The organism is Mycobacterium sp. P2_H7 (assembly GCF_056403275.1).
On the sequence record NZ_JBFUFU010000015.1, the window covers coordinates 1 to 56,232 of the forward strand.

At 67.8% G+C, this 56,232-nt stretch carries 54 protein-coding genes, 1 tRNA gene, 1 rRNA gene and 1 pseudogene; 30 read left to right on the forward strand and 27 right to left on the reverse strand.

Annotation, left to right across the window (positions count from 1 at the left end; translation table 11 throughout):
• Positions 1 to 33 precede the first annotated feature (33 nt).
• Positions 34 to 146 (forward strand): 5S ribosomal RNA (gene rrf / locus AC1DY7_RS22385).
• Positions 147 to 227: 81 nt separating this feature from the next.
• On the opposite strand, the gene AC1DY7_RS22390 is transcribed toward rrf, so the two are convergent.
• Positions 228 to 722: a methylated-DNA--[protein]-cysteine S-methyltransferase gene (locus AC1DY7_RS22390; RefSeq protein WP_477495924.1), complete on the reverse strand. Its 495-nt coding sequence runs from the start codon at positions 720 to 722 to the stop codon at positions 228 to 230.
• Complete coding sequence (locus tag AC1DY7_RS22395; protein WP_477495925.1) at positions 722 to 2,230, reverse strand: AlkA N-terminal domain-containing protein; 1,509 nt, start codon at positions 2,228 to 2,230, stop codon at positions 722 to 724. Before AC1DY7_RS22395 ends, AC1DY7_RS22390 begins: the two co-directional genes overlap by 1 nt.
• Positions 2,231 to 2,507: 277 nt before the next feature.
• On the opposite strand from AC1DY7_RS22395, the gene AC1DY7_RS22400 reads away from it, so the two are divergent.
• Both AC1DY7_RS22400 and glsA read left to right on the forward strand, forming a co-directional pair.
• A complete protein-coding gene (locus AC1DY7_RS22400; RefSeq protein WP_477495926.1) occupies positions 2,508 to 4,349 on the forward strand; it encodes a DUF1214 domain-containing protein in 1,842 nt (613 codons plus the stop codon).
• Positions 4,350 to 4,360: 11 nt separating this feature from the next.
• Positions 4,361 to 5,641: a glutaminase A gene (gene glsA, locus AC1DY7_RS22405; RefSeq protein ID WP_477495927.1), complete on the forward strand. Its 1,281-nt coding sequence runs from the start codon at positions 4,361 to 4,363 to the stop codon at positions 5,639 to 5,641.
• A gap of 5 nt (positions 5,642 to 5,646) precedes the next feature.
• Here the strand turns inward: glsA and AC1DY7_RS22410 are convergent, their stop codons facing one another.
• The gene (locus AC1DY7_RS22410; RefSeq protein WP_477495928.1) at positions 5,647 to 7,251 is read right to left on the reverse strand and encodes an adenylate/guanylate cyclase domain-containing protein; all 1,605 of its coding nucleotides are present in this window, start codon (positions 7,249 to 7,251) and stop codon (positions 5,647 to 5,649) included.
• A 47-nt stretch (positions 7,252 to 7,298) separates the two neighbouring features.
• Between AC1DY7_RS22410 and nucS the strand changes: the two genes are divergently transcribed.
• Together nucS and AC1DY7_RS22420 are read left to right on the forward strand one after the other, a co-directional pair.
• Entirely contained in the window at positions 7,299 to 7,973 is a 675-nt protein-coding gene (gene nucS, locus AC1DY7_RS22415; protein WP_477495929.1) for an endonuclease NucS, read from the forward strand.
• A gap of 32 nt (positions 7,974 to 8,005) precedes the next feature.
• The gene (locus tag AC1DY7_RS22420) at positions 8,006 to 8,257 is read left to right on the forward strand and encodes a hypothetical protein (RefSeq protein ID WP_477496087.1); all 252 of its coding nucleotides are present in this window, start codon (positions 8,006 to 8,008) and stop codon (positions 8,255 to 8,257) included.
• On the opposite strand, the gene mce is transcribed toward AC1DY7_RS22420, so the two are convergent.
• The gene (mce, locus tag AC1DY7_RS22425; RefSeq protein WP_477495930.1) at positions 8,254 to 8,727 is read right to left on the reverse strand and encodes a methylmalonyl-CoA epimerase; all 474 of its coding nucleotides are present in this window, start codon (positions 8,725 to 8,727) and stop codon (positions 8,254 to 8,256) included. The genes AC1DY7_RS22420 and mce overlap by 4 nt on opposite strands.
• An 83-nt stretch (positions 8,728 to 8,810) precedes the next feature.
• Here mce and AC1DY7_RS22430 point away from each other — a divergent pair, with 83 nt between their 5' ends.
• From AC1DY7_RS22430 to AC1DY7_RS22440, 3 genes are read left to right on the forward strand one after another with little or no spacing between them, the layout of a single operon-like run.
• Complete coding sequence (locus AC1DY7_RS22430) at positions 8,811 to 9,992, forward strand: acetyl-CoA C-acetyltransferase (protein ID WP_477496088.1); 1,182 nt, start codon at positions 8,811 to 8,813, stop codon at positions 9,990 to 9,992.
• Positions 9,993 to 10,044: 52 nt separating this feature from the next.
• Positions 10,045 to 10,410, forward strand: coding sequence for a DUF3817 domain-containing protein (locus AC1DY7_RS22435; RefSeq protein ID WP_477495931.1), 366 nt, complete (start codon positions 10,045 to 10,047; stop codon positions 10,408 to 10,410).
• 13 nt (positions 10,411 to 10,423) lie between these two features.
• A complete protein-coding gene (locus AC1DY7_RS22440; RefSeq protein WP_477495932.1) occupies positions 10,424 to 11,308 on the forward strand; it encodes a co-chaperone YbbN in 885 nt (294 codons plus the stop codon).
• A gap of 15 nt (positions 11,309 to 11,323) precedes the next feature.
• Here AC1DY7_RS22440 and glgB read toward each other — a convergent pair whose 3' ends face one another.
• Positions 11,324 to 13,519 carry a 1,4-alpha-glucan branching protein GlgB gene (glgB, locus tag AC1DY7_RS22445; protein WP_477495933.1) on the reverse strand — a complete coding sequence of 732 codons (2,196 nt, stop codon included), beginning with the start codon at positions 13,517 to 13,519 and terminating at the stop codon, positions 11,324 to 11,326.
• Positions 13,520 to 13,523: 4 nt separating this feature from the next.
• Complete coding sequence (locus AC1DY7_RS22450; RefSeq protein ID WP_477495934.1) at positions 13,524 to 15,593, reverse strand: alpha-1,4-glucan--maltose-1-phosphate maltosyltransferase; 2,070 nt, start codon at positions 15,591 to 15,593, stop codon at positions 13,524 to 13,526.
• A 229-nt stretch (positions 15,594 to 15,822) separates the two neighbouring features.
• On the opposite strand from AC1DY7_RS22450, the gene glgP reads away from it, so the two are divergent.
• The 3 genes from glgP to AC1DY7_RS22465 are packed head-to-tail and all read left to right on the forward strand — an operon-like array spanning position 15,823 to position 20,083.
• Positions 15,823 to 18,423, forward strand: coding sequence for an alpha-glucan family phosphorylase (gene glgP / locus AC1DY7_RS22455; RefSeq protein ID WP_477495935.1), 2,601 nt, complete (start codon positions 15,823 to 15,825; stop codon positions 18,421 to 18,423).
• Complete coding sequence (locus AC1DY7_RS22460) at positions 18,420 to 19,283, forward strand: virginiamycin B lyase family protein (protein ID WP_477495936.1); 864 nt, start codon at positions 18,420 to 18,422, stop codon at positions 19,281 to 19,283. Before glgP ends, AC1DY7_RS22460 begins: the two co-directional genes overlap by 4 nt.
• A 56-nt stretch (positions 19,284 to 19,339) precedes the next feature.
• Complete coding sequence (locus AC1DY7_RS22465) at positions 19,340 to 20,083, forward strand: MspA family porin (RefSeq protein WP_477495937.1); 744 nt, start codon at positions 19,340 to 19,342, stop codon at positions 20,081 to 20,083.
• 4 nt (positions 20,084 to 20,087) lie between these two features.
• Here AC1DY7_RS22465 and AC1DY7_RS22470 read toward each other — a convergent pair whose 3' ends face one another.
• The 3 genes from AC1DY7_RS22470 to AC1DY7_RS22480 are packed head-to-tail and all read right to left on the reverse strand — an operon-like array spanning position 20,088 to position 24,863.
• Positions 20,088 to 21,524: a neutral zinc metallopeptidase gene (locus tag AC1DY7_RS22470; protein ID WP_477495938.1), complete on the reverse strand. Its 1,437-nt coding sequence runs from the start codon at positions 21,522 to 21,524 to the stop codon at positions 20,088 to 20,090.
• A gap of 43 nt (positions 21,525 to 21,567) precedes the next feature.
• Positions 21,568 to 23,544 carry an ATP-dependent DNA helicase gene (locus AC1DY7_RS22475; RefSeq protein WP_477495939.1) on the reverse strand — a complete coding sequence of 659 codons (1,977 nt, stop codon included), beginning with the start codon at positions 23,542 to 23,544 and terminating at the stop codon, positions 21,568 to 21,570.
• Positions 23,541 to 24,863, reverse strand: a complete 1,323-nt coding sequence (locus AC1DY7_RS22480; RefSeq protein WP_477495940.1) for a nicotinate phosphoribosyltransferase — start codon at positions 24,861 to 24,863, stop codon at positions 23,541 to 23,543. The genes AC1DY7_RS22475 and AC1DY7_RS22480 overlap by 4 nt, the downstream gene beginning before the upstream one ends.
• Before the next feature lie 66 nt (positions 24,864 to 24,929).
• Here AC1DY7_RS22480 and clpS point away from each other — a divergent pair, with 66 nt between their 5' ends.
• From clpS to AC1DY7_RS22535, 11 genes are all read left to right on the forward strand, one after another.
• Positions 24,930 to 25,244: an ATP-dependent Clp protease adapter ClpS gene (clpS, locus tag AC1DY7_RS22485; protein WP_477495941.1), complete on the forward strand. Its 315-nt coding sequence runs from the start codon at positions 24,930 to 24,932 to the stop codon at positions 25,242 to 25,244.
• A 3-nt stretch (positions 25,245 to 25,247) separates the two neighbouring features.
• The gene (aosR, locus tag AC1DY7_RS22490) at positions 25,248 to 25,826 is read left to right on the forward strand and encodes an oxidative stress transcriptional regulator AosR (RefSeq protein WP_477495942.1); all 579 of its coding nucleotides are present in this window, start codon (positions 25,248 to 25,250) and stop codon (positions 25,824 to 25,826) included.
• 3 nt (positions 25,827 to 25,829) lie between these two features.
• A complete protein-coding gene (locus tag AC1DY7_RS22495; RefSeq protein ID WP_477495943.1) occupies positions 25,830 to 26,906 on the forward strand; it encodes a P1 family peptidase in 1,077 nt (358 codons plus the stop codon).
• A gap of 1 nt (position 26,907) precedes the next feature.
• Positions 26,908 to 27,324 (forward strand): M67 family metallopeptidase, encoded by a 417-nt coding sequence (locus tag AC1DY7_RS22500; RefSeq protein WP_477495944.1) that lies wholly within the window; start codon positions 26,908 to 26,910, stop codon positions 27,322 to 27,324.
• Positions 27,325 to 27,334: 10 nt separating this feature from the next.
• On the forward strand, positions 27,335 to 27,607 hold the full coding sequence (locus AC1DY7_RS22505) for a MoaD/ThiS family protein (RefSeq protein ID WP_477495945.1): 273 nt from the start codon (positions 27,335 to 27,337) through the stop codon (positions 27,605 to 27,607).
• A gap of 9 nt (positions 27,608 to 27,616) precedes the next feature.
• Complete coding sequence (locus AC1DY7_RS22510) at positions 27,617 to 28,588, forward strand: cysteine synthase (RefSeq protein WP_477495946.1); 972 nt, start codon at positions 27,617 to 27,619, stop codon at positions 28,586 to 28,588.
• Entirely contained in the window at positions 28,548 to 29,261 is a 714-nt protein-coding gene (locus tag AC1DY7_RS22515; RefSeq protein WP_477495947.1) for a rhomboid family intramembrane serine protease, read from the forward strand. Before AC1DY7_RS22510 ends, AC1DY7_RS22515 begins: the two co-directional genes overlap by 41 nt.
• 125 nt (positions 29,262 to 29,386) lie before the next feature.
• Positions 29,387 to 30,154, forward strand: coding sequence for a cyclic nucleotide-degrading phosphodiesterase (locus AC1DY7_RS22520; RefSeq protein WP_477495948.1), 768 nt, complete (start codon positions 29,387 to 29,389; stop codon positions 30,152 to 30,154).
• A 23-nt stretch (positions 30,155 to 30,177) separates the two neighbouring features.
• Positions 30,178 to 30,960 (forward strand): ribonuclease PH, encoded by a 783-nt coding sequence (rph, locus tag AC1DY7_RS22525; protein ID WP_477495949.1) that lies wholly within the window; start codon positions 30,178 to 30,180, stop codon positions 30,958 to 30,960.
• Positions 30,957 to 31,565, forward strand: a complete 609-nt coding sequence (rdgB, locus tag AC1DY7_RS22530; protein ID WP_477496089.1) for an RdgB/HAM1 family non-canonical purine NTP pyrophosphatase — start codon at positions 30,957 to 30,959, stop codon at positions 31,563 to 31,565. Before rph ends, rdgB begins: the two co-directional genes overlap by 4 nt.
• A gap of 57 nt (positions 31,566 to 31,622) precedes the next feature.
• The gene (locus AC1DY7_RS22535; RefSeq protein ID WP_477495950.1) at positions 31,623 to 33,074 is read left to right on the forward strand and encodes an MFS transporter; all 1,452 of its coding nucleotides are present in this window, start codon (positions 31,623 to 31,625) and stop codon (positions 33,072 to 33,074) included.
• Here AC1DY7_RS22535 and AC1DY7_RS22540 read toward each other — a convergent pair.
• Genes AC1DY7_RS22540 through AC1DY7_RS22550 form a run of 3 tightly spaced genes read right to left on the reverse strand, consistent with a single transcriptional unit; the run spans position 33,022 to position 34,472 of the window.
• Positions 33,022 to 33,366, reverse strand: coding sequence for a DUF3817 domain-containing protein (locus AC1DY7_RS22540; RefSeq protein WP_477495951.1), 345 nt, complete (start codon positions 33,364 to 33,366; stop codon positions 33,022 to 33,024). The genes AC1DY7_RS22535 and AC1DY7_RS22540 overlap by 53 nt on opposite strands.
• On the reverse strand, positions 33,363 to 33,722 hold the full coding sequence (locus AC1DY7_RS22545; protein WP_477495952.1) for a hypothetical protein: 360 nt from the start codon (positions 33,720 to 33,722) through the stop codon (positions 33,363 to 33,365). The genes AC1DY7_RS22540 and AC1DY7_RS22545 overlap by 4 nt, the downstream gene beginning before the upstream one ends.
• A gap of 24 nt (positions 33,723 to 33,746) precedes the next feature.
• Positions 33,747 to 34,472: a hypothetical protein gene (locus AC1DY7_RS22550; RefSeq protein ID WP_477495953.1), complete on the reverse strand. Its 726-nt coding sequence runs from the start codon at positions 34,470 to 34,472 to the stop codon at positions 33,747 to 33,749.
• 87 nt (positions 34,473 to 34,559) lie between these two features.
• Here AC1DY7_RS22550 and AC1DY7_RS22555 point away from each other — a divergent pair.
• Positions 34,560 to 34,641, forward strand: a tRNA-Leu gene (locus tag AC1DY7_RS22555).
• A 71-nt stretch (positions 34,642 to 34,712) separates the two neighbouring features.
• On the forward strand, positions 34,713 to 35,927 hold the full coding sequence (locus AC1DY7_RS22560; RefSeq protein WP_477495954.1) for a sensor histidine kinase: 1,215 nt from the start codon (positions 34,713 to 34,715) through the stop codon (positions 35,925 to 35,927).
• A gap of 1 nt (position 35,928) precedes the next feature.
• On the opposite strand, the gene AC1DY7_RS22565 is transcribed toward AC1DY7_RS22560, so the two are convergent.
• Positions 35,929 to 37,479, reverse strand: coding sequence for a hypothetical protein (locus AC1DY7_RS22565; RefSeq protein ID WP_477495955.1), 1,551 nt, complete (start codon positions 37,477 to 37,479; stop codon positions 35,929 to 35,931).
• Positions 37,480 to 37,548: 69 nt separating this feature from the next.
• Here AC1DY7_RS22565 and AC1DY7_RS22570 point away from each other — a divergent pair, with 69 nt between their 5' ends.
• Entirely contained in the window at positions 37,549 to 38,808 is a 1,260-nt protein-coding gene (locus tag AC1DY7_RS22570) for an ammonium transporter (protein WP_477495956.1), read from the forward strand.
• Here AC1DY7_RS22570 and AC1DY7_RS22575 read toward each other — a convergent pair whose 3' ends face one another.
• The 5 genes from AC1DY7_RS22575 to AC1DY7_RS22595 are packed head-to-tail and all read right to left on the reverse strand — an operon-like array spanning position 38,809 to position 43,340.
• Entirely contained in the window at positions 38,809 to 39,336 is a 528-nt protein-coding gene (locus AC1DY7_RS22575; protein ID WP_477495957.1) for a DUF4333 domain-containing protein, read from the reverse strand.
• Between the two features lie 6 nt (positions 39,337 to 39,342).
• Positions 39,343 to 40,746 (reverse strand): serine/threonine-protein kinase, encoded by a 1,404-nt coding sequence (locus AC1DY7_RS22580; protein WP_477495958.1) that lies wholly within the window; start codon positions 40,744 to 40,746, stop codon positions 39,343 to 39,345.
• On the reverse strand, positions 40,746 to 42,176 hold the full coding sequence (locus AC1DY7_RS22585; RefSeq protein WP_477495959.1) for a neutral zinc metallopeptidase: 1,431 nt from the start codon (positions 42,174 to 42,176) through the stop codon (positions 40,746 to 40,748). Before AC1DY7_RS22585 ends, AC1DY7_RS22580 begins: the two co-directional genes overlap by 1 nt.
• Before the next feature lie 3 nt (positions 42,177 to 42,179).
• Positions 42,180 to 42,938 carry an Rv3717 family N-acetylmuramoyl-L-alanine amidase gene (locus AC1DY7_RS22590; RefSeq protein WP_477495960.1) on the reverse strand — a complete coding sequence of 253 codons (759 nt, stop codon included), beginning with the start codon at positions 42,936 to 42,938 and terminating at the stop codon, positions 42,180 to 42,182.
• Positions 42,939 to 42,971: 33 nt separating this feature from the next.
• A complete protein-coding gene (locus AC1DY7_RS22595) occupies positions 42,972 to 43,340 on the reverse strand; it encodes a heme-binding protein (RefSeq protein WP_477495961.1) in 369 nt (122 codons plus the stop codon).
• A gap of 182 nt (positions 43,341 to 43,522) precedes the next feature.
• On the opposite strand from AC1DY7_RS22595, the pseudogene AC1DY7_RS22600 reads away from it, so the two are divergent.
• Positions 43,523 to 44,340: pseudogene (locus AC1DY7_RS22600) on the forward strand (SAM-dependent methyltransferase).
• Between the two features lie 3 nt (positions 44,341 to 44,343).
• Here AC1DY7_RS22600 and AC1DY7_RS22605 read toward each other — a convergent pair.
• The 5 genes from AC1DY7_RS22605 to AC1DY7_RS22625 all read right to left on the reverse strand — a co-directional run bounded on the left by AC1DY7_RS22605 (position 44,344) and on the right by AC1DY7_RS22625 (position 49,176).
• Entirely contained in the window at positions 44,344 to 44,871 is a 528-nt protein-coding gene (locus AC1DY7_RS22605) for an anti-apoptotic protein (protein WP_477495962.1), read from the reverse strand.
• Between the two features lie 75 nt (positions 44,872 to 44,946).
• Entirely contained in the window at positions 44,947 to 45,981 is a 1,035-nt protein-coding gene (locus AC1DY7_RS22610; RefSeq protein WP_477495963.1) for an acyl-CoA dehydrogenase family protein, read from the reverse strand.
• A complete protein-coding gene (locus tag AC1DY7_RS22615; protein WP_477495964.1) occupies positions 45,981 to 47,144 on the reverse strand; it encodes an acyl-CoA dehydrogenase family protein in 1,164 nt (387 codons plus the stop codon). The genes AC1DY7_RS22610 and AC1DY7_RS22615 overlap by 1 nt, the downstream gene beginning before the upstream one ends.
• Positions 47,141 to 48,037: an acyl-CoA dehydrogenase family protein gene (locus AC1DY7_RS22620; RefSeq protein ID WP_477495965.1), complete on the reverse strand. Its 897-nt coding sequence runs from the start codon at positions 48,035 to 48,037 to the stop codon at positions 47,141 to 47,143. The genes AC1DY7_RS22615 and AC1DY7_RS22620 overlap by 4 nt, the downstream gene beginning before the upstream one ends.
• Positions 48,034 to 49,176 carry an acyl-CoA dehydrogenase family protein gene (locus AC1DY7_RS22625; protein WP_477495966.1) on the reverse strand — a complete coding sequence of 381 codons (1,143 nt, stop codon included), beginning with the start codon at positions 49,174 to 49,176 and terminating at the stop codon, positions 48,034 to 48,036. The genes AC1DY7_RS22620 and AC1DY7_RS22625 overlap by 4 nt, the downstream gene beginning before the upstream one ends.
• 48 nt (positions 49,177 to 49,224) lie before the next feature.
• On the opposite strand from AC1DY7_RS22625, the gene AC1DY7_RS22630 reads away from it, so the two are divergent.
• Positions 49,225 to 49,992, forward strand: coding sequence for a FadR/GntR family transcriptional regulator (locus tag AC1DY7_RS22630; RefSeq protein WP_477495967.1), 768 nt, complete (start codon positions 49,225 to 49,227; stop codon positions 49,990 to 49,992).
• 15 nt (positions 49,993 to 50,007) lie between these two features.
• Positions 50,008 to 50,733, forward strand: coding sequence for an SDR family NAD(P)-dependent oxidoreductase (locus tag AC1DY7_RS22635; RefSeq protein ID WP_477495968.1), 726 nt, complete (start codon positions 50,008 to 50,010; stop codon positions 50,731 to 50,733).
• Here the strand turns inward: AC1DY7_RS22635 and AC1DY7_RS22640 are convergent.
• The gene (locus AC1DY7_RS22640; RefSeq protein ID WP_477495969.1) at positions 50,724 to 51,302 is read right to left on the reverse strand and encodes a TetR/AcrR family transcriptional regulator; all 579 of its coding nucleotides are present in this window, start codon (positions 51,300 to 51,302) and stop codon (positions 50,724 to 50,726) included. The two genes, AC1DY7_RS22635 and AC1DY7_RS22640, sit on opposite strands and share 10 nt — an antisense overlap.
• A gap of 231 nt (positions 51,303 to 51,533) precedes the next feature.
• Between AC1DY7_RS22640 and AC1DY7_RS22645 the strand changes: the two genes are divergently transcribed.
• On the forward strand, positions 51,534 to 51,818 hold the full coding sequence (locus AC1DY7_RS22645; protein ID WP_477495970.1) for a hypothetical protein: 285 nt from the start codon (positions 51,534 to 51,536) through the stop codon (positions 51,816 to 51,818).
• Between the two features lie 241 nt (positions 51,819 to 52,059).
• Here AC1DY7_RS22645 and AC1DY7_RS22650 read toward each other — a convergent pair whose 3' ends face one another.
• Together AC1DY7_RS22650 and AC1DY7_RS22655 are read right to left on the reverse strand one after the other, a co-directional pair.
• Positions 52,060 to 52,743: a maleylpyruvate isomerase family mycothiol-dependent enzyme gene (locus AC1DY7_RS22650; protein ID WP_477495971.1), complete on the reverse strand. Its 684-nt coding sequence runs from the start codon at positions 52,741 to 52,743 to the stop codon at positions 52,060 to 52,062.
• Entirely contained in the window at positions 52,736 to 54,097 is a 1,362-nt protein-coding gene (locus AC1DY7_RS22655; RefSeq protein WP_477495972.1) for an NAD(P)/FAD-dependent oxidoreductase, read from the reverse strand. The genes AC1DY7_RS22650 and AC1DY7_RS22655 overlap by 8 nt, the downstream gene beginning before the upstream one ends.
• Positions 54,098 to 54,259: 162 nt before the next feature.
• On the opposite strand from AC1DY7_RS22655, the gene AC1DY7_RS22660 reads away from it, so the two are divergent.
• Positions 54,260 to 54,874 carry a maleylpyruvate isomerase family mycothiol-dependent enzyme gene (locus AC1DY7_RS22660; protein ID WP_477495973.1) on the forward strand — a complete coding sequence of 205 codons (615 nt, stop codon included), beginning with the start codon at positions 54,260 to 54,262 and terminating at the stop codon, positions 54,872 to 54,874.
• Here the strand turns inward: AC1DY7_RS22660 and AC1DY7_RS22665 are convergent.
• Entirely contained in the window at positions 54,864 to 55,652 is a 789-nt protein-coding gene (locus tag AC1DY7_RS22665; protein WP_477495974.1) for a hypothetical protein, read from the reverse strand. The genes AC1DY7_RS22660 and AC1DY7_RS22665 overlap by 11 nt on opposite strands.
• Between the last annotated feature and the right edge of the window lie 580 nt (positions 55,653 to 56,232).

Sequence of the window (56,232 nt, forward strand, 5' to 3'; positions counted from 1 at the left end):
ACCAGGGGGCACTCAGAAAAGAGTGAATAAAGTTACGGCGGCCATAGCGGCAGGGAAACGCCCGGACCCATCCCGAACCCGGAAGCTAAGCCTACCAGCGCCGATGATACTACCCTTTCGGGTGGAAAAGTAGGACACCGCCGAACACAATTTAAGTCCCCGGCCCTCCAATTTCGATTGGAGGGCCGGGGCATTTTGTGTTTCAGGTCGAATTCGCCGCGGCCATTTCAGAACAGCGCCGGCGAATTACGGCTCATCTCCATTTCCAGGAGAGCTTTCTTTTTATCCAATCCGCCGCCATAACCAGTGAGGCTGCCATTGGCGCCGATCACCCGATGGCAGGGCACGATGATGCCTATCGGATTGTGACCATTCGCCAATCCGACGGCGCGGTAAGCGGTCGGTGACCCTATTTGTTCGGCGATCTCCCCGTAGGTCCTCGTCTCGCCGTACGGAATGGTGAGCAGCGCCTGCCACACTTTGCGCTGGAAAGGTGTACCGAGCAATTCCAGGTCGAGGTCGAAGTCGGTACGCGAACCGTCGAAATACGCCCGCAATTGTTCCACCACATCGGGAAAGGCGTCGTCGTCGGGCTGCCACTGATCGCGGTTGGGTTCATAGGTCTGATCCACCATCCGCAGATGCATCAGCTGTCCGTCGATACCGGCCAACGTGAGCAGCCCGACCGGGCTGTCGATGGCGCGGAAATTCATCACCGACATCATTTCTCCTGTTCTACTGGCGGCGTTCCCTTGGGCGGCCAGTCGTTGACGGCATGGTCCAATGCGGTCCACAAGTGCTGGGTGGCATAGGCGCGCCACGGCCGCCAGGCCACGCTGTGTGCGGTGAGTGCAGCCGTGCCGGTGGGAAGCCCGAGAGATCCGGCCGCCGCTTGGACACCAAGGTCGGTCACCGGGAAGGCGTCCGGATCCCCGAGACCGCGCATTGCGATCACTTCCGCTGTCCACGGCCCGATCCCCGGCAACGCGAGAAGCTGCGCCCTGGCCCGGTTCCAGTCCACGCCCGTATCCAACTCGACCTCGCCGGCAGCCAGCGCCGCGACCAGGGCGATGACGGTGCGGCGCCGTGACCCGGGCATCTTGAGCTGATCCGGGTCCATCGCAGCCAGCTGCTCGACCGTCGGAAAGGTATGTGTGAGGCCGCCATCCGCATCGGCGATCGGTGTCCCGTACCGCCCGGCGAGCCGGCCGGCATGTGTGCGTGCGGCCTTGATGGACACCTGCTGGCCCAGCACCACTCGGATGGCGAGCTCGTCCTCGTCGACCGTGCGCGGGATGCGCTGCCCAGGTGCCTTGGCCACCAGCGGTGCCAGTTGGGCGTCGGCGCTCAGTGCCTCGACCACGGCAGTCGGGTCGGCATCGAGGTCGAGTAGCCGTCGACAGCGGGCGATGGCCGCGGACAGGTCCCGGAAGTCGTCGACCACCAGCCGGCATCGCACGTGATCGGGTTGCGGGGTCAGGCTCACCACTGCGGACCCGAACGCCAGGCGCAAGGTTCGCCGGTAGGCGCCGTCGCGCACCTCCTCGACGCCGGGGACAGCGCTGGCCGCCAGATGCCCGAACAAGCCCTCGAAGGCGAACGGGGTCCGGACGGGTAGCCGAAGGGTCAAGACGTCGGCACCGGCATGGTCGTCGCGGCCATACCGGGTCCTGGCTCGTCGGCGCAGTTCGGTGGGGGTGAGGGCGCAGACCTCGCGCACCGTGTCGTTGAACTGCCGGATACTCGCGAATCCGGCCGCGAAGGCGACGTCGCCGAACGGCAGATCGGTGGTCTCGATCAGAATTCGGGCCGTCTGGGTGCGCTGCGCCCGCGCCAGGGCCAGTGGATTGGCGCCCACCTCGGCTTGGAGGAGGCGCTCCAACTGCCGGGTGGTGTAGCCGAGGTGCGCCGCGAGTCCGGTGACGCCCGACCGGTCGACGGTACCGTCGGCGATCAGGCGCATCGCGCGGGCGACCACATCGCCGCGGACATTCCACTCCGGGGACCCCGGTGACGCATCGGGCCTGCAGCGCTTGCACGCTCGGAAACCCATGCGCTGGGCGGCCGCCGCCGTCGGATGGAACACCACGTTGCGGGCCAGCGGCGGACGTACGGGGCAGCTGGGGCGGCAATAGATTCCGGTGGTGAGCACGGCGGTGACGAACCACCCGTCGAACCGGGCGTCCTTGGACTGGACGGCCCGGTAGCAGCGGTCGAAATCGTCGTGCATGCAATCAGCTTTACACGCACCCACCGACAGCACTGGCGGAAAACCGACATCGAAGTGGTGCGGCGCCGCGGACGGTGCCGGCACTTTCGTGCACCGTGACGCGGGAGGGATGATGTCACCGCTGCGGCGAGAAACGTGCTGATAGAGGCTCTCGCCTCGCGCCGCCCTCGGGATCGGGCGGGTTCGGAATTCGGTCAATTGCACGCACCCGTGCACACATCGGTGGTATCGGTTGAACGTCCGTCAACAAGAGTTGCGATCACAGAAGAGGTGCAGCTTGTCCGGCAGCACAGCATTCATCGGCCGCATCGGCGGGCTGGCCGTGGCACTGGGAATCGGTGCCGCGATCGCCAACAGCCCGGGCATCGCTACCGCCGAGACCACCTCGGATTCGGCTCCGTCCGCCTCCGCGGATTCCGCGGACACCCCGAAAGCCGACGCCGCAGATGCGGCGCCCGCCGCCCATAATTCCCGCACCGCACGACGCCCGGTCGTGAAGACTCAGCGCGCGGAGGCCCGTCTGACCGAGAAGACCGAGAAGACCGAGAAGAAGGCGCGGGCGACCTCGGATCACCCCCGCGTCCCCAAGGACAATCCGGCCGCCGTGGCGCTGGCCGGCGTCGCGCGCCGCGAAGTGGGCCACGACAACGACGCCTCGTCGAACGTGCGCACTGCCACCGCGGCGAGCGGCGCCACGGCCAAGGTGCCGTCCACCACCGCCGAACCGGCTGTGACGACCAATCCGCTGGGCACCGCCAACCAGCTTGCGGCCGAGAAGGTGGCCAAGCGCACCGTCGATTCCCTTCCGGTCAAGCTGGTGAAACTTGTTCTTCGCGCGGGCTTCTTGTCCGCGGCCAAGCAACAGTTCGACCGGGTCGACGGTCCGGATCAGGAGAACCTCGACCGCCTCGACGCGGCGGTCGACGCGTATGCGCTGGCATCGGCATTCCAGCAGCAGTTGCTCAATTCGGCCAAGCCGACCGTCGTCATGCAGGTCGCCCCGCCGCACACCTGGTACGGACAGGACACCGGGGCGTCGCGGATCCTCTACGACAACCCGGACACCATCTACCGCTTCATGGGCGTCAACGGCGCCTCGAAGTACGTCATCACCGGCCGGTTCTCTGATCCCGACAAGGTGCCGGCCGACACCACCTTCAGCGTCCTGACCGGGCTGACCGGGGACACCACCTCGGTGCTCACCAAGGACAAACTGAAATTCAACGCGGACGGCAGCTTCACCATCACTGCGGACTCCACGCCGGCCGGCGGGCGCGACAACCATCTGCAGCTGCCGCCCGAAGCCACCCTCATCGCGACCCGGAACACGTTGTCGGACTGGGGAACCGAGGTTCCGATGAGCTTGGAGATCAAGCGCGTCGGTGGCCCGCCGAACAGCCTCTTCAGCCAGCTCGGCGGGTTCGCCATCCCGGGGATCGGGCCCACCGTGGTGCGCAATCCCTTGCTGACCAAGCTCGTCTCGCTGGTCCCGCCCCTACCCTTCGTGCCGCCGGTGGTGCGCGGCACGGTGACGGCGGTGATCATGGCGCTGGGCATCCAGCGCGAAGCCAAGTACATGGCCGTGGCCACCACCGATCCGACCACGGGTCAGCGCCAGGAACCGAACGTCTTCCGCAACCCCACCCGCAACGCGGAGTTCCTTGCCACCCAACTGCAGAGTGCCGGCTACTTCCAGCTCGACGACGACCAGGCACTCGTGTTGACCATCAACCCGGACGGCGCAGGCTATTTCGTGGTTCCGGTGACCGACGACTGGACGGTGACCAAGGACTACTGGAACGAGCAGACCAGCCTCAACCTCTCCCAGTCGGTGCGCAACGACGACGGCACCTACACGATCGTGGTGTCGCCGACCGATCCGCACGTGGCGAACTGGGTTTCCACCGGCGGACTGAACCAGGGCACCATCTCCATCCGCTTCCAGGGCCTCACCGAGGACACCGCCCCGACGGTGGGCTACCGGGTCGTCACGCTGGACAAACTCGCCGACGCGCTGCCGCAGGAAGCCACCTACGTCACCGCCGCGGATCGTGCCGTGCAGATCGCCACCCGCAAGAGCGGATTCAACAAGCGGTTCGCGCCCTATCCGCAGCCGTAGAATCTCGGCCTGTGGCCGCATTGGTACAGCAGTATCTGGACGTCATCCGATCCGAGCTCGCCGGGGTGAGCGACGGTGCGCTCGCGAGCTACATCCCGGAGTTGACCACCGTCGACCCCAACGGGTTCGGCGTCTCGCTCTCGTCCTCGGACGGCTTCGTCTACGAATCCGGTGATGCGGCAACCGAGTTCACCATCCAGTCGATCTCCAAACCGTTCACCTACGCGCTCGCCCTTGACCAGATAGGGCAACGGGCGGTCGATGCCAAGATCGGCGTCGAGCCCTCCGGGGAGGCGTTCAACGAGATCAGCGTCGACCGCATCACCAAGACGCCGAAGAACCCGATGATCAATGCCGGGGCGATCGCGGCGGTGTCACTCATTCCAGGCGCCACCCCGGATGAGAAGTTCGGGCTGATCCGGGAGTTCTACTCGGCGTTCGCCGGGCGGCAGTTGGACATCGACCCGGCGGTGTACGCGTCGGAGAAGCGGACCGGCAGCCGCAACCGGGCGATCGCCTACATGCTGGCCAGTTTCGGTGTGCTCGACGGTGATCCCGACGAGGTGCTCGATGTGTACTTCCGGCAATGCTCGTTCAACGTCACCACCACCGACCTGGCCCGGATGGCCGCCACGCTGGCCCGCGGCGGGATCAATCCGATGACCGGGCGCCGGGTGACCGACGCGGGGGTGGTCAAGCGGACGTTGTCGGTCATGGTGACGTGCGGGATGTACGACGCCGCTGGCGATTGGGTCAGTGCGGTCGGCATGCCGGCCAAGAGTGGGGTGGGCGGCGGCATCGTGGCGGTGCTGCCCGGCCAGGTGGGCATCGGTGTCTACTCGCCGCTGCTGGATACCAAGGGCAACAGCGTGCGCGCAGTGTTGTTGTGCCGCAGTCTGTCCGAGCAGCTGGGCCTGCACTTCCTGACCGTCTCGCGCGATTCCCGCGCGACCTTGCGCGCCGTCTACGAACCCCACGACAACATCCGGGTCTACGAGACACACGGGGATCTGCTGTTCTGCGGGGCCGAGCAGGTGGTGCGCACCGTCGACCGCGGCTGCGACGACTTCACGGTCGGCATCCTGGATGTCTCGCGCGTCGACGATATCGACGATGCGGCCAGGGCGTTGCTCTCCGGGATGAGCACCGTGCTGCGTGACCGCGGCAAGGCCGGACTGATCGTCGACCCCGACCGCATCGTGATCCCCGAGGGATCGGAGTTCGAGGACATCCGGTACGTCAGCGTGGAGGATGCCGTGGACGCCGCCCGGGCGCTGGTGCGCGGGCAGTGAGGCGCTCAGACCGGTAGGGCCAGCCGGGTGGGCTCGTCGAGTCCGCGCAGGGCGACGGTGTCGCCGAGAGTCCAATGGGCGCTCTCGGTCTCGGTGGCGCCCTGCAGCGTGGCCGAGGACGCCACCAGCTGGCCCGGCACGGTTTTCGAGTGCTCGCACAACCGGGCCGCCTCGTTCACCGGCTCGCCGATCACCGTGTACTCGAAACGCTCCTTCGCGCCGACGTTCCCCGCCACCACTTGGCCTGCCGCCACGCCGATTCCCGCGTTCAGTTCGGGGACCTCGGTACGCAGGCGGGTGGCGATGGCGCGGGCGGCGCCCAGTGCCTCATCCTCGGCGTTCGGCAGCGAGACGGGGGCGCCGAACACCGCCAGCACCGCGTCGCCCTCGAATTTGTTGACCAGGCCGTGGTGCTGGTCCACCTCGTCGACGATGACGGCGAAGAAGCGGTTCAGCAGCGCGACCACCTCCACGGCCGGCCTGCTGGCGACCAGTGCGGTGGAACCGATGACATCGACGAAAACCACTGCGGCGTGGCGTTCCTCGCCGCCGAGCTCAGGGCGTTCCTTCTCCGCCAAGGCGGCCACGTCACGGCCGACGTGCTTTCCGAAGAGATCACGTACCCGCTCACGTTCACGCAGGCCGACCACCATCGAGTTGAAGCCGCGCTGTAGCTGGCCGAGTTCGGTCCCGTCGAACACCACCAGCTCGGTGTCGAGGTCGCCCTCTGCGACGCGGTTGAGCGCGGCCCGCACCACCCGCACGGGTGTGGCGGTGAGCCAGGACAGAATCCACATGAGGATGAAACCGAACACCAGCGCGAAGATCGCGAGGATCATCACCGCCACGGTGAACTGCGTCGGCGACACGATCTGCAGCGAGAGCGTGATGATGGCGGCGAGCAGGATGCCCAGCACCGGTACTCCGGAGCCCAGCGCCCAGACCGTCATCGTCCGGCCCATGATGCCGGGCGCGAAACGACGTGGCGGCGGGCCGACTTCCAGAGCCTGGGCGGCGACCGGGCGCAGCGCGAACTCGGTGAACAGATAGCAGCTTGCCGACACCACGATGCCGGGAAAGCTGATGCCGAGAAGCACTTTGGGGATGTACTGGCTGTCCTGCAGGCCGTACAGCAGGGTCAGCACGAAGGTTCCGATCGCCCACAGCACCAGCAGCACGCGGGTCAGCCGCCACGGGGCGAAGAAGGTGTTGCGCTGATCGCGCGGGGTGGGCTCGCGTTCCTCGAGCGCCCAGCGGACGTTGTTGATCACGCGGTTCGTCGCCCAGATGACGCCGACGATGAACGCCAGCGTGATGTAGGCGGGTGCGACCGCGAACGTGATCCAGAGCACCTTCGGGTCGAAGACGCTGGGCACCGGGAACGTCACGGTGACGACGAGAAGCGCGACCCCGACCCCGATGAGGTTGGCGCCGAGCACCACCGTCGTGAGGATCGTCTGGATGCGGACACGGCGCCGGCGCTGGCTCTCCGAGACGCGGCCCAGGATCCACGATCCGTACTCCGGAGTGGCGCTGCCGTGACTGGTCTGGCGGGTCATCCTCTCCAGGACACGGCCGAGGCGTTGGGCAGCGGTCTTTTCTGGAGTCATCGTGGCGCCAGCCTAGTGACAAAGCCCGGGCAATCTATGGTGGTTCGGTGCGCCTCGTCATCGCCCAATGCACCGTCGATTACGTCGGCCGCCTCACCGCTCACTTGCCCTCGGCTCGCCGGCTGCTGCTGTTCAAGGCCGACGGCTCGGTCAGCGTGCATGCGGACGACCGCGCCTACAAGCCGCTGAACTGGATGAGTCCGCCCTGCTGGGTCACCGACGCGACGGCCGACGGCGCCGAGACGGTGTGGGTGGTGGAGAACAAGGCGGGGGAGCAGCTCCGCATCACCGTGCAGGACATCGAGCACGACTCCAGCCACGAGCTGGGCGTGGATCCCGGGTTGGTCAAGGACGGGGTCGAGGCCCACCTGCAGGTGCTGCTGGCCGAGCACGTCGAACTGCTGGGCGCGGGGTTCACCCTGGTGCGCCGCGAGTACATGACGGCGATCGGTCCGGTGGATCTGATGTGCCGGGATGAGACCGGCCGGTCGGTGGCCGTGGAGATCAAGCGGCGGGGCGAGATCGACGGCGTCGAGCAGTTGACCCGCTACCTCGAGCTGCTCAATCGCGATACCGTGCTGGCGCCGGTCAGCGGCGTCTTCGCCGCCCAGCAGATCAAGCCGCAGGCCCGCACGTTGGCCGAGGATCGCGGAATCCGTTGTGTGGTACTGGATTACGACAAGATGCGCGGCATGGACAACGACGAGTTCCGGTTGTTCTGATGGCGCGGCGTCCGGTTCGGCGAGCCCGGCCGATGCGGCCGCTGCCGTCGCCGCCGCGGCTGGAGATCGGTCCCGACGGCGACGACTATCACGTGCGGCCGGTGCCGGCGGCACGTGCGGAGAAGTTCTACCGCTGCCCCGGCTGCGATCACGAGCTCAAGCCGGGCGTTGCGCATGTGCTGGTGTGGCCCGCACACGGTCCTGACATGGAGGACCGCAGGCACTGGCATACGCCGTGCTGGACGAACCGAGCGAATCGAAGCCCGACGCGTCGCTGGAGTTAGTGCTCTTCAGCAGCCGGTTCGACGAGCTCGATCAGCACGCCACCGGCGTCCTTGGGATGGATGAAGTTGATCCGGGAGTCTGCGGTACCGCGCCGCGGCGCGTCGTAGAGCAGCCGGACGCCGTCGGCGCGCAGGCGCTCGGACAGGGCGTCGATGTCGCTGGTCCGGTAGGCCAGCTGCTGCAGGCCGGGCCCGCGGGTGTCGATGAACTTGGCGATGGTGGACTTCTCGTCCAGCGGGGACAACAGCTGGATCTGTGCACTGCCCTTGGCGGCGCCGCGTACCGACAGCATGGCCTCGCGGACGCCCTGATCCTCGTTGACCTCTTCGTGCAGCACGATCATGCCGAGGTGGTCGTGGTACCACTTGATCGCGGCATCCAGGTCCGGCACGGCGATTCCGACGTGATCGATCGCGGTCACCAGTGCGCTGGCGAGGGCCGGTCGGGCGTCGACGTGCTCGGTGGTCATAGACTAAAAGTAACCTGACATAGCAGTTTTTATGCCTGTGTGATAGGCCACACTAGGCTTTACAGAACCCTTGGAGGATGGAAATGACGACCTCGGTGATCGTTGCGGGCGCCCGTACCCCGGTTGGCAAGCTGATGGGGTCGCTCAAGGACTTTTCTGGCAGCGATCTGGGGGCCATCGCCATCAAGGGCGCCCTGGAGAAGGCCGGTGTCGCTGCCTCTGAGGTCGACTACGTGATCATGGGTCAGGTGCTGACCGCCGGTGCAGGGCAGATGCCCGCGCGCCAGGCCGCCGTCGCAGCCGGGATCGGCTGGGACGTGCCGTCGCTGACCATCAACAAGATGTGCCTGTCCGGCATCGATGCCATCGCGCTGGCCGATCAGCTGATCCGCGCCGGTGAGTTCGAGGTCGTGGTGGCCGGTGGCCAGGAGTCCATGAGCCAGGCGCCGCACCTGCTGCCCAAGAGCCGCGAGGGCTTCAAGTACGGGGACACCACGCTGGTGGACCACCTGGCCTATGACGGCCTGCACGACGTGTTCACCGATCAGCCGATGGGCGCGCTCACCGAGCAGCGCAACGATGTGGACCAGTTCACCCGCGCGCAGCAGGACCAAGTGGCCGCCCAGTCGCACCAGAAGGCCGCGGCCGCCTGGAAGGACGGCGTCTTCGCCGACGAGGTGGTGGCGGTCTCGATCCCGCAGCGCAAGGGTGACCCCATCGAGTTCACCGAGGACGAGGGCATCCGGGCCAACACCACCGCGGAATCGCTGGGTGGGCTCAAGCCGGCGTTCCGCAAGGACGGCACCATCACCGCCGGCTCGGCGTCGCAGATCTCCGACGGTGCCGCCGCGGTCGTGGTGATGAGCAAGGCCAAGGCCGAAGCGCTCGGGCTGCAGTGGCTGGTCGAGATCGGCGCGCACGGTGTGGTCGCGGGCCCGGATTCCACGCTGCAGAGCCAGCCCGCCAACGCCATCAAGAAGGCCATCGAGCGGGAAGGCATCACCGTCGAGCAGCTCGACGTCATCGAGATCAACGAGGCGTTCGCCGCGGTCTCGCTGGCCTCGACGAAGGAACTCGGCGTGGACCCGGAGAAGGTCAACGTCAACGGTGGCGCCATCGCGATCGGTCACCCGATCGGCACGTCCGGCGCCCGGATCACCCTGCATGCCGCCCTGGAGCTGGCCCGCAAGGGCTCCGGTTACGCCGTCGCCGCGCTGTGCGGTGCCGGCGGCCAGGGCGACGCGCTGATCCTGCGCCGCCCCTGACATCAACGACGGGGCGTAGTAGCTGACCGATTCCTCGGGCACAATGGCCGGTATGGCGAGTGTTGTTCGAGGATTCGGTGCCGAGCGTGGTCCCGGCTGGTTTCGCGTGGTGGCGGCGGCTGAAGCCGTCAGCTGGGTGGGTCTGCTGGTCGGGATGTACTTCAAGTACGTGGGTACACCCCGCACCGAGATCGGTGTGAAGGTGTTCGGACCGATCCACGGCGGCATCTTCGTCGCTTTCGTGCTGCTCGCGGTGCTGGTGGGGCTGGCGCACAAGTGGTCGCTGTCGACCTGGGTCCTGGCCTTGCTGGCAAGCATCGTGCCGTTGGCCAGTGTGATCTTCGTCATGTGGGCGGACCGCACCGGCCGGCTCGGCCGGATGCGGCAACCAGCCGGGTCGAGCACTCCCGCGACGTGACAGACTTGTCGGCGTGACACGACCCCGGCCGTCTCTGGGCCCCGCGCTGGCAGGCGCGATCGATCTGTCGGCCCTCAAGCAACCCCCGCCGTCGCAGGCCGCCCCCGCAGGCCCGTCCGGCGCCATCCAGGTGACCGAAGCCAACCTCGAAGCCGAGGTCCTGGTCCGCTCCGGCGAGAAGCCCGTGGTGGTGCTGCTGTGGACCCCGCGTAGCGAGGCCAGCGTCGCGCTCGGCGACGTCTTCGCCGAGTTGGCCGCTGCCGACGGCGACACCTGGGCGCTGGCTCTGGTGAACGTCGACACCACACCGCGGGTGGCGCAGATGTTCGGTGTGCAGGCTGTCCCCACCGTCGTGGCGGTCGTCGGCGGCCAGCCGGTGGCCAGCTTCCAGGGCCCGCAGCCCCCGGAGCAGCTGCGACGCTGGATCGATTCGCTGCTGCAGGCCGCGGCGGGCAACGGCGGCGGCGAGGGCGACGAGCCCGAGCAGGTCGACCCCGAGGTGGCCGCCGCGCGGGAGCATCTGGACAACGGCGACTTCGACGCCGCGCTGGCCGCCTACCAGGCGATCCTGGTGGCCAAGCCGAACGACGCCGAGGCCACCGGGGCCATCCGTCAGATTTCTTTCCTGCAGCGGGCGACCGTCCGCAATCCTGATGCCGTCGCGGCGGCCGACGCCGCCCCCGGCGACATCGAAGCCGCGTTCGCCGCTGCCGATGTCGAGATCCTGCAGCAGAGCGTCGCACCGGCGTTCAACCGGCTGATCGCGCTGATCAAGCGGACCGCCGGAGACGACCGCACGGCCGTCCGGACCCGGCTGATCGAACTCTTCGAGCTGTTCGACGCGGCCGACCCGGACGTCATCGCCGGTCGGCGCAACCTGGCCAACGCGCTGTACTGAGCGCCGAGGTCGGGCTCAGGCGGGCTCGAACCAGAGCGCGGCCAGCGGCGGCAACGACATCAGCGCGGAGGCGGGACGGCCGTGCCACGGCTCGGCGGTGGCTTCCACCGCGCCGAAATTGCCCAGGCCGGAACCGTTGTAGATGGTCGCGTCGGTGTTGAGCACCTCGCGCCAGGTCCCGGTGTGCGGCAGGCCGAGCCGGTACTGCGCGTGCTCGGCACCGGAGAAGTTGAACACGCAGGCCAGCACGGATCCGTCGTCGCCGAAGCGCAGGAAGCTGAGCACGTTGTTCGTCGAGTCGTTGGCGTCGATCCACGAGTAGCCGTCGGGAACGGTGTCCCGCGACCACAGCGCACGACGGCTGCGGTAGAGCCCGTTGATATCGGTGACCAGCCGCTGGATGCCGGTGGAGAAGCTCTGCTCGCCGAGTTGGAACCAGTCCAGCCCGCGCTCCTCGGACCATTCCGCGCGCTGCCCGAACTCCTGGCCCATGAACAGCAGCTGCTTGCCGGGATGGGCCCACTGGTAGGCCAGCAGACCTCGCACGCTGGCGGCCTTGGTGTGATCGTTGCCCGGCATCCGGCCCCACAGGGTGCCCTTGCCGTGCACCACCTCGTCGTGGCTGATCGGCAGCACGTAGTTCTCGCTGAACGCGTACAGCATCGAGAAGGTCATCTCGTGATGGTGGTAGTTGCGGTGGATGGGGTCGCGGGCGATGTAGGCCAGCGTGTCGTTCATCCAGCCCATGTTCCATTTCATGGAAAAGCCAAGGCCACCAAGGTTTGTCGGGCGGGTGACGCCGGGCCACGAGGTGGATTCCTCGGCGACGGTGACGATGCCGGGGTGGATCTTGTGCACCGTGGCGTTCATCTCCTGCAGGAACTGCACCGCCTCCAGGTTCTCGCGGCCGCCGTATTTGTTCGGGGTCCAGCCGTCGGCCGGCCGCGAGTAATCCAGGTACAGCATGGACGCTACGGCGTCGACGCGCAGCCCGTCGATGTGGAATTCCTGCAGCCAGTACAAAGCGTTGGCCACCAGGAAGTTACGCACCTCCGAGCGGCCGAAGTCGAATACGTAAGTGCCCCAGTCCAGTTGCTCGCCCCGGCGGGGATCGGCGTGTTCGTAGAGGGCGGTGCCGTCGAATCGGCCCAGTGCCCAGGAATCCTTCGGGAAGTGCGCAGGCACCCAGTCGACGATGACCCCGATACCGGCCTGGTGCAACGTGTCGACCAGGTGTCGGAACTCATCGGGGGTGCCCAGACGCGAGGTCGGCGCGTAGTACGACGTGACCTGGTAGCCCCACGACCCGCCGAACGGGTGCTCGGCGACCGGCAGCAGCTCCACGTGCGTGAAGCCCTGTGCCACCACGTATTCGGTGAGTTCGTCGGCGAGCTGGCGGTAGGTCAGGCCCGGCCGCCACGACATCAGGTGCACCTCGTAGGTGCTCATCGGCTCGAACACCGGGTTGCGCAGGGCCCGCCCGGTCATCCATTCGTCGTCGCTCCAGGTGTAGGTGCTCTCGTTCACCCGCGACGCCCGCGCCGGCGGAACCTCGGTGGCGAATGCCATCGGGTCGGCCCGCTCGGTGACCACGCCGTCGGCGCCGTGCACGCGGAATTTGTACAGTCCGTCGGTCGGGAAGCCCGGCCAGAAGACCTCCCACACCCCGGTGGAACCGAGAGTCCGCAGCGGGGCGTCGTTGCCGGCCCAGTGATTGAAATCGCCGATCAGGCTGACGCCCTTGGCATTCGGGGCCCACACGGCGAACGAAACACCTTCCACCGGGCCGTCGGGGGTGGTGTAGGTGCGTGGGTGGGCACCCAGCACGTCCCACAGTCGTTCGTGGCGCCCCTCTGCGAAGAGGTGCAGATCCACGTCCCCGAGGGTCGGCAGGAAGCGGTACGGGTCGGCCGTCGTGACGGAATGACCGTCGGGATAGCTGATTTTCAGTCGATAGTCGATCAAGCCGGTGATCGGCAGCGCGACCGCGAACAACGCGTCCTCCACGTGGCTGAACGGGTACCGCTCACCGCCGACGAGTGCCGTGACCTCGGATGCGTTGGGCCGCAGCACCCGGATGACGGTGTGATCACCGTATTCGTGCGCGCCGAGGATCGAGTGCGGGTCATGGTGCTCGCCGGACAGCAGGCGGTGCAGGTCGGCATCGCCGGGACGCAGGTGCGTGCTGGTGGCAGGGTTGATCCGGGTCATCGGTTCACTCCCTTCGCAGTAGGGTCATTCGGTCGTCGTGCGGGATCAGCGGCATGTTGATGACATGGGCGACGGTCCTGACGGGGTCCAGGCGGACGTAATTGGACTGGCCCCATTGGTATTCCTCGCCCGTGATCTCGTCGCGGACCCAGAACCGCTCGTAGGCCTCCATGCCCAGTGCGGCCATGTCCAGCCAGAGCGTGCCCTCCTCCGGGCCGAACGCATTGAGCGTCACCACCACCAGGACACAGTCACCGCTGATCGGGTCGAACTTGCTGTACGCCAGCAGTGCGTCGTTGTTGATGTGGTGGAATTTGATGGTGCGCATCTGTGCCAGCGCCGGGTGCAGGCGCCGAATCTCGTTGAGCCGGGATACGAATGGCTCGAGCGAGCGCCCGGCGGCCAGAGCCGACTCGAAATCACGCGGCCGCAGTTCGTACTTCTCCGAGTTCAGGTACTCCTCGCTGCCCTCGCGCACCGGTTCGTGCTCGAAGAGTTCGAAGCCGGAATACACGCCCCACGCCGGACTGAGAGTGGAGGCCAGGGCGGCGCGGATGGCGAACATGCCGGGACCGCCGTGCTGTAGCGACTCGTGCAGGATGTCGGGGGTGTTGACGAACAGGTTGAGCCGCGCGGTGTCGGCGTATTTGGCGATGTCCTCGCCGAATTCGGTGATCTCCCACTTGGCGGTTCGCCAGGTGAAATACGAATAAGACTGGGTGAAGCCGAGTTTGGCCAGGCCGTACATCCGTGCCGGTCGGGTGAACGCCTCGGACAGGAACAGCACCTCGGGCGCTTCGTCTTTGACCTTGCCGATCAGCCACGCCCAGAAGTTCGGCGGCTTGGTGTGCGGGTTGTCGACACGGAAAATCTTGACACCGTGCGAGATCCAGTGCCGCACCACCCGCAGCACTTCCTCGTACAGGCCGGCCGGGTCGTTGTCGAAGTTGATCGGATAGATGTCCTGGTACTTCTTCGGCGGATTTTCCGCGTAGGCGATGGTGCCGTCGGGCAGCACCGTGAACCACTCCGGATGCGCCTTGGCCCACGGGTGGTCGGGAGCGCACTGCAACGCCAGGTCCAGGGCGACCTCCAGGCCCTGATCGGTTGCGGCGGCGACGAAGTCGTCGAATCCCTCGATGCCACCCAACTCGGGGTGCACGGCGTCGTGGCCACCCTCGTCACTGCCGATGGCCCACGGCGAACCGACGTCGCCGGGTGCCGCTGTCACCGAGTTGTTGGGACCCTTGCGGTGCACCTTGCCGATCGGGTGGATCGGCGGCAGGTACACCACGTCGAAGCCCATCCGGGCGACGCGCGGCAGGTCTTTCGCGGCGGTGGCGAACGTGCCGTGCACCGGGTTGCCGTCACCGTCCCAGCCGCCGGTGGAGCGCGGGAACAGTTCATACCAAGCCGAGAACCGGGCCAGCGGGCGGTCCACCCACACGCCGAATTGTTCACCGCGGGTGATCAATTCACGCAGCGGATACTTCCGCAGCAAGTCACTGACCGCGGGGGAGAGGGCTTCGGCCGCGCGGGTCAGAGGATCCCCCGGCCTGCGAAGGGCCGCAGCGGCGTCCAGCAGTGGCTGCCGGTGCTCGCGGGGTACTCCGGTGGAGGCCCGCTCCAGCAGTTGCGCACCGACCAGTAGATCGTTGGACAGTTCGGTTTCACTCTGGCCGGCGTCGAGTTTGGCGGTGACCGCCTTTCGCCACGTACTGATGGGGTCACTCCAACCATCTACCCGGAAAGTCCACAACCCAACCCGGTCCGGGGTGAACTGGCCGTGGAACACGTCGGGCGTGCGACCCGGTGCCATCGGGAGGGCCAGCGGTTTGATGCGCGGCGGGGTGGCAGGCACGGGGGGCGTCGGTTTGATCCCCGGCGGATCGCCGACAAGCTGCGGGTACGCGGAACCGTGATAACGCACCACCAGCGTCGAGGCCACTGCGTCATGGCCCTCGCGCCACACTGCCGCGCTGACCGGCACCACCTCGCCGACGACAGCTTTGGCAGGGAAACGCCCGCCGGACAGTACGGGCGCGACGTCATCGATCTCGATACGACCGGGCACCCATTCACTCCCTCATGTGGGCGCGGCTGTCTCGCCGCGCGTCGATGTCCACCGTAGTAGTCAGATGCGCACAGGGTGCCCGATGAAGCCACGTTGTAATCACCCCCGGTGGGCTGGGGGCACCACCCGCTTGCGGGGGAGAGCGCAGCGACCGGGGAGGAGTGCCGGTGGGCAGGAGCGCAGCGACCGGGGAGGAGTGCCGGTGGGATTGTCCGTAAGGTGAAGACACGTGAAAGCTCTTCGCCGGTTCACCGTCCGAGCCCACCTGCCCGATCGTCTCGGCGCCTTGGAGCGCCTGTCCAACAATCTGCGGTGGTCGTGGCACAAACCGACGCAGGATCTGTTCGCGGCCATCGACGGCGAACTCTGGCAGCAGGTCGGGCAGGATCCCATCGCGCTGCTCGGCGGGGTCAGCCCGCACCGGCTCGACGAACTCGCGGCCGACGGCGGCTTTCTGGAACGTGTCGACCACCTTGCCGCCGATCTGGACAACTACCTGACCCGGCCGCTGTGGTATCAGGAGAAGCAGTCCGCCGGTGATGCGTTGCCCAGCGGAATCGCCTATTTCTCTATGGAGTTCGGTGTCGCCGAGGTGCTGCCGAACTATTCCGGTGGTCTCGGCATTCTTGCCGGTGACCACCTGAAATCCGCCTCGGATCTGGGGCTGCCGCTGATCGGCGTCGGCTTGTACTACCGGTCCGGCTACTTCCGGCAGTCACTGACCGCCGACGGCTGGCAGCACGAGAACTATCCGTCGCTCGATCCGCAGGGGTTGCCGCTGCGGCTGCTGACCCGCGGTGACGGGGAACCGGTGCTGATCGATCTCGCGCTGCCCGACGGCGCGCACCTGTTCGCCCATGTCTGGGTGGCCCAGGTGGGCCGAATCCCGTTGCTGCTGCTCGATTCTGATATCGGCGAGAACGAGCACGACCTGCGCACCGTCACCGATCGGCTGTATGGCGGTGACCAGGAGCACCGCATCAAGCAGGAGATCCTCGCCGGTATCGGCGGGGTCCGTGCCATCCGCGCGTATACCGAGATCGAAGGCCGTCCCGCGCCCGAGGTGTTCCACATGAACGAGGGGCACGCGGGATTCCTGGGTGCCGAACGCATCCGTGAGCTGATCGACGCCGGGCTGGACTTCGACACCGCGCTGACGGTGGTGCGCTCCTCCACGGTGTTCACCACGCACACCCCGGTGCCCGCCGGTATCGACCGGTTCCCGGTCGAGCTGGTCGAGCACTATTTCGGAGCGGGCGTGAATTCGCTTCTGCTGCCTGGTGTTCCGCTGGACCGGATCATCGCTTTCGGCGCGGAGGACGATCCGTCGAAGTTCAACATGGCGTATATGGGCCTGCGGCTGGCCCAGCGCGCCAACGGGGTGTCGCTGCTCCACGGGCGGGTCAGCCGGGAGATGTTCAACGAGCTCTGGCCGGGTTTCGACACCGCCGAGGTGCCCATCGGGTCCATCACCAACGGGGTGCACGCACCGACGTGGGCGGCCCCGCAATGGGTGGAGCTGGCGCGCGAGCTGATCGGCAGCGACGACCTGGATTCGCTGAGCGAAGCGGAGACCTGGCAGCGGCTGCAGCAGGTCGACCCCGGGCATCTGTGGTGGATCCGGTCGCAACTGCGGGCACTGCTCGTGCAGGATGTCCGGGCCCGGCTGCGCCGGTCCTGGCTGGAACGGGGCGCGTCCGAGGCGGAGCTCGGCTGGATCGCCACCGCGTTCGACCCCGAGGTGCTGACCATCGGGTTCGCCCGCCGGGTGCCCACCTACAAGCGGCTCACCCTGATGCTGCGCGATCCGGTCCGGCTGGAGAAGTTGCTGCTCGACGAGTCACGGCCCCTGCAGCTGATCGTCGCCGGTAAATCGCACCCGGCCGATGACGGCGGCAAGGCGCTGATCCAGCAGATCGTGCGCTTCGCCGACCGCCCCGAGGTGCGTCACCGCATCGCGTTCCTGCCGGACTACGACATGTCGATGGCGCGGCTTCTCTACTGGGGTTGCGACGTGTGGCTGAACAATCCGTTGCGCCCGCTGGAGGCGTGTGGCACGTCGGGCATGAAGAGCGCCCTCAACGGCGGGCTGAACCTGTCCATCCGCGACGGGTGGTGGGACGAGTGGTACGACGGCGAGAACGGTTGGGAGATCCCGACCGCAGACGGCCTCGCCGATGAGGGCCGCCGTGACGACATCGAGGCAGGGGCGCTCTACGACCTGCTGGAATCCTCGGTGACGCCGAAGTTCTACGAGCGCAACGAACATGGCGTGCCCGCCCGGTGGGTGGAGATGGTGCGCCATACCCTGCAGGTGCTCGGCCCGAAGGTGCTGGCGTCGCGGATGGTGCGCGACTACACCGAGAAGTACTACGCCCCGGCGGCGCAGTCGCTGCGCGCCACCATCGAACCCGGCGGCGATGCCAGCGGGGAGCCGTTCGGTGCGGCTCGGGAGCTGGCCGACTACCGGCAGCGCGCGGTCGCGGCGTGGCCGCGGATCCAGATCACCGATGTCGACAGCTCCGGGCTGCCCGACACCCCGGTACTGGGCAGCGAGCTGACCTTGACCGCCTCGGTATATCTGGCCGGTCTGGCCCCCGACGAGGTGGTGGTGCAGGCGGTGCTCGGCAGTGTGGACGCCGGCGACGTGCTGCAGAATCCCGTGACCGTGGCCATGTCACTCGTCGGATCCGCGGACGGCGGTAACCAGATCTTCTCGACCACCGCACCGCTGCCCGCGGCCGGCCCCGTCGGCTACACGGTGCGGGTGCTGCCGAAGCACCGCCTGCTGGCCGGCACGGGTGAACTCGGGCTCGTCACGCTGGCATGAGTCAAGTCCTCGACGTCGAAGTGCCGGGCGGCCCGTACGCCCTGACCCCGGGACCCGACGGTGCTGTCTGGGTGACGCTGGTGCACAGCGGGGAGATCGCCCGCGTCGCGCCCGATGGCGGGCTCGCCGTCTATCCGGTGCATCCCGAGAGCAAGCCGTCGATCATCACCCCGGGGCCCGACGGTGCGCTGTGGTTCACCCGCAGCGGCGATGACCGGATTGGCCGTATCGAGGTGGACGGCTCGCTCAGTGAAGTCGAATTGCCGCACGGCAGTTCGCCTTTCGGTCTGTGCGTGGGGTCGGACGATGCCCTGTGGTTCACCGCGATGACCTCCGGCATGGTCGGGCGGATCGACGCGGCCGGTGCGGTGGACATGGTGGCCGCACCGGGCGGGAGCCCGTCGATGATCACTGCGGGACCCGACGGTGCCTTGTGGTTCACGCTCAACGGGACCAGTGCGATCGGCCGGGTGGACATGGCGGGCACGGTCAGCACCCGCCAGACCCCGACGCCGTCGTCGGGACCGGTCGGGATCACCGCGACCCACGACGACGCGGTGTGGTTCACCGCCATCCGCGCCGACAAACTCGGCCGCATCCCGATGAACGAGGCGATCCAGGAGCTCGACCTGCCCGGCAAACCGCACGCGGTGGTGGCCGACCAGGCCGACGGCGTGTGGGTCAGCCTCTGGGGCGCCGACCAGCTCGCCCGGGTGAGTGCGGACGGTGATGTCGCGACGATCGATCTGCCCGCGGGCAGCGAACCGCACGGCTTGGCGGTGGCACCCGACGGTGCGCTGTGGGTGGCGCTGGAATCGGGTTACGTGCTGAGGTTGCCCAGCCCGACCGAACGAGCCTGAGCGCTTTTCTGAGCACACCTGGTGGCGGTGAGAACGGGATTGGGTAAGTTCCGAGAATGCCGATCCGGTCGACCGTGCTGGGCGCCTGCGCCGGGGCGCTGGTGCTGTGTGCCCCGCTATGCGTCGGGGTGGCCGGCGCCGACCCCGCCGACCCCGCGATCGAACCCGTCGCCGCCGACGCGTCACCGCCGCCCGACGGTACGCCACCGCCGCCCCCGCTCGACGACGGCAGGGTCGCCTCGGCGCCACCACAGACGTTGAAGACACCCGACGGCTGGACGCTGACCATCTCGTCCAAGGACGAGACGCAGATGCCCATCGCCCCGCTGACCACGGCCGTCTCCTCCCGCGAGTACTCCGCCGGCGGCACCTTCACCGGCCGCCTGGATGCCCCGGACGGTGAATCGCCGCGCGGCGTACTGGAGGTCGGGTTTCAGATCGGCTGCGGAATCGACATGAGCACGTCCAACGGTGTCGTGATGAACGGGTCCATCGGGTTGAACAGCGGTCTGGGCTTCAGCGGTCCGCTCGGCGCGCTGCCGACGGGCGTCGCGCCCATCTTCTCGGTCCCGATCACCGGCGGTATCGCGGTGGCCCTGAAACCCGGTCTGGTGAACACCGTCCCGGTGGTGAAGAAGGAGTTCAAAGGCCCCGACCCGTGGGTGATGGTGTCCAACTTCCACATCAAGATCGACGGGTGCGTCGGCCAGTCGTTCCTGCGCTCCTACGCCGTGCTGACCCGTTCCACCGACCAATCCGACGTCGTGCTCGGGTACTACGGGCTGACGAAGATCGTCTGAGCGCTCAGGGGAACCGCTTGAAGCAGCGGTCCTCGTCGCCGAGCACGCCGACCCGGAACGCGTCGATCCGGGAGAAGCCCGACGGCACGGACTCCCCGTTGACGTCGCTGGCGACCAGACCGTTGATGAGGATGCCGGAGACGGCTTCGTCGACGTCGCCCGCGGTCAGCTGAATGGTGTTGCCGTCCGGCGTGTTCACCTCCTGGGTCATCTTCACCGTGGCGACACCCGTGAGGCAGGCGGTCCGCAGCGCGGCCTTGGCGCTGTCGAGGGCCACGCCGCCGCGCTCATGCTGGATCGCCTGCATGTACCTGGACACCAGCACCGAGTAGGCGGTGTTGTCCCCGGTGGTCAGGCCCGTCCCGTGCTCGTCCTCGGATTGGGCACCCACCGCCTCCAGCGCGGGCAGATCCACCGACATGGTGTTGCTCGCCGGGCAGAACGTCACCGCCGCATCGGAATGCGCGTCGGGGCAGTCGGGCCGGTCGAAGGTCAGATTCGGTGGATTCTGGGGGGAGAACAGGATGCCCATCGCGTCGATGATGGACCGCACCGACTCCTCGGAGATCTGCAGTTCGCCCGACTGGTCCTCGGGCAGCAGCACCGGCAGGTCACCGCGCCGCTGCTTGATCTCGGCAGGGTCGATCGACGCGCAGGACGTGGCGCCGTCGGTGAAGCCGAACTGGAAGGCCGACACCCGTTCGAAGGCCGAGCCGTGTTCGTCCGCGCCGGCCTCGGTGTCACCCTCGTTCAGCAGCGGGTCGCGGAACGAGATCATCGCCGCCAGCAGATTGTTCAGGCCGTCGCCGGTGGACAGCGTGAATCGCTTGGAGTGGCCCTCTGCCACCCAGCGCATGTACGAACCTGCCAGGCAGTCGGCCTGCTGCTCGGAGACCAGGGTGGGGGTGGATTTGCGGACCAGACCGGCCTGCTTCTGCACCGAATGCCCGTATTCGTGGGCGAGCACCATGGTGACCGCCATGTCGCCGTTGGCCTTGCGCAGCGAGGGCATCAGCACGCCGCGGTCCCAGCCGATGGTGTTGTCGTCATGACAGAACGCCGCGTTGACCAGGTTGTAGGTGTCCGACCCGCAGAACTCGCCGTCGAAACCGTCGGCGTCCCAGGAGATCAGCTCGTCGACGGGGGTGAAGTCGCCGTCGAACGCGTCGGGGAAGGCCTGGCTCCAGAACTCTTCGATATCGCTGACCGAGCTCGCCGCCAGCCGGTCGATCTCGCCGTCGTCGGTGTCGGTCACCTCCCGGGTCGGGTCGGCGGCATCGTCGCGCAGGCCGGTGGGCCCGTCGGTGGCGGGCATCCCGGCCACCCGGAACGGGTCGGCGAACACCGATACCGCGTTGCCCTGCAAGGTATGTGCACACGAGGTCACCAGCAGCAGCACGCACGCGGCGAACACGGTCGCAACCAACCGTCGGCGATTCATGACCGAAAGAATAGGTGAACGCCCGGCAGGTGGGGCGGGGAAATCACCCGCCGTGCAGACGCTGCAGCGCCGCGATGACCCGATCGGTATCCGTCGTCGCCCAGAACGGCGGCAGCGACGAGCGTAGGTAACCGCCGTACCGGGCGGTCGCCATCCGGGAATCGAGGATCGCGACGACACCCCGATCGTCGACGCGGCGCAGCAACCGGCCTGCGCCCTGAGCCAGCAGCAGGGCGGCGTGACTGGCCGCCACCGCCATGAATCCGTTGCCGCCGCGCGCGGCGATGGCCCGCTGCCGCGCCGTGAGCAGCGGGTCGTCGGGCCGCGGGAACGGGATGCGGTCGATGATCACCAGGGACAGCGACGGCCCCGGCACGTCGACGCCCTGCCACAGCGACAGCGTGCCGAACAGCGACGTCGCGGCGTCATCGCTGAACCGCTGGACGAGGGTCGCGGTGGAATCCTCGCCCTGGCACAGCACCGGGGTGTCCAACCGCGCGGCCATCGCCTCGGCGGTGGCCTTGGCCGCGCGCATCGAGGAGAACAATCCGAGCGTGCGCCCGCCGGCGGCGGTGATGAGCGTGGCGATCTCGTCGAGCTGGGCCGGGGAGGTGCCGTCGCGCCCCGGCGCGGGCAGATGCTTGGCCACATAGAGGATGCCGGACTTGGCGTGCTCGAACGGGGAGCCGACATCCATTCCCCGCCAAGGACTTCCGTCCTCACCGGCCAGTCCCCAGCCCGCGGCCATCGCCTCGAAGTTGCCGCCGAGGGTCAGCGTTGCCGAGGTCAGCACCACAGTCGAACGCGCAAAGATCCTGGTGCGCAACAGTCCTGACACCGACAGCGGCGCCACCCGCAGCATCGCCCGCTTCCCGTTGTTGCGGGTCTCCTCGTGTTCCAGCCACACCACGTCGCGCCGGTCGGGGATGGCGGGCACGAACGAATCCAGGATGCGCGAGGCGATGTCGCCGATCTCGGTCACCGCGGTGACCGCCTCGGTCCGCGCCGCGGCGGCCTGGGGATCGGTGGGCGTGGTGTCGATGGCCGAGCGGATCGCGTGCGCGGCGTCCCGCACGGCGGTCAGGTAGGTGGCCAGCTCCTCGTCGAGGAAGTCGATGCGGCCCGGCTCGCCGTCGTGGATGGCCGAGGCCAGAATCGATCCCGCGGCGTCCAGCCGGTCGGCCAGTTCGGCGTCGACGAGGCGCCCGATGCGGCGCTGCGCGGCGCCGAGCAGGGTGGCCGACAGTTCACCGGTGGCCACCCCGGTCACCCGGTCGACGAGTTCGTGGGCCTCGTCGACCACCAGGTAGTCGTGCTCGGGCAGCACCGAGGCGTCGGCGATGGCGTCGATGGCCAGCAGCGCGTGGTTGGTGACGACGATGTCGGCGGTGCCCGCCTTGCCCCTGGCGCGCTCGGAGAAGCAGTCGGTGCCGAACGGGCAGCGGGACACGCCGATGCATTCGCGCGCGGAGACGCTGACCTGACTCCAGGACCGGTCCGGCACCCCGGGCACCACTTCGTCGCGGTCGCCGGTCTCGGTATCGGACGACCATGCGGTCAGCCGTTTGACGTCGCGGCCCAGGGCGGTCGCGGCGACCGGGTCGAACAGCTCCTCCTGTGGCCGGTCCTCGGCCGGGTCGGTGTTGGCGCCGTTGTGAATCTTGTTCAGGCACAGATAGTTTCCGCGGCCCTTCAGCAGGGCGAAGGTGGGCTTGCGCGGCAGCGCGGGGGCCAGCGCGTCGGCCAGCCTGGGCAGGTCGCGGTCGACCAGCTGACGCTGCAGGGCGATCGTGGCGGTGGACACCACCACCGGGGCGTGCCCGGCGGCGGCGCGCGCGATGGAGGGCACCAGATATGCCAGCGACTTACCGGTTCCGGTGCCGGCCTGCACCGCGAGGTGCTCGCCGGTGTCGAAGGACTGTGCCACCGCCTCGGCCATCTCGATCTGGCCGGTGCGCTGGGCGCCGCCGAGCGCGGTGACCGCGGTGGCGAGCAGGTCGCTGACCGGGGTGCCGGTCACGTGGGTGGGGCATGCCGGGTGGGTACGGCCGGGTCGCCCTTCGACAACCCGAGTCCGTCCCACGGCAAGCTGAGCAGGCCGGCCGCCACCCGCTCGCGAGCGGCCGCCAGGTCGGTGTCCCCGTCGACGCGCACACCCGCGCGCACCAGGTCGACCGTCAGCGGTCGGGCGGTCAGGCTGCCGCCGGTCTCGGGCGGGTGGCCGACCCGGTAGACGACTTCTTCGACGACCGTGCCGGAGGGTTTTGCCAGCCGCAGCGCCGCCTTGCGGCCACCGTGAGATTCCTTGTGCGCGCTGCGTTTCTGCACGGGACGACCGTCGACCTCGACCAGTTTGTAGACCATGCCCGCGGTGGGGGCGCCCGATCCCGTCACCAGTGAGGTGCCGACCCCGTAGCTGTCGACGGGTTCGGCGCGCAGTGCAGCGATGGCGAATTCGTCGAGATCACTGGAGACGACGATCTTGGTACCGGTGGCGCCGAGACCGTCGAGTTGGTCGCGGACCTGCCGGACGAGCACGCCCAGATCACCGGAGTCGATGCGGACCGCACCCAGTTCGGGCCCGGCCACGGCGATCGCGTTCGCCACCCCGGTGGTGATGTCGTAGGTGTCCACCAACAACGTGGTGTCGACACCGAGCGCGTCGACCTGCGCGCGAAAGGCCGCCTGCTCATCCGGGCCGTCTTCGGTGGTGTGCAGCAGGGTGAAGGCGTGCGCGCTGGTCCCCAGGGCGGGGACGCCGTAGGTGCGTTGGGCGGCCAGGTTGGACGTGCCCGCGAAACCGGCGATCCAGGCGGCCCGGGCGGCGGCGATCGCGGCCTGCTCATGGGTGCGCCGCGAGCCCATCTCGATCAGCGGGCGGCCGACGGCGGCGCTCACCATCCGGGCGGCGGCCGACGCGATGGCGCTGTCGTGGTTGAGGATCGACAGGACAAGGGTTTCCAGGATGACGCACTCGGCGAAGGTGCCGTGCACCGACAGCACGGGGGACTCCGGGAAGAACAGCTCGCCCTCCGGGTAGCCGTCCACGTCACCGGCGAAGCGGTAGCCCGCCAGATAGTCCAGGGTGGCCGCATCGAGGAACCCGGCGACCGACGCCAGGGCGCCGTCGTCGAAGGTGAAGTCCGCCAGCGCGTCCAGGAACCGGCCCGTCCCCGCGACCACGCCGTAGCGCCGGCCTTCGGGCAGCCGGCGGGCGAACACCTCGAACGTGCAGCGGCGGTGTGCGGAGGCGTCCCGCAATGCCGCCGCGAGCATGGTCAGCTCGTACTTGTCCGTCAACAGCGCGGTACTGGCGCGCTGCTCCTCGCTGGTCCTCACGTAGGCCACCGTATCTGCACCATTCCGATTCTCAGGGTTGGAACGCGCCCCGGTATCGTGACCCCCATGGTTACCCCAGCGCGGACTCGTCCGGGTACCCGTGAGGAGAAGAAGGCCGACACCGGTCGTGAGGAAGACGCCGCGACCGACAGTCCCTGGGTGACGATCGTCTGGGATGACCCGGTCAACCTGATGTCCTACGTGACGTACGTCTTCCAGAAGTTGTTCGGCTACAGCGAACCGCACGCGACCAAGTTGATGCTCGCGGTGCACAACGAGGGCAAAGCGGTCGTGTCGGCGGGCAGCCGCGAATCCATGGAGGTCGACGTGACGAAACTGCACTCGGCCGGCCTCTGGGCGACGATGCAGCAGGACCGCTGAGCGGTGCGTAAATGGAAGCGGGTGGACGGTCCCGCCGGCCCGCGATTCAGGTCGTCCCTGGCCGCCCACGAGGCGGCGCTGCTGCGCAACCTGGTGACATCGATGGCCGACATGCTCGCCGACCGCGAGTCTTCGGCCCCGTCCGACGAGTTGGCCGACCTCACCGGCATCCGGACCGGCCATTCGCAGGCACCCGAGGACGACACGATGAAACGGCTGCTGCCGGATTTCTATCGGTCGCGCAGCGAGCACCCGGCCGGTGCCACCGCCGCGGAGAGCCTCAATCGCGCGCTGCGCAGCCTGCATGAGCCCACCATCATCGACGCCAAACGTGAAGCGGCACAACGGCTTTTGGCTACGCTGCCGGAGGGTGGCGGAAAGTTCGAGCTGTCCGAGTCCGACGCGCAAGCCTGGGCCTCGTCGGTCAACGACGTGCGGCTGGCGCTGGGCACCATGCTCGATATCGGTCCCGACGGGCTTGACCATCTGCCGCCCGAGCATCCGATGGCCGGCCATGTCGACGTCTATCAGTGGCTGACGGTGTTGCAGGAGTATCTGGTGCTCGGAATGATGGGCCGCTGAACGATGACCGGCGGGCAGGAGCGCTGCGACCGGGGCATCAAACCCGGTTCCATCACCGACGTGGCGGGCATCCTCGTCGGCCACCACGACCGCATCGACACGGACGCCACGCTGGGCAGCGGATGGGCGTGTGGCACCACCGTGGTGGTGGCGCCGCCGGGCACCACGGCCGCGGTGGACTGCCGCGGCGGTGCACCCGGTAGCCGCGAGACCGATCTGCTCGACCCCTCCAACAGCGTCCGGCACGTCGACGCCGTGGTGCTCACCGGCGGCAGCGCCTACGGACTGGCCACCGCCGACGGGGTGATGACCTGGCTGGAGGAACGCGACCGCGGGGTGGTGATGGACGGCGGCGTCGTACCGATCGTGCCCGCCGCGGTCATCTTCGATCTGCCCGTCGGGGGCTGGGCCTGCCGGCCGACCGCCGAGTTCGGTTACGCCGCGGCGCAGGCGGCCACCGAGCAGGTCGCCACCGGCAACGTCGGTGCCGGGGCGGGCGCGCGGGCCGGTGTGCTCAAGGGCGGGCTCGGCACCGCGTCGGTGACGCTGCCCGATCTCGGTGTGACGGTGGGGGCGGTCGTCGCCGTCAACTCCGGGGGCAACGTGATCGACCCGGGCACCGGGCTGCCCTGGATGGCCGACCTGATCGCCGAGTTCGGGCTGACGGCGCCGCCCGCCGAGGAGATCGCGGCCTTCGCGGCGCTGGACAAGAAGAGCGGTCCGCTGAACACCACCATTGCCGTCGTCGCCACGGATGCGGCGATCAGCCCGGCGGGCTGCCGCCGCATCGCCATCGCGGCCCAGGACGGACTTGCCCACACCATCCGCCCGGCGCACACTCCGGTGGATGGCGATACCGTGTTCGCGCTGGCCACCGGCGCGGTGCAGGTGCCGCCCTCGGACAAGGTGCCGACGGCCATGTCGCCCGAGACGGCGCTGCTGACCGCGATCGGCGCCGCCGCGGCGGACTGCCTGGCGCGGGCGGTGCTGGTCGGTGTGCTGGCAGCCGAGTCGGTCGCCGGAATACCGACGTACCGCGGCCTGTTGCCCGGAGCATTCCCACGACGAACGGAGACCTGACGTGCTGGTGATCCGCGCCGACCTGGTGGACGCCATGGTCACCCACGCGCGCGCCGACCACCCCGACGAGGCGTGTGGCGTGATCGCCGGACCGGAGGGTTCGGATCGCCCTGAGCGTTTTGTCCAGATGGTGAATGCGGAGCGGTCGCCGACGTTCTACCGGTTCGATTCGGGCGAGCAGCTCAAGGTGTGGCGCCAGATGGACGACAACGACGAGGTCCCCGTCGTCATCTACCACTCGCACACCGCCACCGAGGCGTACCCGAGCCGCACCGACATCTCGTTCGCATCCGAACCGGATGCGCACTACGTTCTCGTGTCGACCCGTGATCCCGAGGAGCACGAGTTGCGCAGCTACCGGATCGTCGACGGGATCGTCACCGAGGAACCTGTCACCATCGTTGAGCAGTACGGATAAAGGAGTCACCGTGTCAGTAACCGTCTCGATCCCCACCATCCTGCGCCCGCACACCGGCGGCGAGAAGCGCGTCAGCGCCAGCGGCGACACCCTGGGTGCCGTCCTGAACGACCTCGAGGCCAACCACGCCGGCATCGCCGAGCGCCTGGTGGACAACGGAAAGCTGCACCGCTTCGTCAACATCTACGTCAACGACGAGGACGTGCGTTTCTCGGGCGGCCTGGATACCCCGATCGCCGAGGGCGACTCGGTGACGATCCTGCCCGCCGTAGCAGGCGGGTGAGTCGGAGGCATGACTCGTTACGACTCGCTGCTGCAGGCTCTGGGCAACACGCCCCTGGTCGGGCTGCAGCGGCTCTCCCCACGCTGGGACGATGACCAGAACGGTCCGCACGTCCGGCTGTGGGCCAAGCTCGAAGACCGCAACCCGACCGGGTCCATCAAGGACCGCCCCGCGCTGCGGATGATCGAGCAGGCCGAGCGGGACGGGTTGATCAAACCGGGGGACACGCTGCTGGAGCCGACCAGTGGCAACACCGGCATCTCGCTGGCGATGGCCGCGCTGCTCAAGGGCTACCGGCTGATCTGTGTGATGCCGGAGAACACCTCGATCGAGCGCCGTCAGCTGCTCGAGCTGTACGGCGCCAAGATCATCTACAGCGCCGCCGAGGGCGGTTCCAACACCGCCGTCGCGACCGCCAAAGACCTTGCCGCGCAAAACCCTTCATGGGTGATGCTGTACCAGTACGGCAACCCGGCCAATGCGGCCGCACACTACGAGGGCACCGGACCCGAACTGCTCGCGGACCTGCCCGAGATCACCCACTTCGTCGGCGGGCTGGGCACCACCGGCACGTTGATGGGCACCGGCCGCTTCCTGCGCGAGCAGGTGCCCGGGGTGCAGATCGTGGCAGCCGAGCCGCGCTACGGCGAGGGTGTCTATGCGCTGCGCAACATCGACGAGGGCTTCGTGCCCGAACTGTACGACCCCGAGGTGCTGACGACGCGTTTCTCGGTGGGGGCGTTCGACGCCGTCAAGCGGACCCGCGAGATCGTCGAAGTGGAGGGCATCTTCGCGGGCATCTCGACGGGCGCGATCCTGCATGCCGCACTCGGGATGGCAGCCAAGGCGATCAAGGCGGGTGAGCGCGCCGACATCGCGTTCACGGTGTGTGATGCCGGGTGGAAGTACCTGTCCACCGGCGCCTACGCCGGTAGCCTGGATGATGCCGAGGACGCATTGGAAGGGCAACTATGGGCTTGACGGAGTTTCCGTGACACTCCCCGTTGCACCGCAGCAGAAGAAGCCCGCCGACTGGAAGCTCGGCGGCGCGACGGTGCTGGGATTCGTGGCGCTGCTGTATGTCATCGAGGCCGTCGACGCCACGGTGTTCCGTGGCCGACTCGATCAGGACGGCATTCAGCCGCTGCGCACCGACGGGCTCTGGGGCATCCTGTGGGCCCCGCTGCTGCACAACGGGTGGCCGCACCTGATCGCCAACACCGTGCCTGCCCTGATCTTCGGTTTTCTCGCCAGCCTGTCCGGTTTTGGACGTTTTCTCGGCGCCACCGGCATCATCTGGGTCCTCGGCGGGCTGGGCACGTGGCTCATCGGGAACCTCGGTGCCCACTGCCCCTATGTAGGCGTGCAGTGCACCACGACTCACATCGGCGCATCGGGTCTGATCATGGGCTGGCTGACGTACGTCATCGTGCTCGGGTTCTTCACCCGATCGGTATGGCAGATCCTCGTCGGCGTGGTCGTGGCGTTCATCTATGGCGGCGTGCTGCTCGGTGTGCTGCCGGGCACCCCGGGCGTCTCGTGGCAGGGCCACCTGTGCGGGGCACTGGCGGGCATCTTCGCCGCGTATCTGCTCTCCGGCCGCGAACGCAAAGCCAGGGAACGGCGCAAGAGCGCTGCCCCGCTGGGCAGCTGACCGTCAGGTTTGCTGGCGTGGCCGAGGTGCGGTCCGGGTCACTGCGCGCAGGTGAGAATGAATCTTGTCGCGAATTGCGGTGATGCTTTCGTCGCCCGGATAGCAGACGTGGCAAGCTAGACGATGTGCGAATCACCGTACTGGGTTGTTCCGGCAGTGTTGTCGGGCCCGATTCGCCGGCGTCCGGTTACCTGCTGACCGAACCCGACACCACGCCGATGGTCATCGACTTCGGCGGCGGAGTGCTGGGCGCGCTTCAGCGGCACGCAGACCCCGGCGCGGTGAACGTCCTGCTCTCACACCTGCACGCCGACCATTGCCTGGACATGCCGGGATTGTTCGTCTGGCGCCGGTATCACCCCTCACCGCCCAAGGGCCGGGCCCTGCTCTACGGTCCGACGCACACCTGGGAGCGACTCGGTGCAGCGTCATCTCCCGAAGGCGGGGAGATCGACGACATCTCCGACATCTTCGACGTGCAGTCGTGGGTGGACGGGCAGCCCGTTCAGTTGGGCGCCCTGACCGTGGAACCGCGCCTGGTGTGTCATCCGACCGAGTCCTACGGCATGCGCTTCACCGACCGCGACGGCGTCACCTTCGCCTACAGCGGCGACACCGGCATCTGCGATGCCGTCGTCGAACTGGCCCGCGGGGTCGACGTCTTCCTGTGCGAGGCGTCCTGGACCCACGCCCCGGACCGCCCACCGAAACTGCACCTGTCCGGAACCGAGGCCGGTCAGATCGCCGCCCGCGCCGGCGTCGGCGAACTGCTGCTCACCCACATCCCGCCGTGGACCGCCCGCGAGGACGTCATCAGCGAGGCGAAGGCCGAATTCGACGGCCCCGTGCACGCCGTCGTGTGCGGCGAGACCATCGACATCACGCGCCGTTAGCGCCACCCGTTAGGGTTGGGCCCGTGTCCAGACGAGAAGACGGCAGGCTTGACGACGAGCTGAGGCCGGTGGTGATCACCCGCGGCTTCACCGCTCATCCCGCGGGATCGGTATTGGTCGAATTCGGGCAGACCCGTGTCATGTGCACGGCGTCGGTCACTGAAGGTGTGCCGCGCTGGCGCAAGGGATCCGGGCTGGGCTGGCTGACCGCCGAGTACGCGATGCTGCCCGCCGCGACCCACACCCGTTCCGACCGCGAATCGGTCAAGGGCCGCGTCGGTGGACGCACCCAGGAGATCAGCCGCCTCATCGGCCGGTCGCTGCGCGCCTGCATCGACCTGCGCGCGCTGGGGGAGAACACCATCGCCATCGACTGCGATGTGCTGCAGGCCGACGGCGGCACCCGGACCGCGGCCATCACCGGTGCCTACGTCGCGCTCTCCGACGCCATCACCTACCTCTCTGCGGCCGGCAAGCTCTCCGATCCGCGACCGCTGTCCTGCGCCATCGCCGCGGTGTCGGTCGGCGTCGTCGACGGTCGCGTGCGGACCGACCTGCCCTACACCGAGGACTCCCGCGCCGAGGTGGACATGAACGTCGTCGCCACCGACACCGGCACGCTGGTCGAGGTGCAGGGCACCGGCGAGGGCGCGACCTTCCCGCGTTCCACCCTGGACAAGCTGCTCGACGCCGCGCTCGCCGCGTGCGATCAGCTGTTCGCGCTGCAGAAGGCGGCGCTGGAACTGCCGTATCCCGGTGTGCTGCCCGAGCCGACCGGCCCCGCGAAGAAGGCGTTCGGAAGCTGAGCAGGCTACTGGTCGCCTCGCGCAACGCGAAGAAACTGGCCGAACTGCGGCGCGTGCTCGACGCCGCCGGTGTCTCCGGGCTGGAACTGCTGTCCCTGGATGACGTGCCCGCGTTCGACGAGGCACCCGAGACCGGCGCGACGTTCGAGGAGAACGCGGTGGCCAAGGCCCGGGATGCGTTCGCCGCGACCGGCATCCCGGCGGTGGCCGACGATTCCGGCCTGGCCGTCGATGCACTGAACGGGATGCCCGGGGTGCTGTCCGCCCGCTGGGCCGGCCGGCACGGTGACGACGTGGCCAACCTCGAACTGCTGCTGGCGCAGCTGGGTGATGTGCCCGACGAACGCCGGGGCGGGGCGTTCGTGTCGGCGTGCGCCTTGGTTTTCGGCCCCGGGGGGGAAAAAGAGGTGGTGGTGCGCGGCGAGTGGCCCGGCGCCATCGCTCGCGCGCCGCGCGGTGACGGCGGTTTCGGCTACGACCCGATCTTCGTGCCCGTCGGCTCGACGCGTTCGGCGGCTGAACTGAGCCCCGCGGAGAAGGACGCGGCCTCGCACCGCGGCCGGGCGCTGGCCCTGCTGGTGCCGGCGCTGCGCGCGCTCACGTAGCGTTCCTCGCCGTCCGAGAATTTTGCATAGGACAACTAACGTGTAATGCTCGCGGCTGTGAGTACACGCGGCTGGGGTTCGACACATCCCCGCGTCCTCATCGGAGTGTTGTCCGCGGCGGGCATCAGTGTCTCGCTGATGCAGACGTTGATCATCCCGCTGATCCCGGAACTGCCGAAGCTGCTGGCCACCAGTCCCGCGAATGCGTCGTGGGCCATCACCGCGACGCTGTTGACGGCGGCCGTGGCGACGCCGGTATTCGGCAGGCTGGGCGATATCTACGGTCCCAAACGGGTCCTGATCGCGTGCGCGATCCTGCTGACCGCGGGGTCACTGGTGTGCGCGGTGACATCATCGCTGATCCCGTTCATCGCCGGCCGCGGCCTTCAGGGCCTCGCGATTCCCATCATCCCGCTGGGCATCAGCGTGCTGCGTGCTTCGGTCCCGGCCGAAAAGGTCGGCTCCGCAATGGGTTTGATGAGCTCGTCGCTCGGAGTGGGCGGCGCGCTCGGATTGCCGCTGTCGGCGGCCATCGCCCAGCACTTCAATTGGCATGCGTTGTTCTGGGTGGCCGCGGGGCTCGGTGTCGGCGCCCTGGCACTGTTCGTCTTCCTGGTGCCGTCGGTGCCCCCCACCTCCAACGACCGCCTGGATCCCCTCGGCGCGATCCTGCTCGCCGCGGGTCTGGTGACGCTGCTGCTGGGCATCACGAAGGGCCGCGCGTGGGGCTGGACGTCGGTGACGACGGTGGGCATGTTCGCCGCGTCCGTGGTGGTGCTCGCCTTGTTCGCGGTGTGGCAGCTGCGTTTCGACTCACCGATCGTCGACCTGCGAACGACGGTCCGCCGCCCCGTGCTGACCACCAACATCGCGTCGATCGGCGTCGGGTTCGCCATGTTCGGACTGTCGCTCATCGCGCCGCAGATTCTCGAGCTACCCGCCGACACCGGTTACGGACTCGGGATGAGCATGCTCGAAGCCGGCCTCTGGATGGCGCCGGGCGGGCTGGCGATGATGGTGACCGCACCCGTCGCGGCGCGCGTCATGGGCGCACGCGGACCCCGCTTCACCCTGTTCGTCGGCTGCGCCATCATCGCGGGCGGCTATCTGGGCGGGCTCTGGCTGCTCGGCGGCGGACCACAGGTGATGGCCCTCAACGTGGTGGTGAGCGTCGGGGTGGGCTTCGCGTATGCGTCCATGCCCACCTTGATCAACGCGGCCGTGCCGATCTCGGAGACCGCTGCGGCCAACGGCATCAACGCGTTGGCGCGCTCGCTGGGAACCTCGATTTCCAGTGCGGTCCTCGGCGCGGTGATGGCCGGCCTCACCATGTCGGTGGGCGGGCACGACGTGCCATCTCTGGAAGCGTTCCGGACCGCGCTGCTGATCGCCGCTGGTGTGGCGGCGCTGGCCGCGGTGCTCGCGCTGCTGATCCCGGTCGAGCGACCCGCACCAGCTACAGCCCGAAGCGCTTCTTCACGTCTTGCGTCTGGAAGTGCTCGACGATGATGCCGAGCAGCGGCACCGTGCCGGAGATCAGGGTGCCGATGGCGCGGCCGATGGGCCAGCGGGCCTTGACCGCCAGGTTCGCGGTGCAGAGCAGGTAGACGAAGTACACCCAGCCGTGCACGATGCCGATCCAGCTCAGTGACGCGTCCTGGAACACGTACTTCATCACCATCTCGTAGCAGAGCGCGATCAGCCAGATGCCCGTCGCCCAGGCCATCACGCGGTAGCTCAGCAGCGCCTTGCGGATGGAATCGACGGAGGCGGCCGAGGCCGGCGTTTCGGGAGTGCTCATTCGGTGGGTTCCTTATCTGTCTTCGCAAGGTCGGCGAGGTAGGCGTTGTACTCGCGCAGGGTGGGATCGTCATCCGTCGGCGCCACCTTGGGCCGCTCCGGGAGTAGGCCGGCGGGGATCTCGCTGTCGGGCTTGGGCTCGGCCGGCGGTGCTTCCTCCAGGCGGACGAACTTGTAGTACGCGTACACGCAGAAGCCGGCGAACATCGGCCACTGCAGCGCATAGCCCAGGTTCTGGAAGGTGCCCGAGGCCGACTCGAATCGGGTCCATTGCCACCACGCCAGCAGCAGGCAACCGACGGCGCCGAGGATCACCAGCGCGATGAGCGCCGGCCTCCTACGCCGTGTAGTGGACATGGGTCAACGTTACCGTGCGGCGTTTCAGGCCTTGGGCCCCACGAACTGGTCAAGGCGTGCGGTCGCGGCCTTGCGATAGACCGCGATGACATAGCGGCTGTTTTGCGTCCACCGGATACCCAGGCTGTCGAGGGCGGCGCAGTACAGCTCGCGGATATCCGTGGAGTGGTTGGTGAAGTGATACCGCACGCTGGCGACACCTCGGTCGTTGGCGACGACGCGGCAGCCGTCGCTGTGGATCAGGCCGCGGATGAAGTCCTCGGTGGCTGCCGCCACGTGGTCCTGCTGCCAGGGTTCGAGGACGATCGGGCGGAGGTGTTTCTTGCCGGGGCCGTGCTGGGGGAAGACGCACGGCCAGTGCTTTGAGCACAAATAGACGTCGACGCACCCCGATTTGCGCGTGTAGATACCCGCTTGCTGGCCCCACATGACGGCGTTTATCGCCGCTCGACAGCTTTCGATGATGCCGGGGTACTTCTGGTCGAGAGTGATACGCAGATGCCACACGTTTCGGTTCCGGCTGATGTAACCGTCGCCAAGGTATAGGCCCAGAAGATAGGCGTAGGAACCGCTTGGGAGCACTGTGAAGTCGTGAGTGCGGCACAAGTCGCGACGAGTCTTCGACCGCACGCCGCGGCGCCAATCGGACACAGTGCGCCGAGGGACGCCAGTCATCAGGGTGATCGCGCTGTCGTTGATTCCCGAGGCCGCGAGTCGCTGAACATTGTCAAACTCTTCGACCGACCGCATGCCACCCCCCCAGGCTCCTCGACATGGATGCTAGGCGGGACCACCGACAGGTGGACGGCTCACCCAGGCGGTAGTCTGGACGCGCTCGCGCGAGTGGCGGAACGGCAGACGCGATGGCTTTAGGTGCCATTGTCCTTTGGGCGTGGGGGTTCGAATCCCCCCTCGCGCACTAGATCTATCCCTCGGGTTCGCTCGGCGTCGCCCTATACTTCTGCCAACTTTGCGCGGACAGGAGTCAGGATGGCGACGGGATTCGTGTCGAGTTCGCAGGGTGCGATCTCCCGCGGCCTGCAGCTTCAACTCGGTCTGCGGGTGCTGCTGGCACTGTTCATCGCCGCCACTCTCGTGTGGGAGCCGCCGGACAAACACATCTGGCTGCACTGGGGGATCTTCGCCGCCTACGTGGCGGTGATCGGCGCCTGGAGCATGTGGGAATTGCGCCCGGCCAACCAATCCGGAGTGGAGTCCAGACGTTCGACCGCGCTCCTGATGCTCGGCACCGATCTGACCGTGGTGGCGGTGCTGACCATCGAGGCGGGGATCAACTCGCCGCAGTCCTGGGCGTCGAATGTGTTGCAGCACGGACTGTTTCTCATCCCGCTGATTGCGGCCGCGCAACTCGATCCGGTCATCAGCAGCATCATCGCGGTGCCGACGATCGTCACCTTTTTCGCCATCAACTGGATCAACAAGGCGGTCAACGGGAACGAGCCGTGGGAATCCATGCTCGCCAGGACCGGCATCCTGCTCGGCCTGGCCGCGGGATCGGTGGCGCTGTCCTGGATCCAGCAGTCCAACACCCGGACCATCGCGGGCTTGGCGCTGGAGCGCACGCAGCTCCTCGAAGAGGTGATCAGTCTCGAGAAGCGTGAGCGCCAGGCGCTGTCCGAGCGCGTGCACGACGGCGCGCTGCAGTACGTGTTGGCGGCCAAGCGCGATATGGAAGAGGTCCGCGAAGACGAATCGGTCGAGGCGATGGACCGCGTCGATTACTCCCTCCTGGAGAGCTCCCGGCTGCTGCGCGACGTGGTTCGCGAACTGCACCCCGAAGTGTTGGCCCGGTCCGGCCTCAAGGCTGCGCTCACCACCCTGGCCGACGGTATCGCTGCGCGCACCAAGCTGAACGTCCACGTGGACGCGGACACCTGGCCGGATGACCTGCGCACCGGCGCCGACCACCTGCTCTACGGCGCGGTCCGCGAGTTCTCCACCAACGTCATCAAGCACGCCAAGGCGGACACCCTACGGTTCACACTGGGCCGCTCCGATGACCGCGCGCTGCTGCGCATCGCCGACGACGGTGTGGGCATTCCGGCGGACCGCCTGAAACTTGCCGTCGAGGACGGTCACATCGGCTTCGCGTCGGTCCGTGCCAAGGTGCTCGCCGCCGGCGGTGAGTTCGACGTCACGGGTGAGCCGGGCACCACGATCTCGATCGTCGTGCCCCTGCCGTGAATCACCGCCGAAGTGGTTGGCAGTAGCGCAGATTCATCCGGAAGTAGTCAGGTTCTCCACTCAACGTGACCTTGTCCAGAAAGCCCGCGACCTTCGTCACCGCCCGCATCGCGGCACCGCCCGCGACACCTTCGAACTCGTCCGCGATCACCCGGCGGGCACCGGTCTTCAGATGCATCCGCGCGAACAACACGTCGTCCTGATAGGCGCGCCAGCGAGCCCGGCCGTCAACGTATTCGGGGCGGTCGCGATAGCTGATGACGATCAGCGCACCGCACTGCAGCCGGGTCCGCGACTTCCCGTCGGCGCACACCGATGCGAGGTAACCGCCGAATCCCAGGTCGCCCATTGACAACGAGTCGTCGTTGGGCGAGGTGACCGGTCCGTACGAGGACAGTTCGTCGATGGTCACCTCTGCGCCGAAGCAGTCGGCGGGCCGCAGCCCGACCACCTCGAGATACGCCAAGAGCACCTCTTGCGGTGTCGCCGGCAGGTACGGAAATGGCGACGGCGTCTCGGGATCCCGCTGCGGCCGCGGGTGCACGACCCGGCGCACCTGCGCCCAGTTCAGTACCTCGACATGGGTGCCCGCGACACCGTCGAAAGGCACGCTCACCTTTCCGGCGGGGACGGCTGCCACGTTGTGAAGGACGGCGTTGTGCAGGACCGTCACCCCGGTCACCCGGGCGACCCCGAGCGCTTCGCTTTCCCCGCCACCCATGTCGCTTAGATCCGCCCCGCCCTCCATCACCACGTCTCGCGTGATGCCGAGGCAGGCCTCCGGAGGTACTCCTGCGCCGGCCAACCAGGCCAGGGCGAGGTCCTCGTCCAGCACGGCCGGCTCGCCGTAGGCGCGGTCTGCCCAGTGGGTGGCTGCGTCGAACCGGACCACCGCGGGTTCCTCGGCGGGGGCCACAGGGATACCCGGCGCGTGCACGACGTCCCATTCGACGTAGCGGCTCGCCTCGGAGGTGGGGGTGCGGGGACTGATCCGGTCGGGCACCCGGTACGTACCGAACACCAGATCCGGCTGTGCCGCGAGACCGCTGCGGGCGAGGAACCGGGCGATGTCCCGGTGCTGGGTGGCACCCCGGCAGGGCACCCTGGTGATCGTCGCCGGGTGGGGCTGCGGCGCCAGGTACGGTCGTCGCCCCGCGTCACGGGCGGCGCGTTCGCCGGCCTGCACGCGAGCCCGTTCGACGGGATCCTTGATGCCGGTGGGGAATCCGGCACTGACACCCAGCCAGGCGGAGACGTCGGTGAATGCCCGCGCGGTGTGTTTGAGTTGGTCGAGCATGCCCGGCGGTGGGGCAGCGGTGCCGTGCACGGCCGCCCCGGCCGGTCCACCGAGCACCTCAGCGTCCAACTGGGCCTGGTGATCGATGCGCGACTGTTCCTGGGACGCGAGGCCGGCGGCTCCCGCCGCATGCGCCGCCTCGATCTGGGCTGCGGCGATTTCCGCCCGCCGGGCCCCCTCGGCGTCGGCTGCGGCTTTCTCCTCGGGCGTCAGGCGCTCGTAGCGACGCTCGTAGAAGCGGCGGACGATTCCCATCCACAGAATCTACTGCTGTGGCGTGTCGTAGTCTCACGTCCGAGTGTTTGCCCAGACGAAGGAGTCCGTGTGCAGATCGATCCGGCCGCGACAGCCTGGCTGCTTGCCAGCACCGCGTTGGTGTTGTTGATGACCCCCGGCCTGGCTATTTTCTACGGCGGCATGGTCCGCTCCACCGGCGTGCTCAACATGATCATGATGAGCTTCATCGCCATCCCGGTGGTCACCGTGACCTGGCTGCTGGCGGGCTACAGCCTGGCGTTCGGCGCCGATGCGGGCGGCGGCCTGATCGGAAACCTGGACCATCTCGGGCTGGCCAACATCGACCTGACGGCCGTGCGGTCCAACGTCCCCGAACTGCTGTTCGTCACCTTCCAGTTGGCGTTCGCGATCCTGACCGCCGCACTGGTCAGCGGTGCGATCGCCGACCGGGCCAGATTCTCGGCGTGGATCCTGTTCCTGCCCGCGTGGACGTTGCTGGTGTACGCCCCGGTGGCGCACTGGGTGTGGGGTCCGGACGGTTGGGTGGCCAGCTTCGGCGCGCTGGACTACGCCGGCGGTCTCGTCGTCGAAATCGTCTCGGGTGCATCGGCATTGGCGCTAGCCCTGGTACTCGGGCCGCGCATCGGGTTCAAATCCGAGGCCATGCGCCCGCACAACCTGCCCTTCGTGCTGCTCGGGGTGGGCCTGCTGTGGTTCGGCTGGTTCGGATTCAACGCCGGCTCCGCCTTCGCAGTCGATGGCAAGGCCGCCGTGATCTTCCTGAACACCCTGGTCGCCGGCTGCCTGGGCATGCTCGGCTGGCTGGCCGTCGAACGGGTGCGCGACGGCCGTCCCACCACCTTCGGTGCGGCCTCCGGCGTGGTCGCCGGACTGGTCGCGATCACCCCTTCCTGCGGGTTCGTGACGCCCCTCGGTGCAGCGGTCGTCGGGACCGCGGCCGGCGTGGTCTGCTCCTTCGCCATCGGCTGGAAGTTCCGGGGCGGCTACGACGACTCCCTCGACGTGGTCGGGGTGCACTTCGTCGGCGGCGTGGTGGGCACCTTCCTGATCGGCCTGCTGGCCGCCGAGATGGTGTCCGGTGGCCCGCAGGGGCTGTTCTACGGGGGCGGGCTGACGCAGCTGGGCAAGCAGTTGGTGGGCATCGTGACGGTCGCGGCGTTCGCGTTCGCGGTGACCTTCGCCATCGGCAAGATCATCAACGCCACCTTCGGTTTCCGGGTCACCCGGGAGGACGAGCTGGCCGGGATCGACTTCACCCAGCACGCCGAGACGGCGTACGCCGAGGGTGTGCACGGACATCAGCACAAGCGCCCCGGCGCGCAGTAGTCAGCGCGGCCCGTCCACGGCGAAGGTGCCCTTGTCATCCTGGAATACCACGGTGACATGGCGCACCGCACCGTCGATCTCGACCTCGCAGGTGAAGCTGTTGCCCTTGGCGGCGGCCGGATTCTTGCCTCCGTTACAGCGCAGCGCGCTGATGGTGTTCGACCCGTAGCCGTTCACCGGATCGGAAAGGATCTGCCGCACACCGGCTTCTGCCGTCGCGACCTCGATGACGGTGCTGTCGCGGAACATCAACGCCCAGGCGCTCACCGCCACGACTGCGACCAGCACCACCGCGGCGGCAATCCCGCCGAACAACAACAGCTTCGGGCGTGCCGGTGTGTTCGGCGCCCGATGTTGGGTGGGTGGCTGCGGTGGCAACCGGTAGCGATTGGGGTCCGGCTGCGGGGGTGGCGGCCGCTGCGGTAGCGGCGGCACGTAGGGCGCGCGCGGGGGAGGGGCGGCACCAGGCGCGGGTGCGCCGCCCGGCCGCGCCCACCAGGGCTGGATCGGATCGGTCGGTGTGTTCATCGGGCCTCAGAACGTGGACGCATACTGCTCCATCGATTCGGTGTGCTCCTGGCCGCCGGGACCGGTGATGGTCAACGCGGTGTTGCGGACCTGGTAGCGCGTGCCGTCGGCAGGATTGGTGACGTCGAAGCCGCCGCTGGGCACCGGCACCGCGTTGCCGAGTTCGATCCCCGCATTGTCACTGAGCCGGACACCGCGGTAAACATATGTCCCCGAAGAGTTTTGGCAGATCACGACGGCGGACTGCGCGGTCCGCGCCAGGGTCACCGGGACCTGGCCCGGATCGCACCGCGCACCGGGGTAGGCCAGGAAGCCCAGCGCGTCGGTGCCCGGCAGGGATGCCCTCGGCGCGATGGCGGCCGTGGTCGTCGTCGAGACGCTCTGGGTTGTGGTCGGTTGCGCCGTCGCGGTGTGCGTCACCGTGGAGCGCACCGCGGTGCTCGTTTCGCGGCCGCCGACGACCAGCCACGCCGCGACGCCGGCCAGTGCGACCAGCACACCGACCCCGATGATCGCCCACAGTGCGGTGCGACCGGAAGTCTTCGGGGACGGGTTGAGCAGCGTCGGTGCCGACGGAGTGGTGGACGTCGCGGTGGCCGCGGCGGTGGCGGCCCGGGCCAGCGTGCCGGCCGTCGGACAACGTTGGGCGGGGTTCTTCGCCATCCCCCAGCCGACCACGTCGTCGAATGCCGGGCTGATGCCCGGCAACGAGGCGCTGGGTCGCGGCGCCGGGGTGAACAGGTGCGCGTTCATCAACACGGCGATATCGCCGGACGGGAAAGGTGGCGTGCCGGTGAGGATTTCGTAGAGCAGGCAGGCCAGTGAGTACACGTCGGTCGGCGGGCCCACCATACCGTCGGTGAACCGCTCGGGCGCCATGTAGGCGCAGGACCCGATCGCCGAACCGGCGGTGGTCAGCCCGCTGTCGGTACCGGACCGCGCGATGCCGAAGTCCACCAGATAGGCGAAGTCCTCGGGTGTCAGCAGCACGTTCTCAGGTTTGACGTCGCGGTGGGTCAGTCCGCCGGCGTGCGCGGCATCGAGTGCCGCCCCGATCTGGGTCACCACCGCTGCGGCCCGCAACGGGTGCATGGGACCTTGCTGGGCCAGAACGGATTTCAGGTTGTGCCCGGACACCAGGCGCATGTCGATGTAGAGCACGCCGTCGATCTCGCCGAAATCGTGGACGGGAATAATGTGTGGTTCCTGCAGCTGCGCGGCGATTCGCGATTCGCGCCGGAACCGTTCCTGGAACGATGGGTCGGCGGCCAACTCGGGGCGCAGCAGTTTGAGGGCGACCATGCGCCACTTGGCCGTGTCGAAGGCCTGATATACCTCACCCATGCCGCCGACGCCCAGCAGTGCGCGTAATTCGTAGGGCCCGAACGTCTCACCCACCCGGATCGCCATCAGGAGAACCTCTGATAGCACTGCTCGGCGTCGCCCTGCAGGCCCGCGCGGTAGGCGAGGATGCGGGTGAAGCCGGCCAGCGCCGTCGAACCATCCACATCGCTGGCGACCAGACCGCTGGTCAACAGGCCGGAGATGGCTTCATCGGTGTCCCCGGCCGAGAGCATCAGCGGACCACCGGGTTCGCTCATCTTGCTCTGCGCCACACCGGTCAGGCACGCCGTCCGCAAGGCGGTGGTGGTCGACTGCAGCGGCACGCCGCGTTCGTGTTGCAGCGCCAGCATGTAGCGCGAGGTCACCATCGACAGCGCGGTGTTGTCGCCCTGCAGCAGCACACCCTGACTCTCGCTGCGCGGCGTGCCGACTTCCGCGAGCGCGGGCATATCGACACCGATGGTGTTGGTGGACGGGCAATACGAGGCCGGCGACGTGGGTTTGGCGTCGGGGCAGCCGATCGGTTCCAGGCTCAGTTGCGGCGGGTTGGCGGGTGTGAAGATCTGGTTCAGGGCGGCCATCAGCTTGTCGAGCAGGTCGGCGTCGATCGGGCTGTCGCCGGCAGCCGGAACGCCGTAGGCGTCATAGGAGAGGAACTGCGGCAGATCGCCCTGGCGTTTCTTGATCTCCGCCATGTTGATGGCCGCGCACTGATCGGCGTTGCCGCTGAAGCCGATCTGGAAGGCGCTGATCCGGTCCAGCGCCGAACCGTGGGCGTCGCCGGAGACCAGCGCCTCTTCCTGGGTCATCAGCGGGTCACGGATGTAGATGGCCCCGGCCAGAACATGATTGAGGCCGTCGCCGGTGGACAACGAGAATCGCGGTGACTTACCGGAGGCCACCCAGTGCAGGTACACCCCGGCGAAGCAGTCGGCCTGCTGTTCCTTCACCAGGACGGGCGTGCCCTTCTCTACCAGGTGGGCCTTGGCCTGGACGGCGTGGCCGAACTCGTGGGCCATGATGCCGACCACGCCCATGTTGCCGAAGTACTTCGCCGCGCCGGGGATGAAACTGCCTCTGTCCCATGCCATCGAGTCATTGCTGAAGCAGTAGAACGCGTTGGCCATGTCCGTCAGGTCCCCGCCGCACACATCCGGATTGGTGGAGCTGTTGGAGTCATAGGACACCAGCCCGGAGACCGGCGAGAAGGTGCCGGTCAGTGCGCCGTTCCAGTTGTGCGACCAGAAATCCTCCAGGTCGTCGACGGCCAGCAGGGCCAGGTGGTCGGCCGGGCCGCCGTCACTGTTGACGGCGGTGTGCACGGGTTCGGGCGACCCTGCGCGCTGCCCGCTGTAACCGTCCTTGGCGGGCAGGCCCCCGGCACGGCTGGGGTCGAACAGCATGGACACCGCGTGCCCGTCGAGCACCGTTGTGCTGCAACCGGTCAGGATCAGCAGCGCGGCCAGCAGGCAGCCGAGTAACGGGCGTGTGCTCATCGCTCAGCCTGCGGTAGATGTCGATCGAAGGTAGTTGGCCACCCCGGAGACGACGGCCGTCGCGTACTCCGCTAGTCCGCCCTCGCTCTCCATCCGTGCGGCGTCTCGCGCATTGCGCATGTTGCCGAGTTCGACGAGGACGGCCGGATATTCGGCCAGGTTCAGCCCGGCCAGGTCGGCGCGGCCGTACAGTCCGTGCGAGCCGATATAACTCGCCGGCGTCATCCCCGATGCGACGAGGGCATCCCGCATCATGGTGGCCAGTTCGACGGCCGGGCCCGACTGGGCGGCGTTGAGCGCCGGGCTTGAGTAGTTCACGTGAAAGCCGCTGCCCGAGGCGGGGCCGCCGTCGGCGTGGATGCTGACGATCGCGCCCGGCGTCGCCGCATTGGCGGTGGCTGCGCGTTGGTCGACGCACGGGCCCACCGACGCGTCGTCGGTGCGGGTCAACACGGTGTGTACGCCGAGCTGTTCCAGCCCGGCCTGTACCCGCTGCACGACGTCCCAGTTGAAGGTGTGCTCGGGATAGCCGTCATCGGTGGCAGTGCCGGTGGTCTGGCAGTCCTTGGTGCCGCCGCGCCCGGTGGGGACTTGCCGGGTCAGCGATCCGTCGTTGGCGCCGTTGTGGCCTGCGTCCAGGACCACCGTGGTGCCGGCAATGTCACCGGTCGCGACGGCGACCGGAGCAACGGCCGGAGACAGCGTGGCGGCGGCCAGGACGGCCGCGGTCACCATGACCGTGCGTTGCGCCCACCGCTGCATGACGAAAAGGCTAACAAGGTGGGCACGCGAGGGTCAGGCGCCGGGCACCTGCCCGCAGCGGTTCTTGAGGTCGGTCATGGGCTGCCGGATACCGGCCAGCTCGTCACGGGTCTGCGGGTTCTGTGCCAGGTAGGCCTTCGCCTTGACCGACGCCTGCTCGCGGGTGAGGCCCTTCAGGCTGCTGTAGAAGCCGTTCACATCAGGATGGCTGAACAGGTAGGCCGAGGTGGCGGCCGAGACGCCGGCACGCACCTGTTCGAGATCGCCTGCGGTGCAGTTCGGTGGATTGGCGGCCGGGTCTTCGTTGGCCAGGGCAGCGGGGATGGCGCCGAACAGACCGAACAACGCGGATGCGGCGAGAGTGCCGGCGCCGATGGCCAGCCGGGTCTGTCGGACGTGCATCGTGAGCTCCTTTTTAGGGTGACGGCGAGATGGCCGTGCGGTATCGCCGCAGCTTTCAGTTTGTCCACCCGGTGTCGTCCGCGCTCGCGAGCACAGTCAACTCCCAGCGACTTCGGACAGGCCGCACAGCGCGGGCACATAATATAGTTAAATTGTCTAACTAATTTTCATAGGAGCAGATCATGACGCGTACCGACAACGACACCTGGGACCTCGCGACCGGCGTCGCCGCCATCCGCCCACTGGCCTCGACGGGGCCGAGCCCGCTCATCGACGACCCCTACGCACGCCCGCTGGTCGAGGCCGTCGGCTTGGCCGAATACGTCCGGCTGGCGGACGGGTTCACGGAGCAGGAGGGTATCGACCCAACGGTGGCCGCCGATGGCATGGCCGTCCGCACCCAGTTCTTCGACGAGTTCTTCCGTGACGCAACCGCCGCCGGGTACGCCAAGCGGTGATCCTGGCGTCCGGTCTGGACACCCGGGCGTACCGGCTGGACTGGCCCTCGGGTGCCACCGTCTTCGAGCTGGACCAGCCCGCCGTCATCGACTTCAAGGTCGCCACCCTCGCGGGTCTCGGCGTGCGCACCACGGTCGACCTGCACAGCATCGGCATCGATCTGCGCCAGGACTGGCCGAAGGCCCTGCGGGACAGGGGGTTCGATGCGAATCAGCCCACCGCGTGGATCACGGAAGGGCTTCTCGGGTACCTGTCGTCCGAGGCGCAGAACGGCCTCTTCGACCTGATCGCGGAATTGAGCGCGCCCGTCAGCCGGCTGGCGGCGGATTGGAACCCGGCCGAAGCCGACCTCGACGGCGAATTCAGCGACTTGCTCTACTCCGGTGAGCGCAACGATGTCGGTGACTACCTCGCCGCCCGCGGCTGGACGGTACAGACCGACCCGGCCGAACGGCGATTCGTCGCCAACGGTCTGGCCTTCCCTCGCACCGGCGTGCTCGCGGGTCTGCACCACGTCAACCACACCGTGGCCACCCGCTGAGGGTCACTTCGGTTGGTCGTCGACCTTGAAGTCGAACTTGACGTCGCCACCCTTGACGCTCGTCACGGTGACGGTGACGCCGTAGGTCTCGCCCCCGTCGGTGAGCTCGCACTGCAGCGTCTCGCCCTTGTCGCCCTTGAGATCTGACGGGCAGGTCACCGATTCCGGTGCGCGGCCGACCTGTTGGGTGAGCTGCTCGGTGATCTGCTCGGCGACGGCGTCCTTGTCGACGGTCTGCACGATGTCGAAGTTCACCGTCTTGCCGTCCACGCTGGTCACCGTGACGTTGACGCCGTAGTTCTTCTTGCCGTCGGACATCTTGCAGTCCAGCGTGGCGCCGACGTCGGCCTTCAGATCGCCGGGGCAGGCCACCGAATCGGGCTTGGTGCCACCCTGCTCGGCAACCTTCTCGCTGATCTGGTTCTGGACGTCTTCCTTCTTCACCGACGTGTCGCCGACCGAAGCCGAGAACGAGCACGCGGCCAGTGTCGCCGCGGCCATCACCACTGGGGCAGCCAACCACCGATTCATGCTCACTCCTTCAAAGTCGACGCACAGCGAGCACCACAATGTCACATCGCGCGCTGCGTGGTGTGACGTCCGGCGTTATCCGTAGCGAACGGCGAGTGCTTTGCGGTGCGCGGTGGGCGAACCGAAGAGTGACCGGTTCAAGGCGGCTCGTTTCAGGTAGACGTGGATGCCGCTCTCCCACGTGTAGCCGATGCCGCCGTGCAGCTGCATCGCTTTGCCCGCGACCTGCACAGCGGTGTCACACGCGTATGCCTTCGCCATCGATGCGGCGACAGACGCCGGGGCGCCGTCGCACAGTTCGTCCACGGCGGCATCCACCAGTTGACGGGCCACCCGAATGTGCACCGCCATATCGGCACAGGCGTGTTTGACCGCCTGAAACGACCCGATCGGCCGGCCGAACTGGTGCCGCACGGCCACGTAGTCGACGGTGGCGGCCAGCATCGCCTCGGCTACCCCGAGGCTGTCGCAGGCGACGGCGACGGCGGCGCGGTCGGCCAGTCGTTGCGCGGCCGCCTCCGGGTCACCGGCGAACTGCCACACCTGCTGGGCGGGCGCGCCGTCGGCCCGGACGGTGGCCAGGCGGCGGGTCTCGTCCAGTACAGGTTGGTCGGCGACCGTGACGCCCTCGGCATCCGGGGCGACGGCGGCCAGCACGGCCGTGCCCGTGCTGTCGCGGGCGAGGACCAGCAGCAGCGGGGCGGCCGCGGCGTCGGCGACGAACTCGGCGTAGCCGTCCAGCCGGAAATCCTTGACGGTGAACACAATTCCGGCGGTATCGCCGGTACTCAGCACCGCCACAGGGGATGGGGCGCCTGCCGCGGTCGCGGTGAGCCAGCCGTCTCTGGCCTCGTCCGCGGGGAGCTCCAGCAGCGCGGAGATGCCCAGCACCGTGCCGAGGTAGCCGGTGGTCGAGGCGGCCCGGCCCAGTTCCTCCAGGATCACCGCGGTCTCGGCGAAGGACACCCCGGCGCCGCCGAGGGCATCCGGGATCTCCAACCCGGTCCACCCGGCCTGCGTCAGGGCGCCGGGACTCGGATCGCCCTTTGCCAGGAGTTCCCTTGCCACGCTGCGCAGTTCGCCGTGCAGCTCGGCGTAGTCGCGGGCCATCAAGAGGCCACCGGTTCGCGGGGCAGGCCCAGGCCGCGTTCGGCGATGATGGTGCGCTGGATCTCGCTGGCCCCACCGGGGATGGTCCATTCCCACGAGCCGATGAAGTCGAGCACCCAGGCCCCGGACTCCCAGCCGCTGGAGATCGGTTTGGCCAGCACGGTGTGTCCTGCCAGCCCGGCGATCTCGGCGCCGAAGTCCGTCATCCGCTGCAGCAGTTCGCTATAGAACAGTTTCACCATCGACGCGTCGGCGGGTCCGGTGGCGCCGTGCTCCACCAGGTCGCGGCAGATGCCGCGCAGGCCGGTGATCTCGATCTCGAACTGCGCCAGCCGGTCTCGCACCAGCGAATCCTCGAGCATGTCGGCGCGGGCGCATTCGGCCACCAGCCAACCGAACCCGGCATTGCCGAGTCGCTCGGCGAGTTCCAGCATCGTCATGCCACGCTCGGCGCCCAGCGTCTCCTGGGCCACCTGCCAGCCCTTGTTCTCGGGCCCGATCAGGTTGGCGGCCGGGATGCGGACGTCGTTGAGGAACACCTCGCAGAAGTGGGATTCGCCGGTGGCCTGCCGGATGGGCCGCACGTCGATGCCGGGGCTGGTCATGTCCATCAGGAAGTAGGAAATGCCATGGCGTTTGGGCGCATCGGGATCGGTGCGGGCCAGCAGCAGGCACCAGTCGGCATGCAATCCGCCGCTGGCCCAGAGCTTCTGGCCGTTGACGACGTACTCGTCGCCGTCACGGCGTGCCGTGGTGCGCAGGGCGGCCAGATCCGAGCCCGCCTCGGGTTCGGAGAAACCCTGCACCCAGATTTCGCCGTCGATGATCGCCGGCAGATGCCGCCGGCGCTGCTCCTCGGTGCCGGCGGCCAGCAGGGTCGAGGCGGCGTGATGGATGCCGATGAAGGCCAGTACCAGTCGCGGGGCGTCGTGCGCGGCGAGTTCGGAGTACAGAACGGCCTGTTCCGCGACCGACATCCCGCCGCCCCACTCGGCCGGCCAGTGCGGTATCGCGTAACCGGCACTGTGCAATTCGGCGAACCACTCCTTTTGGAAGCGGACGTACTCCGCGTCGCTCACGCCGGTCTGTGCGGCGCGCCAGTCGGTGGGGACGTGCTCGACGCACCAGTTCCGGACCTGTTGCCGGAAGTCCTCGAGACTCACGCGCTGTACACCCCGGTCAGGCCGTGGGCATCCACCACGTCGGCCAGCAGCTCCCGTGTGGCGGACAGGCCCCACGGCAACCGGCGCAGCGGCTGGCTGTAGCGCGACAGCCAGGACAGCGTCGTCTCCTCGCAGAATCCGACGGCGCCATGCAGTTGATGGGTCACCCGGAACACCACCTCGGCGGCTTCCAGGGCCGCCATCCGCAACGCCAACGCGTCCGGCAGGTCACCGCTCCACAGGGCGTAGCGGGCCAGCATCTCCAGTCCGCTGCGTTCCACTTCGGCGTCGGTGAGCTGGAACTGCACGCTCTGGAATGCCGACAGCGGCTGGCCGAACTGTTGGCGCAGTCGCACGTGGGCGATGGTGAGATCCATTGCGCGGTCGAGCATTCCGAGCAGCGTCCAGCATGGCAAGGTGATGGCCAGCGCGATGTCATCGCGGCCTTGGTCATCAATCGGGTCCAGTCGCAGGGAGGTGACGAACCCGGCCCGGTCATCGGCGGTGCCCGTCACCCGGCCGCGTCGTCCGTCGGCGGTGACGGTCGCCCAGGTGCCGTCGAGTCCGGCGATGGTGGCAGCGGGGGCGTGCCCGGTGACGACGAACAACCCGTCGGCCCCCTCGGTTCGGGCCAGTCGTTCGGCCACCGGGTAGGGGACCGCCCAGTATCCAGCGCTGCGGCACAGGGCCGCGGCGGCCTCGGCCGAGTCGGCGTCGGTGCGTGGCTCCAGATCCCAGGCGCCCAGGCCGTCGAGCACCGGGATGACCAGTGCCGCACGGCCGGCGGGATCGGCCTCGGCGCGCTGCAACAGTGCGTCACCGCCGGCGGCGTCGAAGGCCTTGCGGGCCTCGGCGCCGTACTCTTTGGCTTCCGCGCTCAGGTCGATGTTCATGACGCCGCCAGCAGGGTGCGGGCCAGCAGGATGCGCTGCATCTCGATGCTGCCCGACGACACCGTCGAGGCCTGTGAGTAGCGCCAGTGATCCTCGACCTCGGCCCGGAAGTGGCGAGATTGGTTGTCCGGCAACGCGGCAGCGATCTCCATCAACACCTCGGCGCTGTCCTGGTCCAGTTTGGTCACCGCGATCCGGTAGGCCGCGGAATCGGTGGGGCGCACCTGGCCGGTGCTCTGCAGGGCCACGATCCGGTAGGCCATCAGCCGGGCACGCCTGCAGTGGGTGAGCATCCGCGCCCAGCGACCGCGAAGTTCGGCGGGCAGCTGCGACCAGGTGTCGCCCAAGGCTTGTGGTGCGAGTTGCAACAGCCGTTCACAGCGCGCGTAGCGGGCGATGCCGACCCGTTCGAAGGCCAGCACGTTCTGCACCATGGTCCAGCCGTCGTCGACGGTGCCGAGGATGTCCGCGTCGGTCACCCGCAGGTCGTCGAAGAAGACCTCGTTGAGGTGATGCGGTCCCATCATGGTCTTGATTGGGCGGACGGTGATGGCGGGGTCGCTCATCCGCACCAGGAAGATGCTCAAACCCCGTTGCTTTTTCTCCTGTTTTGACGTGCGCGCGAGCAGGAAGCACCATTGCGCCATGGTCGCGTACGACGTCCAGATCTTCTGACCGTTGATCCGCCAGCCGTCCCCGTCGCGCACCGCGGTGGTGCGCAGCGACGCGAGATCCGACCCGGCCTCCGGTTCGGAGAAGCCCTGACACCAGATGACCTCGCCGGCCGCGATGGGGGGCAAGTGGGTGCGCTGCTGCTCCTCGGTGCCGAACCGCATGATGATCGGCCCCACCCAGTTGACGCCCATGTACTGCGCGCCGCGTGGTTCGTGGTGGGCCCACATCTCCTCACGCACGACGGTCTGCTCCCAGGGGGACGAGTCCCGCCCCCCGAACTCGGTGGGCCAGGACATGCACAGCAGTCCCCGGTCGGCGAGTTCGCGGCAGAAATTCTGGGCGATCTCCAGGTCAGCCGGGTTGTCGGTGAAGGCACCCAGGTAGTCGTCGGGCACATGCGATTTCACCAGGTCGCGCAGTTCGGTGCGCAGGGCGGCGGCGTCGGGCCCCATGTCGAAGTCCACGCCGGCGATCGTACGACAATCCTTATAAGGATTGCTAGTATTCATTTCGTGCCCACCCCGCAGCGCCGCATCGCCGAGACGGTGGCCGCCGATCTGCGCAACCGAATCCTGGCCGGCGCCGAGCAGTTGCCCACCCAGGATCAGCTGGTCGCCGAGTTCGGGGTCAGCTATCCGTCGGTGCGGGAAGCGTTGCGCATCCTGGAGACCGAAGGCCTGGTGACGGTGCGCCGTGGCAGCGTCGGCGGAGCGCAGGTGCACCGGCCCGACGAGTCGTCGGCGGCCTATCACCTCGGCCTGGCCCTGCAGGGCGCAGCGGTGCCGATCGGTGATCTGGCGGCCGGGCTACAACTGCTGGAACCGTTGTGCGCGGCCGAGGTGGCACGGCGGGCCGACCGGCTCACGGCGGTGGTGCCGGTGCTGACCCGCAATGTCGATGCCAGTGCCGAGGTGGTATCCGACGGTGCCGCATTCACTCGCTGCGCCCGCGAATTCCACGACCTGGTGGTCGAATTCACCCCGAACGCCACCATCCGCCACGTGGTGGGCAGTCTGGTGGCCCTCTGGTCGGCGCAGGAGGAGAAGTGGGCCGACGCGCTGGTGCGCCGTGGCGAATACCCGTCGACATCCGAGGCGCGCGGAGCGGTGAAGACCCACCGCAGGCTCGTCGACGAGATCGCGGCGGGGCGGGCCGAGGAGGTCGAACGCATTGCCCGCCGGCATCTGGCGGCGACGCAGGAGCTGTTGTTGGAGCGGTTCACCGATGATGTGGTGCACGCGGTGCGTGGCGCAAAATCGCCCACGGGGCGGCGCTGCTGACTTAGGTTGTCGCCCATGGGAGCTGTGGTGGTGACGGGTGCGGCGTCGGGTATCGGGCGGGCCAGCGCGGAGGCGCTGGTCGCCGATGGCCGTGAGGTGGTGTTGTGGGATCTCGCCCCGGAGGTGGCCGAGGTCGCCGGTGCGCTCGGCATGTCGGGTGCGGTGCTCGACGTCACGGATATGGACGCGGTGGCGGACGCTCTGGCGGCCGCCGGTGAACTCAGCGGGCTGGTGCACGCTGCCGGACGGGTGCTCCCGGAACCGGTCGGCGCCTACACCGCAGAGTCCTGGGATGCGGTGCTCGACGTGAACCTACGGGCGCAGGCGCTGCTGGTGCAAGCCATGCTCCCGAAACTGGAGGTATCCGCCCGTGCGGATGAATCGCCTGCGGTGGTAGGGATTTCGAGTATCGAAGGACTGAGTGCCAATCCGTTCATCCCTGCCTACTGTGCGTCCAAGGCCGGCCTGCTGGGGCTCACCCGGTCGATGGCGGCACAGTTCGGGCCGATGGGCATCCGCGTGAATGCCGTGTGCCCCGGCTTCATTCGCACGCCTATGCTGCAGATCGCGTTGGACATCGAGGAGATCAAAGCCGGCTTCGAGCAGGCCGCACCGTTGGGCCGGCKGGGCCGGCCCGAGGAGGTGGGGGCCGCGGTGGCGTTCCTGATGTCGCCCAAGGCGTCGTTCATCACCGGCACGTATCTGGTGGTCGACGGGGGAGTGACCAGCCGTCACCCCTGAGGCAGGTCCAGGATCCTCCGAGTGACCTTGAGGATCTGGGTTCGCAGCGTGTCGTCATCGATGTCGGTGACCAGTGGGTGCATGACGGCGGCGCTCAGCGCGCCGGACATGATGGCCGCATTCACCCGAGCTTCCACGCCGGCGCCCTCGCCGAGCAGCACGCGGTAAAGCCGCTCGATGAATTGCGCGAACGGCGGGTATTCGGCCAGCAGGCGCACCACGACGGGATCGAACTGCAGCACGCCGGTGAGCTTGCGGCGGGTGACGGCCATGTCGACGACGCTGGCGAGCAGCACCGCGCGGGCGGTGGGCTGATCGGGTTCGGCTTCGGCGGCGTCCAAGGCGTCCTGCAGGCCGATCAGTTCGGTCTCGGCGACCGCGATGACGATCTCTTCCTTACTCTTGAACTGGTGGTACACAGCGGCTTTGGTGACCCCGATGGCATCGGCGATCATCTGCAGCGAGGTGCCGCTGACGCCGTGGTCGCCGAACAGGTCGTAGGCGGCATTGAGTACGCGGGTCTGCGCGGCGCTGTACTCGGTGCGCGACAGGCGGGCGTCGGTGGTCACGTGGTCAGGGTACTAGCCGAGTGGCTACGTGTGGCGTAGTGCGGTCAGCTGGCCGACCTAGATCCACTCCAGGACCCGGCCCGTGTAGTCAGCGAGCCTCACGCCCGCGGTAGACAGTGGGTTCTCCGAGAGGCAGGGACTGAGGCACTTGACGGCGCCTGCGGAACGGGCATCGGCAAGTCACAGGGGGTTCTCATTCGGTCCTCATCCGGCCGGGTGAAGGTGGATGTCATGACTGATCAACCAGAACTCATCGAACCTGAACAGACACCCGCGCAAACGCGTTCACGCTGGCAACGATTCAAACCCCAGGGCCGCATCGGTCGCCTCGTCGCCGTCATCGCTTCCGCGGCCGCCGCGCTCGTGATCGGCGGTTCGATCTTCACTGCGGGATACGCGCTGGGCTCCGATGGTCATGCGCACCACCACGGTGGCGGGCAGCACGACACGTCCCAGGCGGATCACCATCGCGGCGGCGACGGCGACTGGGGCCGCCACGGAGGGCACGACCGCTGATGGTCTGATGTTGCGACCTGACACGTTGGGGTTAGGCGGGGTTGAGCAAATGAATCGGATTTCGGCACAACGTCGGACTCAGAGTCTCGGTGCCGGCCTCCGAACTGTTTATCTCCCATCGTGTTTCGAGTAGCGGGACATCCGCAGCAGACCTGGGCTTTTCGCCGGTGACCTCAAACAGGGGGCGCCACCCCATCTTGATGTCGGCTCAGCAGACGGACTGGTTCGGCTGCGGGCTGTCTCAGCCCCGGTGGCTGGGAATGGGTTGGTCATCGTCCCGGGGCCCGAAGAATCCGAAGGCGTCGACGAGCGCAGGGGAAGGCGTCGTCGTCCAGTTCCACGCGGAGATCTGGCGGCGGGAGCGCCGGCTGAACATGGCGCGGAGCAGCTCGTAACCGTCGACACGCACACTGGCCGCGAGTTCACTGCTGCCGCACTGCCATTGGCGGCCGGATTCGTCGTGAACGAGGACAGTCGCGGTGTGACGCAGCCGCTGGTTCAGCAGGCGCATCATGACCTCCAAGAACGGGTCGTGCCAATGTGTGCGGTCGACGCGACCCAGTCCGAACGCTTCGCGTAGATCGGCTTCGTGGCAGATGAGGTCAGCGGCGATGTTGGGTCCGGTGAACCGCTGGCCGACCAGGCCGGTTTCGATGATGTCGCCGACGGCATCCCATTCCCGCAGCAGCGCCTCGCGTGACGTGCCGCGTCGTTCGGCGACGTGTCGCGCCGTCCACTCTGGGCCGGGTGCGCCGTCGACGCGTCCGCTGGCGGCGTCGGCTGCCCCACCGACGAGGTGGGCCAGGACCTCGCGTGCTGTCCACTCGGGAGTTGCCGGTACAGGGGCGGTCAGTTGGTCGTCGTCCAGGCGGGCGACCAACTCGGTGACGCGCTGGCGCGCGTCGCGGTAGGCGATGTCAAGCATGAACGGCCTCCTGAGGACGTGTCGTGGTGAATGATCGGCGGAGATGGTGGGCGGACACCCTGGCCACCATGGCCGGGTGCAAGAGCCGTTGTGGCGGATCGATCAGGTTCACCACCCGCATGAGGCGCTCGGTGACGACGATGTCTTGGGCGGCGTCGAGAATCTTGAGGCGCGCCCACCGCAGGACGCGTCCCTGCAGCGACCGGGTCTGGAGCGGCCCGGGCGGCTGGTTCAATGCCCACAACGGGGCAGTGATGGTCGCCAGGGCGTCGTGAAAGCGTTGGGGTTCGATCTCGCGGTCGCAGTGGGCGTGCTCACCCAGCGCCTGCGCGTGCAAGGCTGCCAGCGTGATGCCTTGTCCGTGAATCGGATCCAGGCAGCACGCCGCGTCGCCGACGACGACGAGGCCTCGGGGATGGGTTGAGTGGCGGTCGTAACGGTGCCACGTGCCGCCGGGATAGCGATGTACGAGGACATCGGAGAGTGGCCGTGCGCTCTGGAGTGCCGTGTATATATGCGGCGGAAGGAAGCGCTGGGCTTCGGTGAGCATCTCGGTGAACGTCGTCGGGGCTGCGCGTGTGTTGCCTGAGTGCGTGGCGACAGTCAGTGTCCAGGTGCCGTTTTCGCCGATGGTGAGTCCGCCGCGGCCGGCGCTGGTGGGCGGCACGACCAGGACCAGACGTTCGGCGAAGGTGGTGTCTTCGGGGATGGCGAGGCGCTGGCTGTAGTACGCGCCTTGCACGGCGAACGACTGTTGTGGAGGTCGGCCGAGGCCGAGCTGTTCGAGCAACAGGGGAGTGCGGCTGCCGCGACCAGTGGCATCGACGACGAGGTCGGCGCTCAGGGATCGCGTTTCACCGGTGTCTCGGTCCCTGATCGTGCCACCGGTGATGCGGTTGGGTTGCTCCGCAATGAGATCGACGACGTCGTGACCGTCGGCGATGGTGATGTTGGGCAACGCGGTGATGCGCCGGCGCAACTGGTGCTCGACCAGCGAGCGGGTTGCCAGGTGCATGGTCAGCGCGACCGGATCTGCGATCGGATCGGTGCGGTTCAGCGTGTAGGGGCCGTTCTGGACATGGATCCGCGCTCCGAGGTGCGGGTCGTCGAGGACGATACTTCCCGACGCTTTGAGCTCGGCGAGAAAGCCGGGCAACAGATCCTCGATGGTCAGCCACCCGCGGGAGAGCACGCTGTGCAGGTGCGGCGCCTGCGGCGTCCCGCGGCGATCGATCGGCCTGTCGGGCAGAACATCTCGCTCGACAATGGTGACGGCCGTACTCTCGTCTGCCAGTGCGGCCGCCGCGAGCAACCCGGCGATGCCCGCCCCCAGAACGATCACGTGGTTGTGCATGGATCCCCCTCCAGCGATGTACGTGAGGGTCGACGGTAACATCAAAATAAGAAAAGTAAGGATAAATTAAGAAAATACTAAGCACCTTGGTCGGCAGTCCATGACTGCCCTCGAGAAGGGAGGTCTATGGCCTGCGCCTCCTCGGTGTACGAGACTCATGGCGTGGCTCGGATCCGATTGCTCGCGCAGCGCGAGCGTGCTGAGTTCGCGGAGGCTTTGGCGGCCTTGGATGCCCAACAGTGGATTCAGCCAAGCCTCTGTCACGGGTGGAGTGTGCGCGACGTCGTTGCGCATACCGTCGCCTATCTCGGGCAGAGCCGACCTGTGCTCGCGGCCAACATGATCCGGGCTCGGGGCCGAATCGACCGACTCAATTCGGGTGGGCTGGACGAAATGAAGTCGGCGGAACCGGGGCGATTGGTGGAACTGATGCGCCGGGGGGCGGAGCCGGACGGGGTTGGAGCGCTCTACGGCTGCCGGGCCGCGCTCATCGAGTGCCTGGTCCATCAGCAAGACGTTCGCCGACCGCTGGGACTCCTGCGGACGGTCCCCGAGGATCGCCTCCGAGTGGCGTTGAACTTCGCGCGCGTCAGCCCGGTGATTGCAGGAGCGTGGCGTACCCGCGGCGTGCGATTGATCGCTACTGACATCGACTGGTCCACCGGACGAGGCCCTGAAGTTCGTGGTGCCGCCAAGAGCCTGTTGTTGGCGATGGCCGGACGAATCGCCAAAGTGCGCAACGAGCTTCACGGCGAAGGCGTGTCGCTCATTCGATAGAGGTGGCCTCTGAAGTTCGGTCAGCGTCGTCACCTGGATCGGAAGTTGACGGCGCCCCATTCGCCGCCCAGAACTGACGCGTCTGGCTTGCGATCGCGTCATTCGCGCTACCGGTGCCGTCCCACAGTCCTCGGTTGAGTGCTGTCGGGACCGACCACCACAATGCGGCGGTCTGGCGAACCTGCCGAACCTGTAAACCCGAAGCGAGCGTGGCGTAGTGCAGCCAGAAATCGTCGGCACGCGGACATACCCGGGTGAACTCGTCCCCGCGATTCCTGAGTGCGCGAAGGACCGCCGGCGGATACGCCACGCCGGACGTACCGGTTGCAAATACTTTGTCCGAGGCTGCTGTCGTGGTGCACATCGGCCACGTACGGTAAGGGCCATCATGTCGAATTCGTGCCCGAAAGGCAGTCACCTGATTCGGGTCATGCACTCTCAGAAGGTCGTTGAGCCAGTTCGCGGGATACAAGACGTCGTCGTCGGCGGTCACCAGGGTACGAGCAGGCTCCAGCGGCCAGATCTCATTGACGTACGGGAAGTACTTTTTGTGCGGGCCGTAATCCGCGCAACTGCGGATCTCGAGCCCGCGTGCTTGTAGCCGTTTCAGTGAGGGTGGCAGATCGGCCAAAGCGGCAGTGTCGTCCAGCCACAGGATCAGGCGACGAGGCTTGACGCCGCCGGCGCCAATGGTTTCGATGGCCTGCCACACCGTGGAGATGCGTCTCCCGTAACTGGTCAACGACACGTTTGCGTCAGCGTTGCCGACGACGCCCACCCGGGAGTAGCGATTGGTGCGGTGCAATCGGATGTGTTGCAAGACAAGAGCGATGAGTGCTGCACACAACGCGAGTGGGCTCTCAGGACGCGTACCTGTGTTCCGATTCGCTGACCTGAAGGCACCTGAATCTGAAATACGCTCCGGTTTTGGACCTTTCGATCCATTACCCGAGTGGCGGTCGTGCGCTACTGCGTTGGTGTCACCCGATCCCCCGTAACCCATGCCCGGACAGTAGCAACGTAAATTTGTTGCAGCCAGGCAAGTTCCTGCGGTTCCGGTGACGCATTCTCGGGAGTGAATCTTGGCGGTAGCCATTCTGGCGTCGGTGTCTGAGTCTTTCGAGGTGAGGATCGCTGTGCTACCGAACTGTGATTTGCCGCCGATTGACTGCCGTCCTGAAGAAGTCTTCAGGATCGGAAGGTGGCAGCAACAATCGAAGGTGAGGCGAACCGATATTGCGGCACGGCGTACATTCCTCGTCCGGATGTGCGAGATGCCTCTATGGTGCTGTCCCGCAATGCCTTCAGCTGCTGATGACAAAGTGCTGTAATGCCATTCCAATTCGCGCCGCTGTCCA

Coding starts and splice junctions, on each gene's coding strand:
- AC1DY7_RS22390 (WP_477495924.1), bottom strand. CDS start 722: ATGTCGGTGATGAATTTCCGCGCCATCGACAGCCCGGTCGGGCTGCTC.
- AC1DY7_RS22395 (WP_477495925.1), bottom strand. CDS start 2,230: ATGCACGACGATTTCGACCGCTGCTACCGGGCCGTCCAGTCCAAGGAC.
- AC1DY7_RS22410 (WP_477495928.1), bottom strand. CDS start 7,251: ATGACTCCAGAAAAGACCGCTGCCCAACGCCTCGGCCGTGTCCTGGAG.
- AC1DY7_RS22420 (WP_477496087.1), top strand. CDS start 8,006: ATGCGGCCGCTGCCGTCGCCGCCGCGGCTGGAGATCGGTCCCGACGGC.
- mce (WP_477495930.1), bottom strand. CDS start 8,727: ATGACCACCGAGCACGTCGACGCCCGACCGGCCCTCGCCAGCGCACTG.
- AC1DY7_RS22430 (WP_477496088.1), top strand. CDS start 8,811: ATGACGACCTCGGTGATCGTTGCGGGCGCCCGTACCCCGGTTGGCAAG.
- AC1DY7_RS22435 (WP_477495931.1), top strand. CDS start 10,045: ATGGCGAGTGTTGTTCGAGGATTCGGTGCCGAGCGTGGTCCCGGCTGG.
- glgB (WP_477495933.1), bottom strand. CDS start 13,519: ATGACCCGGATCAACCCTGCCACCAGCACGCACCTGCGTCCCGGCGAT.
- AC1DY7_RS22460 (WP_477495936.1), top strand. CDS start 18,420: ATGAGTCAAGTCCTCGACGTCGAAGTGCCGGGCGGCCCGTACGCCCTG.
- AC1DY7_RS22465 (WP_477495937.1), top strand. CDS start 19,340: ATGCCGATCCGGTCGACCGTGCTGGGCGCCTGCGCCGGGGCGCTGGTG.
- AC1DY7_RS22470 (WP_477495938.1), bottom strand. CDS start 21,524: ATGAATCGCCGACGGTTGGTTGCGACCGTGTTCGCCGCGTGCGTGCTG.
- clpS (WP_477495941.1), top strand. CDS start 24,930: ATGGTTACCCCAGCGCGGACTCGTCCGGGTACCCGTGAGGAGAAGAAG.
- AC1DY7_RS22495 (WP_477495943.1), top strand. CDS start 25,830: ATGACCGGCGGGCAGGAGCGCTGCGACCGGGGCATCAAACCCGGTTCC.
- AC1DY7_RS22510 (WP_477495946.1), top strand. CDS start 27,617: ATGACTCGTTACGACTCGCTGCTGCAGGCTCTGGGCAACACGCCCCTG.
- AC1DY7_RS22515 (WP_477495947.1), top strand. CDS start 28,548: ATGATGCCGAGGACGCATTGGAAGGGCAACTATGGGCTTGACGGAGTT.
- AC1DY7_RS22540 (WP_477495951.1), bottom strand. CDS start 33,366: ATGAGCACTCCCGAAACGCCGGCCTCGGCCGCCTCCGTCGATTCCATC.
- AC1DY7_RS22545 (WP_477495952.1), bottom strand. CDS start 33,722: ATGTCCACTACACGGCGTAGGAGGCCGGCGCTCATCGCGCTGGTGATC.
- AC1DY7_RS22550 (WP_477495953.1), bottom strand. CDS start 34,472: ATGCGGTCGGTCGAAGAGTTTGACAATGTTCAGCGACTCGCGGCCTCG.
- AC1DY7_RS22560 (WP_477495954.1), top strand. CDS start 34,713: ATGGCGACGGGATTCGTGTCGAGTTCGCAGGGTGCGATCTCCCGCGGC.
- AC1DY7_RS22565 (WP_477495955.1), bottom strand. CDS start 37,479: ATGGGAATCGTCCGCCGCTTCTACGAGCGTCGCTACGAGCGCCTGACG.
- AC1DY7_RS22575 (WP_477495957.1), bottom strand. CDS start 39,336: ATGAACACACCGACCGATCCGATCCAGCCCTGGTGGGCGCGGCCGGGC.
- AC1DY7_RS22580 (WP_477495958.1), bottom strand. CDS start 40,746: ATGGCGATCCGGGTGGGTGAGACGTTCGGGCCCTACGAATTACGCGCA.
- AC1DY7_RS22585 (WP_477495959.1), bottom strand. CDS start 42,176: ATGAGCACACGCCCGTTACTCGGCTGCCTGCTGGCCGCGCTGCTGATC.
- AC1DY7_RS22590 (WP_477495960.1), bottom strand. CDS start 42,938: ATGCAGCGGTGGGCGCAACGCACGGTCATGGTGACCGCGGCCGTCCTG.
- AC1DY7_RS22595 (WP_477495961.1), bottom strand. CDS start 43,340: ATGCACGTCCGACAGACCCGGCTGGCCATCGGCGCCGGCACTCTCGCC.
- AC1DY7_RS22605 (WP_477495962.1), bottom strand. CDS start 44,871: ATGAATCGGTGGTTGGCTGCCCCAGTGGTGATGGCCGCGGCGACACTG.
- AC1DY7_RS22610 (WP_477495963.1), bottom strand. CDS start 45,981: ATGGCCCGCGACTACGCCGAGCTGCACGGCGAACTGCGCAGCGTGGCA.
- AC1DY7_RS22620 (WP_477495965.1), bottom strand. CDS start 48,037: ATGAACATCGACCTGAGCGCGGAAGCCAAAGAGTACGGCGCCGAGGCC.
- AC1DY7_RS22645 (WP_477495970.1), top strand. CDS start 51,534: ATGACTGATCAACCAGAACTCATCGAACCTGAACAGACACCCGCGCAA.
- AC1DY7_RS22650 (WP_477495971.1), bottom strand. CDS start 52,743: ATGCTTGACATCGCCTACCGCGACGCGCGCCAGCGCGTCACCGAGTTG.
- AC1DY7_RS22655 (WP_477495972.1), bottom strand. CDS start 54,097: ATGCACAACCACGTGATCGTTCTGGGGGCGGGCATCGCCGGGTTGCTC.